This is a genomic window from Staphylococcus sp. CoH_129_LAB_1 (assembly GCF_058191515.1).
In genome coordinates, this window is sequence record NZ_JBXWKZ010000003.1 from 57,672 (window position 1) to 107,633 (window position 49,962).

Sequence of the window (49,962 nt, forward strand, 5' to 3'; positions counted from 1 at the left end):
AAAGAATCAGAAATGCCAAGTTTTGGTTTAAGTATACTTACTGCAGTACTACCTGTTATTTTAATGTTATTATCAACAATTGTTCAATTAGTGACTGGACATGAAAATGCTAAAAATTTATTTGAACATATTGTTTACTTTATCGGTACAGCAGGTACAGCTATGTTAATTTCAGTCATCTTTGCTATTTTTTCAATGGGCTTACATAGAGGAAGAAAAATGGACGACATTATGAAATCTGTAACAAATGCTATTTATCCAATTGGGATGATGCTGTTAATTATTGGAGGTGGCGGTACATTTAAACAAGTATTGATTGACGGTGGTGTAGGTAATACGATTGCTAAACTATTTGAAGGTTCTACGATGTCACCAATCTTACTTGCATGGATTGTGGCTGCCGTGTTACGTATCGCGTTAGGTTCAGCAACGGTTGCAGCCATTTCTACTACAGGTATCGTGTTACCATTATTACAACATTCAGATGCGAATGTGGCACTTGTTGTACTTGCCATTGGTGCAGGTAGCGTTATCTTATCACATGTTAACGATGCTGGATTCTGGATGTTTAAAGAGTATTTCGGACTTACCGTTAAAGAAACATTCTTAACTTGGTCATTACTTGAAACCATCATTTCAGTATCGGGCATTATCTTTATCTTATTCATTAGTTTGTTTGTATAACTTACGTGTCTAATAGAAGACAAGTCAGCCAAGTAAAGAATTTAGTAATCATTAATAGATACAGTTTGTAATTGAATATATACTTTACCGAAAGGATCTCAAATTGAGATCCTTTTTCTTATCTTTGATTGTATATGTTTTTTCTTTTAAAAAAATTTTTTGTTAAGATTAAAGAGTTAGTATTAAAATATGTATTTTACAATTTTATTAAAATAATTTGCTTTTTTATTATTACATAAATATACCTCGAAAAAATAGATATAGGAGAATGTATATGAACGATAATTTAGCTTTAAAATTTAAAAAAATATTACAATTAAAAAAAGAGATATATGATCAAGGTATTAAATTTAAAAAAATGTGGGATAAAGGTAATATATACTTAGATTTAATTAACAATATTGAGCAAAATATAAACAATAATATTCTAGAAGATGAAAAATATGCTCATGCAAGTGTAGGACAGGGGAGATATAGTAACGTTCCATGGATAGCAATATACAACCCTGAAATCACAGAGGATACAAAAGATGGATATTATGTAGTAATCTTAATTCATCCTGAAGGAAAGGGTGTATATTTATCTTTAAATCAAGGGTGGATTAAAATAAAAAATAAGTATACTCGAAATTCAAATAATGCCAAAAGAGAAGCCTTAAAATTATCAAAAACTTTGAGTAATTATTTTAGTGATGGAGATTATAATAAAGGAGCTTTTGCGTATAGTGAAAATGATAATGAAAAAAATTACGGCAAATATGCTATAGGATATACATATGGATCTATTTTATATAAATATTATAAAATTGATGATTTGGAACAATATGATTTTTATAAAGAGATAAAAAAATTTATTGAATTATTTGATGAATTATCTGTTCATGTATCAAAGGAACAATATGACAACTTAATTAACGGTAAAAATCCGCTTTTAAAAGAAAAAAGTAAATTAAAAAATATTAAAAAAGTTGCCCCCCCCTACTTCGACATCTTATGTAAAAAAAGAACATCTTTCTAAAAAGTATATAAATAATGAGAAAATGGATAATTTAAACAAATTAAACAAGTCAATAGGAAATAAAGGAGAATATCTGGCTGTTAATTATTTTAATCAGTTAATAGACGAAGAAGTAGATGAAAATAAAAAAGATAAATTTAGAATTTTAATAAATAATGAAATGTCTCAAAACCATGGTTATGGATACGATTTAGTAGCATTTGATCCAAATAATTTAAGTGAACCGCACGAGAAATACATTGAAGTAAAAGCTACAACTTCAAAAAAAATAGATGAACCTTTCTATCTTTCTGTTAATGAATTAATAGCTATGTTTAAATATAAACATGAATATTTAATTATGCGATTTTATGATATTAACAGTAATGAGCCTAAAATGTATATCATTGATCCTTATGAAAATTATAGTCAATTTGATAATCCATTAGATCTTTTAGAGAAAGTCTTTGAACATGAATCTATTCAATTTAAGATATTTCATAAATATTAATAAAAAGTAATATTTTTGTAGTGCTTTAAAAAGATTTATTTATCTTATAAATAGTTAATAGTAAGCTTACGGTCAATCGCTATGAATGGTAATAAAAGAATGATAAACTTACTTATAATATAAAAGACAGAATACATAAAGGAGATATTCGAGTTTGAAACAGATAAAGAAAGCCATCATACCTGCGGCTGGTTTAGGGACACGTTTTTTACCAGCGACAAAAGCCATGCCTAAGGAAATGCTTCCTATTTTAGATAAGCCAACGATTCAATATATTGTTGAAGAAGCGGCACGTGCAGGCATTGAAGATATTATTATTGTGACAGGTAAACATAAACGTGCGATTGAAGATCACTTCGATAATCAAAAAGAACTAGAAATGGTTCTTGAAGAAAAAGGTAAAACAGAATTACTAGAAAAAGTACATTATTCTACAGATTTAGCGAATATCTTCTACGTACGCCAAAAAGAACAAAAAGGGTTAGGTCATGCGATTTATACTGCACGTCAATTCATTGGTGATGAACCATTTGCAGTATTATTAGGTGATGATATTGTGGAATCTGAAGAACCAGCGATTAAACAATTGATGAACGTCTATGAAGAGACAGGACATTCAGTCATTGGTGTGCAAGAAGTACCTGAACATGTGACACATCGCTATGGCATTATTGATCCATTAGAGAAACAAGGTCGCCGCTATGAAGTGAAACAATTTGTTGAAAAGCCTAAACAAGGTACAGCACCTTCTAATTTAGCGATTATGGGACGTTATATTTTAACACCAGAAATTTTTGATTATTTAAAAACACAAAAAGAAGGCGCCGGTAATGAAATTCAATTAACCGATGCCATTGAACGGATGAATGGTGACGTTCCAGTGTATGCGTATGACTTTGATGGTGACCGTTATGATGTTGGAGAAAAATTAGGATTCGTTAAAACGACAATTGAATATGCGTTAAAAGATCCTAAAATGAAAGATGAACTCGTCACGTTTATTAAAGATTTAGGGCTATAATAAAATAAAGTGCCTAAGACATTGAAGAATAAGTGGTGATTCTTCAATCTTCTTAGACACTTTAATCTCATCAAAACTAAAACTAAAAACAGGACACACCCCATTTTCCGCTAAGGTGTGCCCTACTCAGAGAAGAGATAAATTGTCGACAAACTCTTCTCCAAGCACAAATCCTCAACATCCCAGAAAATTTTTTTTCTGAGAATCTTTTCCTCAGCGTCTTAGGACTTCTCCTAAGACATTTTTATTATATAATATAAATTTTGAATATAATAGATGTTGCAATAGCAATATTTTGACTAATAATATCACTTTTTGGAAAATTATATTATATATTTAACCTATTTACAAATTGAATAAAAAAATTGTAAATATAAATTAGTAATATAGTGTGTAAATAGTATTTTATATGGGTAGATAGTTTGTATATATGATAAGGAGGAAATTATTATGGCTAAAAGTGCAGGTTTATTAAGAATCGTAGCAGGTATCGGTGCAGCAGCAGCTGCAGTAGCATTATCACGTGAAAGTAGCAGAAATAAATTAAAAGCTGAGTATAATAAATATAAAGAAAATCCAGAAGGCTATAAACAAAATGCGAAAGGACTAGTTAATGATATTAGTTCAAAAGCAAATGAAACAATTCAAAACGTAAAGAATGACCCACAAGGTTATGCAAATCGTTTAAAAAATGATCCTAAATCTTTATTACAAGATGAAAAATCTAAATTCACTAATGTGAATACTAAAAAAAATGATGCACATGAATTAGCAGAAGATAAATTCGATGATGAAGGTGGCACAACAGTTAATAATAATTTAAGAGTAGTCACTGAAGAAGATTTAAAAGATAATCATAATGCTTTAGACGAGCGTCAATAAAATAAAGAGAGCAGGATTTAGATTTTCTGCTCTCTTTATTTTTAATAATATAATTAAATTATAAGTTGAAAGATAAATTCTTATCCGAATTAATACGAGATAGAGCAAGATTAAAGTAATCTTCATCGATTTCAACACCTATAAATCTTCTATTTAATTCTAAAGCTGCTACTCCTGTTGTACCACTTCCCATAAATAAATCTAATATAGTGTCTCCAGGATTTGTATGTACACTTATAATATCTTTCATTAACTTTAGACTTTTTTGAGTTGGATGAAATGTTCTTTCTTTTCCAGAAACAACACCAGTTTTATAGTTAGCTCTTAAATAACTTACATCTGTTGGTTTATTAAAAATCCATTTACTTCCCTTTTTCACTGCCCATAGAGCAAATTCAGTATCTTGAACATATCTTCTGTTTATATTTCTAGGCATTGGATTAGATTTTTCCCACTTTATAATATCTTTAACAATTAGCCCATTATTTTCTAATTCGTCAACAAAATAACTAATATATCTATAAGAACAAAAAATAATGATTGAACCATTTTTAGAAAGTAATTTAGAATAAGGCTCAATCCAATTATATAAATCAAATTCTTTATCCCAATTGCCAAAGTCGACACCTTTTCTAGGATTTTTCATAGTCGAGAAATTATTACTTTTCGAGATATTATACGGCGGGTCCGTGATTATATGATCAACTAGTAATTGAGAACTTTCAATTTCACTAACGATATCATAGGCATTAGCGTTAAATAACTTATAATTTTCGTTTAAAATCCGAGTGTTTTTATTTATTTGCATATTTATACCTTCTCCTATTTTACGAGATAATAATGGTGGTACTGCATTACCTATTTGTTTACACACTTCAGTTTTCTTTCCTAAGAATTCGAAATTATCTGGGAAGCTTTGAATTCTTGCAGCTTCTCTAGGAGTAATTGCTCGATTTAAATATGGATGACTATTTCTTCCATTAGAAGGGGTATCAAATCTAGTATCAATAGTGGGGCTTACTTTATCCCACACTAATCTCCCCCATGTAGTTTTAAATTTTTGATTTCCAATCATTTCAGCAGGGAGATATTCTTTTCCACATTCAGGAGGTATTAAAGACAATTTTTTTAAAGCTAATTTGGAATGATTAGATGCTATATGATTATATAATATTTTACTATTTCTTCTTAATTTCTTTTGATAATTACTTTGAGAAGGATATATATATTCAGAATGATTAGTTCCTTCTCCAGACTCCAGATAACTTAAATCTGATATAGCATCTCTTACAGTAACAAATTCTTCTATATGAGAAGAAGGCAAAGAAAGTGTTTTATACTTATAAGCAATTATAAAAGCTCTTTGTCTATTTTGAGGAACTCCAAAATCTTTACTATTTAAAACACTGCAAGTCATAAAATAGCCAAGTGACTCTATACTATTTTGAATTTCAGTCATAAAATAACCATTAGCTGCTGTAATCATACTTTTAACATTTTCAATTATAAATAGATCAGGTTGAATATTTTTAACTATTTCAAGATATTCTAGAAAAAGAAAATTCCTTGGATCTTTAAGTCCCAATTTTTTACCTTTATTACTAAAACCTTGACAGGGTGGACCACCGATTATCATATTTACTTTTAAATCTTTGGCTAAGTTAACTATATTTTCTTTTATAGTTTCATCTAAAATATCTCCAACAATTGTTTTAGCATTTGGAAAATTATGAGCGAAAGTGTTGAGAGCATGAGAGTTATTATCTAAGGCAAGAACAGTTGTGAAATTGTCAATTGAATCTAAACCGCAAGAAAATCCACCTGCTCCTGAAAACAAATCTAAAATTCGAAAGTTCATATTCCAACTCCTTGAGGTATAAAAAAATCATCCCTCATATCATCTCATATTATATAATAACTTGCAATAATTTATTTTTTTTGTGTTACTATATATTTGAAAGGATGATTAAATATGAAAAAAATTAGTGAGATAAAAAAACTAAATTTAGAAAGTTTATTAACAATTTTTTTTAATGTTGTAGACTATGATAACGAAAAATATATTATTAAAAGTAGTTATAGATCTTCAACGCATGCCAAAAATTTATTAGATGAAGAATATTGTTTAATAAATAATGAACTAATGAATAACTATACAGAACTTCAATTTGAAAAAAAGCGTATTGGGACACACAAAGCTTATTTAAAGAATGATGAAAATATTGAGTTTATAGATTTAATGAAAAAAATATATGCTTTAATTCAACAAAAAAGATTTGATTATGAAGAAGAAGATTTTGATAGAAAAGTAATTAATTGTGCTTTTGCTTTACGCGGTAGTGTAGATTTAACTGCTGGATATATGGCTTTAGATATCTATGAGAGTCTTATAACAGAAGAATACGTAGATTTACTGATGAACTTACTTATTTCTACAAGTGCTGTTGATCAATTAAATTTAAATTTCAGAAAATTGCAAAAACAATATGTTGACGGTATTCACAAAAGAAATACTCAGATACGGATTAATTTAAGATGGTTTTATGTAAATTGTCTTAATGAATTAGGAAAATTCAATAAATATAAAGCAGAAATTTTAAGAGATTCAAAAAATAGAATAGAATTAATTAATTATACAAAGCATAATAGTAGTTTTTTAGAAAGAATGCTATTTTATAAAGAAAAGATAATTAACCCATCTTTTTCATTTGATAAACTCTCAAAAGAAGAATTAGACCAAAAAGTAAAAGAACTAAGAAAGGAGCTTGAGTTTAATGTTACTGAAGAATCAAATACAGAGAGAATTAGAAGAAATAAACAAATAGTAAATACAGCTAGTGTCATTTTACCTGATGAATGTGTTTCTTGTAAAGATTATTATAAGACTGCAGATAGAACATTTAAAAGAAGAAATTCTGAAAGGTATTATTTTGAACTGCATCATGTTATTTCTTTTGGTTCCAAGCAATCGGGTGATATTTTAGAAAATTTAGTGAAATTATGTCCAGCATGTCATAGAGCTTTAACACCTAATAGAGCCGATGAGAAATATCAAAAGCAAATAATAAAAGATATATTATACAATAGTAAAGAAGCAAATAATTATGTTGGCAACTTTGTTAAAAATCCTAATATTATGGAAGACAAAGTTAATTATGTGTATAGTAATTTAAAATAATGATTCCTTTAACATACTTATCACTTAAATTCAACTTACATGTGAATAAATGAACAAACGAATTTTCAAATTATTGAACTATTTGTGAAAACTATCACATACCTCTTTTAAAATATAAAAAAGCGTGTATGATAAGAATTGTAAGGAATAAGTAATTGGAGTGATACTAATGAGAAAAGTAATAGAAGGCGTTATTTTTTCTGAAGAAGGCAGCTACGATATTTATTTAAAAACAGGCGTAAACCAAGGATTAATTAGTGATATAAAAGATGGATATATGACAATTGATTCAATGTCTTATTTAGACGCAGAACGTTTATATTTCTATGGTCTCGAACGTAAAACACTAGTTACAAATTAAAATACAAAATTGAATGACCTCCTATAACATTCAAGAACGTATCCTATCATGCCCTCGTTGGTGAGCAGTCGAGGGCATACCCTAAATATACCCCCAATCATTTTTGGATAATGTGTTAAAACCCGCATCTCACTTCCCTTGATGCGGGTTTATTTTTATTATAAAGATTTAAAATTGTTCTTCACTTCATTATATTGGTACTCTTGATTATACAATTTGAATTTATAGCCATCTTCACTGGAAAAAGGCATTCGAATATTTGGAATGTGATCCATTCGTGCAATAAATTCTCTCTCTTGGCGTGTACGTTCTTTGACACTCATGTTTAACCATTCTTCTTGAGTAAATAAATCTTCGAAACGAAATGAAAAACTTGTGCGACCTACTTTTTGACGTAATGCTTGAACTAATGGACTAAAATCTTTCGCAATCACAGACATATCATATTCCCCTTTAATTATAGTAATATATACATTCACTTTATTACGTTTAAATTTAAATTACAATCTATAACTGTTACTTTAAATTGATAAAAACGTTTATTTATAGATGATTATGGAAATGGAATGAATAAACAACAATAAAGGATGATGACGAATGGTTAAATTAACAGATACAGTTGCGGTTATTACAGGTGCGAGCAGTGGAATTGGTGAAGCAACTACCAAACGACTTGCTGAAGCAGGCGCAAAAGTTGTGCTAGCTGGTCGTAGTGATGAAAAGTTACAACGTGTTGCAGAACACTTAAATGAAGGTGACTACCTTATTACGCCAACTAATGTAATGAATCGTGATGAGGTTGATGCACTTATAGAAAATGCGATTGCTAAATTTGGTAAAGTCGATATCTTTGTCAATTGTGCAGGCATTAACTTATCTTCTAAAATCACAGATTACAAAGTAGATGATTGGGATAAAATGGTTGATACGAATATTAAAGGTTTATTATATGGTCTGAATGCTGTACTCCCTCATTTTGAAGAACAATCGAGTGGTCATATTGTCAATATGGCATCTATTTCAGGCTTTGAAGTTAATAAGACGAGTGCATTATACAGTGCAACGAAATCTGCAGTATTACGTATCGTAGAAGCTTTAGAGAAAGAGCTTGCGCGAACGGGTATTAAATCAACTAGTATTTTACCAGGAATGGTAGATACGCCTATGACAGAAGGGTATGACTTTGGTGATAGAAAGAAATTAGATCCTGAGAATATAGCTGATGCGGTGATCTATGCAGTGACACAACCTGCACATGTGAACGTTAATGAAGTCATCGTTCGTCCAGTTTAAATATAATAAGAATACGAGCGTTTCTTACCTATGGTAGGGAACGCTCCTTTTTTATCCGTCAATATTAGTGTTGAAATGTTACACTTATATTGAAAGATAATATAACTTAAAAGGGTGATAAAGTGATGGAACAACGTTTATTTGAATTACTCGATTTATTGGTTAAATATAATACTGAGAGTCCGCCTGGACGTAATACGGATCCTTTGCAAGATGAAATTGAACACATATTAAAGACGTTAAATTTTGATATTCAGCGCGAACATTTATATGACAATGATAGTGTGATTGTCGCAACATTAAAAGGTAAAGATAAAGATGCACCTAAATTAATTCTTAATGGTCATGTAGATGTAGCGAATGTTGACGATGATGCTAACTGGCAATATCCACCGTTCCAATTGACGGAAAAAGAAGGATGGCTATATGGTCGTGGTGTGAGTGATATGAAAGGCGGTATGGCTTCATTATTTTATGTTCTTGAAAAGTTACACCAAGAAGGTAAAGCACCTAAAGGGGATATCATTGTTCAATCTGTTGTAGGTGAAGAAGTGGGTGAAGCAGGGACAAAACGTGCATGTGAAATCGGTCCTAAAGCGGATTTAGCATTAGTACTAGATACAAGTGAAAACATGGCACTTGGACAAGGCGGTGTCATTACAGGATGGGTTACGATTAAAAGTAAGAATACCATTCATGATGGCGCACGTAGTCAAACGATTCATGCTGGTGGAGGTTTATTTGGTGCGAGTGCGATTGAAAAAATGACTAAAATCATTCAAGCTCTGAATGAACTTGAACAACACTGGGCAGTGATGAAACATAGTCCTGGTATGCCACCAGGTGCAAATACAATTAATCCAGCAGTCATTGAAGGGGGACGCCATCCTGCTTTTATCGCTGATGAATGTCGTTTATGGATTACGGTTCATTATTTACCTAATGAAAGTTATGAAGACGTTACAAGAGAGATAGAAGATTATTTAAATCGTGTCGCGGATGCTGATATTTGGTTGAGAGAGAACCCATTACAGTTTGAATGGGGCGGCGAATCAATGATAGAAGATAAGGGAGAAATTTTCCCAAGTTTTACCATTCCATTAGAACATCCAGGCTTTAAACAGTTACAAAATGCTCATTATCAAATTCACCATAGTGAAATGAAACACGGCATGAGCACCACAGTGACAGATGGAGGTTGGACAGCACATTTTGATATTCCAACCATTTTGTATGGGCCAGGCAGCTTAGAAGAAGCCCATAGTGTAGATGAAAAGATAGAAGCAAAAGAGCTTCAATCCTATAGTGAGGTACTCTACACATTTTTAAGACACTGGTATGAACAACCTGAAAAATAAATCATATCTATAACAAAAAAGCCAAGTCGTGTTATCTATGAACACGACTTGGCTTATAGTTTACATTATTTTTTTAATGTGTTACGAAGACGGTTGACCCAGCTAGCTCTTCTTTTGGAAACGACGGGCGTTCCTGAAGGCTGGGTTGCCTCCTTTTTTAATTTTTTACCGTACTTAACTGCTTCTTTCATCAAGTAAGCTTGTGAATCTAATGGAGACAAATCATTTTGAACATAGTGATAATCACCATGTTGATCAAGGTAACGTCCTTTTTGATTATCAGATAATTGTAAATTCATAAAGTCTACAAGCCGTGTACCAATTTTTTTATCTTCTACAGGGAATAAGATTTCAACACGTTTAATCATGTTACGTGTCATGACGTCTGCAGATGATAAATAAATACGTTCATCCCCATTATTGTAGAAGTAGTAAATACGAGAGTGTTCTAGTAGACGACCTACAATACTTACAACTTCAATATTTTCACTAATCCCTGGAATGCCTGGTTTTAAACAACAGATACCACGAATAATCAGTTGAATTTTAACACCTGCTTGTGAGGCTTCAAATAACTTTTCAATGATTGTCTTATCAGTTAAGGAATTCATTTTCATCATAATTTTACCGTTACCATGTTGATGATGACTCGCAATTTCTTTATCAATACGATCGATAAAGACGTCACGAATATCGAATGGTGCGACAATCAATTTATTATATTCAGGTTTAACTGAGTAACCACTTAAATAGTTAAAGAAATTAATGGCATCTTCAGCAATTAATTTATCTGTCGTAATAATACCCATATCTGTGTAAAGTTTTGCCGTTTTATCGTTATAGTTACCTGTACCTAAATGCACGAATGACGTTAATTCGCCACCGATACGTTTAACGACAAGGGCAATTTTACTATGTGTTTTTAAATGAGTCATACCGTAAATCACGTGACAACCAGCATCTTCTAACATACGTGCCCAATGAACGTTATTTTCTTCGTCGAAACGCGCTTTTAATTCTACAAGTACAGTCACTTGTTTACCATTTTCAGCCGCTTCTTTTAAACTTTTAATAATTGGTGAATCTTTACTTACACGATAAAGCGTTTGTTTAATCGCAATCGTATTAGGATCTTCCGCTGCTTCACGAATAAAGTCTACGATAGGTTCAAATGATTCATATGGGTGATGGAAGAAGACATCACGTTTTAATGCAAGGTCATATATATTATTATTACCTAATGAACGTGGAATTTGTGGTGTATATTTATCGTATGTTAAATATTTTAATTTATGGGATAGATGGTCAACTAACCCAAAGATAAATGTTAAATCTAAAGGACCATTAAGTAAGTAAACATCTTGTTCATCTACTTCTAATGTTTCTATTAACCAACTTAAATCTTCGATAGAGGCTGTACGATTATCGACTTCTAAGCGTACAGCAGAACCACTTTTACGTTCTTTTAAGAAACGTTCGATTTCGATAAGTAGGTCTTCTGCACCATCTTCGTGAATAGTTAAATCAGCGTTTCTAGTAATTCTAAATATAAAGGTGCTTAATACTTCATAGCCTGTAAATAAGTGGTTGATGAAGTGCGTAATGACATCTTCTACCATGACTACGTATTGTTTTGAACCTTCATTATAAGTTAAGAATCTAGGGATAAGAGATGGGATTTGAACGATAGCTGAGTTGATCGCATCTTCTGTATCGATATCAACAAAGATGTTTAAGCTTTTATTATTTAATTTTGGAAAAGGATGGTAAGCATCAATACCAAGCGGTGTAAGTGTTGGTAAAATAGTTAATTTAAAGTCTCTTTCTAATTTACTTAAATTAGAGTCAGATAAGTCTTCAGGTTTACACATAACGATATCGTAATTGTGTAATTCTTCAATGAGTTCGTTGTAGCGTTCATATTGAGTATTGACATATTTTTTTGCTTTCTTTTGAATGGCATCGACTTGTTCTTGTGGTGTCATTTGTGTTTTGTTTTCAGGTTTATCGAATCCCATTTTAACTTGGTCTTTTAAACCAGCAACTCGCACCATAAAGAATTCATCTAAATTTGAACTAAAGATAGATACGAAATTTAATTTTTCTAATAGTGGATTATTGTTATCATAAGCTTCTTGTAACACACGATAGTTGAAATCTAACCAACTGAGTTCGCGATTGTTATAGTATTTTGGTAAGCTAATATCATAGTCTCCCGATTGAGTTTGCATATTCAACATACACCTCGTCATTTCTTCGATTATCGATCTTTCTATTTGTGAAAATACATAAGAACTATCTAATTATAATATAGCATACAAATTTTAAGATTTTGTAAAGACAATAGACACTGACCCTTTAAGAATTTTTTCAATATGTTTTTTCTGTCTTAATGCTTGATATTTTTCTGCAATTGGTTCACCTTCAGTATAATGTACTATCAATTCGTAATCGTCGTCGCCATTTTTCATTTCTTTTAATGTCACATCTTCAACAAAGCTCGTTTGTGAAACATTTAAAGCATTCACAAATTTAATAATGCCACCTAGTGCTTGAATCTTTTCAATTTCTTTATTACTGAACCAATCAGTTTCTTTACAGTAGAACTTAAGTAAAGATTTATTTTTAAAACTTGCTAAAAGGGCTAGTTTAACGCGATCTTTATGTGTGTAACCATTAATCATTGAATTCGCAATAATATAATACGTATGTGGAGAACTTGAGTCTGAATCAATAAAGCTACCTAAATAATAAATATAGGCACCTTCTTCAAATAAACGTTGATAATTTTTATCAATATCTAGGTCACCTAACTCAATTAATTGTTTTAATAAAGATTTCGCTAATTTTAAGCGACCTTGTGAACTGTGTTCTTCAATATGATACTCATGTGCTAAGAAATAAATCGATTCTTTACGTACATTATTTTTGTCGAATACATCTGGATAATGTGAGCGAATTTGTTTAATGATAAAGCCTTCGCGTAAGCCATTTCTTGAAAATGTAAATTGCTTAGCATCTATTTTTTTATAAAGCGTTTTAAACACAGATACTGCTGGAAGAATAATATCTGCACGGTCACGACTTAAACCATCGAGATGGTTTAAATCATCACGTGAACTTTTACGTATAATGTCGTATACTTCCTCAATGTCTTTACCTGACATTGTATAATTGTGTACGCCACCTATAGGGTAAGAGTGTTCGGATTGATGAATGCGTGCGACATTACGTGCAGAGCCACCAACGCCGACTAATGCGATTTCTTGATCTTTAAGCCAATCCAAGGTATCAAATTGTTGAGATAAGAATTTCTCCATATCTTTGATAGCGCCTTTATCATTATGGTCTTTTCCTTCAAAGAATTTATGTTTTAACGTTACTACACCGAATGGAAAACTATGTGATTCAAATAATTCTTTATCCTTAAATAAAGTGACTTCGGTTGAACCGCCACCGATGTCTACAGATACACCATTTTCAATTTCAGTGGTATGAGTAATAGCATAGTAACCGTAATACGCTTCGTCTTTTTCGGGAATAATTGAAATGTTAATATCAAGTTCATCTTTCACTTTTTTAACAATTTCATCATTATTCTCAGATTGACGAATCGCTGCCGTTGCGACAGGGTGTAATTCTTTTACTTTGAACTTTTCAGATACAGATTTAAAACTGCGTAATGCTTCAATGAGTACTTTTATACCTTCTTGGCTCATTTTATTTTCTTTTGTCAAATATTGACTCAAACGAGCAGGAGTTTTAATGTTAAGTAATTCATTTAATCCTATATCTTTACTAAATTTAAAGATAACTAATCTAATTGTATTTGAACCAATATCTATTAATCCTATGCGTTCTTCCATCGTAGCCTCCTAAGTCCTTTAGTACTTGGTATTATAGTTTTATTTTACATGAATTTTATTAATTGAAAAAGATACGAACATAAATTACTTTTCGTTTAGTATCAAAAGCATTTTAATTGTTAAGCGATTTCATTTTTAAAACAGCGTTTAGCTTATGTTAATTAGTGGAAGAGTAGAGATGTATAAGAAAAAGAGAAACGATGTAAATACGATAGGGAGCGTGACAAAATGGGACGTTTAAATAATAAAATTGCAGTTATTACAGGTGCTAGTACTGGTATTGGACAAGCCTCAGCAAAAGTATTAGCTAAAGAAGGCACACATGTCTTAGCACTTGATATTTCAGATGAATTAGAAAAAACTGTAGATGAAATTAATCAAGTAGGTGGCAAAGCTACAGCTTACAAAGTTGATATTTCTCAAGATCAACAAGTTAAAGATTTTGCTGAAAAAGTAAAACAAGATTATGGTCATATAGATATTATCTTTAACAATGCTGGCGTAGATAATGGGGCAGGACGTGTTCATGAATACCCAGTTGAAGTGTTCGATAAAATTATGTCTGTAGATATGAGAGGAACATTCTTAGTAACGAAATTCTTATTACCATTAATGATGGACAATGGTGGTTCAATTATTAATACGGCTTCATTCTCAGGACAAGCAGCAGACTTATATCGTTCTGGATATAATGCCGCTAAAGGTGGTGTCATCAATTTTACTAAATCTATTGCAATTGAATATGGACGTGAGAATATTCGTGCGAACGCTATTGCACCAGGTACAATTGAAACACCACTTGTAGATAATTTAGCTGGTACATCTGAAGAAGAAGCTGGCAAAACATTCCGTGACAATCAAAAATGGGTGACACCACTTGGTCGTTTAGGACAACCAGAAGAAGTGGGTAAATTGGTTGCTTTCTTAGCATCAGATGATAGTTCATTTATTACTGGTGAAACGATTCGTATTGATGGTGGTGTGATGGCATACACTTGGCCTGGCGAAATGTTAAGTGAAGATAAATGGAAAAATTCTGTAGAATAAATCATGATTGATATGTGATTGTTTAAGTGTGAGAGATGACTTTATATGAGGTTGTCTCTCATTTTATATATATTTAGATAAATTATTTTATTTTATAAAAATGATATAATATCGTTGTCGTCTTTCCTTTAGACGGTAGTACGTTTAAAGGGGGTGAAGTTATGACGTTAATATTTGTACTCGTTATTGCCCCTATATTAAATAGGTGGCTTAATATATTGTTTGATTATTGGTTTGAACAATATAAAAATAAAAAAGACGGCAGATAATCCAATACAAAAAGAATCCCTAGTCTAGGGCAATAGACTAGGGATTCATGTCGTTATGACGTTAATACTCGTTAATAAAATATTAACATAAGTAGATGTAAAATTTCAATATTCAATTCACCATTTGATTTGATTGTATGTTTGGTCATTTAAGGAACGTACAATTTCAGTGATTAATCGTACTGAATTTTCATAGTCATCTGTATGGAGTACAGATACATTTGAGTGCATATAACGTAATGCGACACCAATAGTAATGGTTGGAATACCATCGTTAGCAATATGAATACTACCAGAATCAGAGCCTCCGCGTGGCGTCGTATCCCATTGAACAGTAATATAATGTTTTTTTGCTACTTTTTTAATATGTTGACGTAAGCCTTGATGAGCCACATTTGAAGCATCCATTAAAATGACTACTGGACCGTTACCAATCGCTGTGTCACTACCGTATTGCGCCATTCCAGGTGTATCATAAGCAACTGCAACATCGACCGCGATAGCTAAATCGGGGTTAATTTTATTCGCTGCTACTTTGGCGCCACGTAAACCTACTTCTTCTTGTACTGTACCGCCTGCATATAAATGAATACCAATTGATTCATCTTTTAGATTTTTAAGTACATCAATAGCAAGTGCGCAGCCATAACGATTATCAAAGGCTTTGGCAGTTAAATATTTACCATTTGCAAGTTGTTCAAACTCACTATAAGGTGTAATCATATTTCCAATTTCAATACCGTGTTGTTCAGCATCTTCCTTGCTTCTTACACCAATATCAATAAACATATCTTTAATATCTACTGGTTTTTTACGTGCTTCTGGTTCAAGTACATGAGGGGGTTTAGAACCAATAATACCTCGAATTTCTTTACCATCATCTGTCGTAATTGTTACTTTTTGAGATAACATGACTTGGTTCCACCAACCCCCGATAGGTTGGAATTTAATAAACCCGTTATTGTCAATTTTTGTGACGATAAATCCAATTTCATCTAAATGGCCGGCAATCATTAATGATTTAGAACTTGTTTTACTTTCTTTTTTACCGAAGATACCTCCCAAACCATCTTCAATAATACCATCACTAATTGGTTCCAAATATTCACGCATTTTTGCTTTAACTTGATGCTCATAACCGGCAATACCATTAACGTCTGTTAACGTTTTTAGTAATTCAATAGATTCTTTCATACATTGAGACCTCCTAAAAGCTTTGATAAATGTATTGTAGCATGGATAAAGTGAGTTTTCTGAAAAATGATGTATAAAATCTATGCAATTTAAATATATCCCATTAATAGTTAGTAAGTGATATAATTTGTATAAAATTAAATATGGGGAAGTAGATAAGTATGATGAAAAAATTCTTAACATTATTTGCATTACTAGTGTTAAGTGTCAGCATATTAGGTGCTTGTAGTCAATCGCGTTCAAAAACATACGAAGGTGATATTGATGGTAAGCATGTTCTTACAACATTAACTTATAAAAACAATAAAGTGATTAAACAATCAACTGTCAGTACTTTAAAATATGATGATCTTGGCATGTCTAAAAAAGAAGGTAAAAAAAATTTTAAAGACCATCGTCCTTTAAAAGATAAAAAAGGTGTATCATATGAATTAGATAGTAAACATCAAAAAATAGTTGAAAACATAGATATTGATTATAAGAAAGCCAACTTAAAAGATATCAGTCGCTACTTTACATTAGCACATTACTCTAAAGATTATAAAAAAGTAACAATGGAAGGCACAGTCAAAGATCTTAAAAAATACGGTTTTAAGAAAAAAAGTAATATGAATGAAGAATAATATAAAAGTGAGGCAACCATTCTTTTAGATGAATTGTCTCACTTTTATGTTTACTATTGAATCAGTTTTAATTTATAGCTTGCGATATCTTCAATACTTCCATTTTTTCTTTTAATCACAATATGATCTTCTGTAATTTCATTTGGGCTTTTAACACCTACTGCGGCTGCCACATTAAATAAGCCTTCATGTAAACTAGTAACATAGTTTGTGACACGATATTGTTTCTCTTCAACAATTAAAGCTTTCTCTTTTTTAGGGTCAGTTGTTGCGACGCCAACAGGGCAAGTATTTAAATGACACTGTTGACTCATAATGCAACCAATACTAATCATCATGCCTCTTGCAATGTTACACAAATCAGCACCGAGTCCCAGTGCAATGGCTACTTTATCAGGTGTGACAAGTTTGCCAGATGCAAATATCTTCACATATTTACGTGCATCATAACGTTCTAAAACACCCGTAACAATTGGAAGTGCAGTAAATAATGGAAGACCAACACCATCTTGCAATTCTTGGAAGGTTGCGCCTGTACCTCCTTCACCGCCATCAACGGCAATGAAATTTGGATAAATATCTAAATTAATCATTTCTTGAACAAGTGCCTCAATTTCATCAACTCGACTTACCACAATTTTAAAGCCGACAGGTTTCTGTCCGAGTTTTTGCAATTTAGCTACAAATTCTAATAATTCTTTAGGGTTATTAATGAAATCGAAGCGATTAGGTGAGTTGACTGTCTTATGTGGTTCGATATTACGAATTTTTGCAATTTCTTCAGTAACTTTATTGCCCTCCATATGACCACCACGTGTCTTAGCACCTTGTGCAAGCTTAATTTCGAAAGCTTTTACTTCTTTGTGATCAGCCACTTCTAAAAATGCCTCATCACTGAAGTTACCATCTTTATCTCTCACACCAAATAAACCTGGTCCAATTTGGAAAATAATATCGCCACCACCTTTAAGATGATATTCGGATAATCCACCTTCACCTGTATTCATCCATGTACCAGCGCGTGCAAGTCCTTTTGATAGTGCTGTAATAGCACGACCTCCTAGTGCACCATAACTCATACCAGATTGACCAACTAAGCGTTTGACTTTAAAGGGGTGTGCTAATTCTTCACCTATAATAACGGCATTATCATCTGATAAATAATATGGATCGATTTTTTTATTCTCACGATGTTCTTCACGTTTGAACAATCGTTCATTATCGATTGAATAAATAAATGTTGAAATCATTGAATGGTTATCAATTTGAAGTTCTGACTTTTGTAATGGAAACATAGTGTTTCTAATATAAAAACCATCTTCATAATTTTTCTCTGTACCAAAGCTAGTCATTCTTGAATGATATTTACCTGCTAAAACGATATCAGTATATTGATTTCTTGAAAATGGTTTTCCTTCGGTATCATTTGCAAATAAATATTGACGTAATTCTGGTCCTATTTTCTCTGAAAAGTAACGTACTCTGCCTAATACAGGAAAGTTACGTAACACACTATGTTGTTCTTGTCTTTTATCTTTGAATAAAAGAAATAATCCAACAATTAATATAGAAAGTAACACCATAATAATAAGAATATTAACTATGAATTGCATGACAGTAAGTAAAGTTGTCATGCCCATCCCTCCTCAATTCTCTTTATACTGTAAATATTACATCAAAAAATTTTATTTATAAATATGAATAGATAGATTTAATATTTAAATTTAAATGTTGAAATATGCAAAATATGAAATCTCTTATGACAATATTGTTTTTAAATGATAAAGTACTATATACGTAGTGAGTTGAGGTGACATATGAAGAAAGAAAAAGATGTGATCACACAAGTTTTACCAAAAAATCGTTGGAGTAGTTCTAAAATAATAAAAAAAGATTTTTTACTTATTCCTTTGTTTATCTTTTTTCAAGTGTTAACACCTATTATTATCATTTATGGTGTATTAGGTTTAACTGCTATGATGACGCAACAACCACCGCCGCGTTATTTATATAATGTAACGTTAAGTTTGAGTTTTGTGATGGCTCAGTTTATTGTGTTAAGATTATTTTTTACATTACATAAGTTTTATATTGCGAGCGTCGCACGGCGACAATATCAAATTGCGGTTCATCAGTACTTGAAAGTGATTATTTTAACTGTAGTAGTCAGTGTGACGTTATATTATAGCTTTAATGCATTTATGCATACGTTACCACATCCTCTAGGCTACATGAAAACACAAGCTCAACGTCGTTTAGAAGGATTGTTTATTCATCCAAGTGCACTGATATTCACCTTTATGTCAGTAGTATGCTTACGTCCACTCATTGATGAATTACTATTTCGTCATTTGTTAATTCATGAATTAGGTAAAAAATTTAACCTTTTAGTAATGATGATTGTCAGTGTGTTAATAGAAACAGTTGTTCAAGTATATGATTTAATTTCAATATTGGAAGCAATACCGTATATAATCATTTCAATAGGTGCAATGGTTGTATATATGAAAAGTGGGAAAAATTTAGCAGCATCCTATCTTTATCATAGTACTGTACAATTCATTATATTTATTATTACATTGATTGAGAAGCTTGGTTAAATTGAAGAGGATACTTAAATAGAAGAATAGGAGAGTTATATGACTTCGGAACATAATGATACATACTATCAAACCTCAGAACAGCAACCGATAAGAAATGAATTTGATTCAAAGCGTATGGTTAAACGTGATTTTTGGCTAATACCCACCTATTTAGTCATGAATATTCTTTTCCCACTCATTCTTACGTTTATTGTGATGGGACTCATTACTGCTTTGACAGGGGGTAACATTTCTAATGGTACGTTTACGAAGTATTATTTAGGATACGCACAAGTCTTTACGTTAATTGGGCAGTGTCTTGTTTTATTAGTATTTTATTTAATGCACCGTAAAACGATTGTTCCAATTGCTATTTCACGTTTTAAGGCATTAAAAAAACATATTCCACTTATTATTATTGTGATGGTATCGTTGTATGTGCTACAAGGTATATATGGTTATTTAACAGAGTTTTTACCAAAACAATATCAGTTTGATGATACAGAAAACAATAAGATGATTATTGAGATGTTTAAAGTGAATTGGCTTTGGCCCATCCTCTTCTTAGATATTGTTATTATCACACCAATTGTAGAAGAGTTATTATTTAGACATTTATTAATTCATGAATTAGGTAAAAAGTTAACTTATGGCGTGATGTATGTCGTATCCGTTTTAGCATTTGCGGGATTACATATGACAAGTGCATCGTCACCATTTGAAATTGGACCTTATTTAATTATGGCTACAGGATTTGTAGTTGCGTATCATTTAAGTGGTCGAAATTTAGCGATGACGATTACCCTTCATATGATAAATAACTTTGTTTCTTTTATAGCGATTATTATGAGTATCATTTGGGGTTAAGGCTAAGAGGTAGAGTCATTGAAATTCAAAAAATAGTAACATTGAATTTCATTACTTTGCCTCTTTTTTTGTTATGATAAAAAAGAATATTTCATCCCATTAAAGAGTAAAGATAAGGAGGAAACGTTTGTGTTATTAGAAGTAAAACATCTGACCTACAAAGCTGATCAACGAACGATACTCAATAATATTAATTTTAAATTAGATAAAGGTGAAACTGTAGCAATTATTGGTCCTTCTGGAAGCGGCAAAAGTACGTTCTTGAAACAACTCAATAATTTAATTAGTCCAACTGAAGGGGAATTATTATTTAAAGGAAAGCCGTATAATGATTACAGTCCTGAGGAATTGCGTTCAAAAATTAGTTATATGATGCAACAAAGCGAATTATTTGGAACAACAGTAGGAGATAATATGGCTTTCCCAGCATTAACGCATAATGACCAATTTGATAAAGACAAAGCAGAAGATTTACTTAATAAAGTCGGTTTATCCAATTATAGTCTAGATTCAAAAGTTGAACATATGTCGGGCGGGGAACGTCAACGTATTGCTATAGCACGACAATTGATGTATCAACCAGAGATATTACTTTTGGATGAATCAACGAGTGCATTGGATACACACAATAAAGAAAAAATTGAACGTATTATTTTTAAATTAGCAAATGAAGGTGTCGCCATAGTGTGGATTACACATAGTGACGATCAAAGTATGAGACACTTCCAAAAAAGAATCACCATTAAAGATGGCAAGATTACGAATGAGGAGGTTTTGAATTCGCATGAGTAATACAGCATTGTGTCTGACGGCATTACTATTAATTATCCCTATTATTATTTCTTATAAAGAAGGATTACATATTATTAAAGATTTAATTGTTGCGTCTATCAGAGCGGTAGTGCAATTATTAATCTTAGGATTGATATTAGAATATATCTTTGAAATAGATAAAGCTTGGATATTGTTAATTGCGGTTTTAGTTATTATTATTAACGCGTCATGGAATACGCTCAATCGTGCATCACCTGTCATGCATCATGTATTTTGGATTTCATTTGTATCTATTTTTATTTCTACAGCTATTCCACTAACATGTATTGTATTAGCTGGAGCTATTGATTTTAAAGCCAATGATGTCATTCCTATTAGTGGTATGCTCGCTAATAATGGACTCATTGCTATTAATTTAGCGTATCAAAATCTTGATCGTGCTTTTGTAAAAGATGTAGCCGATATTGAATCTAAACTAACATTAGCCGCGACGCCAAAGATTGCATCTAAAGGGGCTATTCGTGAAAGTATTCGATTAGCCATTGTGCCAACCATTGATTCTGTAAAAACATATGGTTTAGTATCTATTCCAGGTATGATGACAGGTTTAATTATTGGAGGTATGGCGCCATTACAAGCTATAAAATTCCAATTACTTGTCGTGTTTATCCATACTACTGCAACGATTATGTCAGCATTGATTGCAACTTATTTAAGTTATGGTCAATTCTTTAATGCGCGTCATCAACTCATAGCACGTACAAGTCCCGTAAAAAGAAACCGTAGTAATTAAAGAAGTCTTCTCACACAAAAATTCAAAAAATATTATATAATAAAGCAGTTACGACTCATTGCGTAACTGTTTTTTTACGCAAAAAATATAAAGAGAAAGGAGTTCTATGCATGTCTATCATGCGAGTTGCAACCTTTATTATTAGTGTGTTTATCGTGGGTATGGTTGAAATGATGGTTGCAGGGATTATGAACTTAATGAGTGCAGACCTGGGTGTGTCTGAAGCGGTAATTGGTCAACTTGTTACTTTATATGCACTCACATTTGCTATTTGTGGCCCTATACTCGTCAAGCTTACAAACCGTTATGCAGTTCGACCAGTGTTATTATGGACACTTGTGGTATTTATTATTGGGAATGCGATGATTGCAATAGCACCTAACTTTACCATTTTAGTCATTGGACGTATCTTATCTTCAGCAGCAGCTTCACTCATTATCGTAAAAGTGTTAGCTTTAACAGCGATGTTAACCCTTCCTAAACATAGAGGGAAGATGATTGGTGTCGTTTATACTGGATTTAGTGGGGCTAACGTTTTTGGTGTCCCAATTGGCACGATGATTGGGGATGCTATAGGTTGGAGATTTACATTTTTATTTATTATTGTTGTAAGCGTGATAGCCGGTGGACTAATGATGGTGTATTTGCCAACAACATCAGAGTTAAATCAGGTTCAACGAAAATGGGGGCTATCTTCAGGCCATCAACCTAATACGTCTAAAATTTTAAGACCAATAGAAGTATGGAAATACTTAGCGGTTACGTTTCTCATTTTAGTAGCTAATTCTGTAACATTTGTTTATATTAATCCGCTTATATTAAATAGTGGTCATCAGATGGGATTTGTGTCGCTAGCATTATTAGTTAATGGTATTGCAGGAGTGATTGGCACCTCATTAGGCGGGGTATTAGCTGATAAACTCACAAGTAAGCGTTGGTTAATCATTGCCTTTTCAATTTTTATTATTATGATGTTAATCATGAATTTAATATTACATACAGTATGGATACTATTAATCGGCTTATTTATTTGGAATATTGTACAATGGAGCACTAATCCAGCAATTCAAAGTGGTATCATCGACCATGTGGAAGGGGATACAAGTCAAGTGATGAGTTGGAATATGTCAAGTTTAAATGCTGGCATAGGATTTGGAGGTATTATTGGGGGGCTTGTAGTCTCACATATCTCTGTTCCAGCAGTCACTCTTGTCAGTGCAATGATTGGGGCGATGGGATTAATGATTGTGTTGAGTCTGAAAAATATACATATATAAAAATATAAATAAAGAGCGAGGTAAGATACATTCTAACTCGCTCTTTATTTATATATATGACAATAAGGTGTATTAATAGAATAGGTCGGCCAAGGCATAGCATGATGTGTCGCGAAATAGACTAAATCACGAATCATGAATGTACTTAATCGACGTTCATGTTCTAATGATTGAATACCATGTGCTTTTAAGATGTTCACTTTTCCAAACCAAAAGACTAAATCTAAAATGTGATAGGCAGATTGGAAAGGGGATTGGTTTGGAAGGCACCAATCAAAGCGTAATTTCCAGCAATAGCGATGATATTTGAGTGTATTTAAAAGTGAACATACAGGTGCTTCAAAGTAATGTAGTGTCACCATTCGTGCTTGTTCTTCACCAGTTTGTACTTGAGAGATATTAAGATTGATATCATTGAGTTTCATTACTTCAATAAAGCGTTCAGGTGATAACTTTCTAGATTCGTTACGAATATATATATTACCTTCATCTCTTGTAGTACCTATTACAAGGGGTTTAGTGAATTGAGAAAGTGGACGAGACATATTTGAATCTTTAATAGGTGCATAAATCAATTCGAGTCCCTTTGATTGACCACGTGATGCTTCATCATAGGACATTAATGTTAGTATGTCTGTAGCAGTTAAATCAGTAATATGTTTGTCAGGATAATACGTATGTATCAAGCTTTCAAAGTGTGCCGCTTTTTCTTGCCCTAATAATTGTGAATCAAGACGAAGTGAGCCACTTAGTAGCATCACTTGATGATAATATTGATCTAACTCTGGCTGTTGCATTAACGCCATGATGCTCATACTACCAGCAGATTGTCCCATTAACGTGATATTGTTCGGATTTCCACCGAAATAAGTAATAAACGTATGAACCCATTTAAGGACATTGATTTGGTCAGATAAACCATTATTTTTATCATTATTTTTATTGAAATAAGACCAGTCTAAAAAGCCTAATGCACCTAATCGATAATTAAAAGTAATGACAATCACATCGTGCTGTTCAACAATATATTCTGGTGTATAAAGTTCTTGAGATCCATGTCCATTTACGAATCCACCACCATAAAAATAGATAATCACTGGCTTGTTGATATGCTCATTATTTTGAGACCAAATATTTAAATATAAACAATCTTCACTTTGGTTAAATGATTGAGAATGTGTTGAAAAGAATGTCTCGAGTTTATTATATGGTTGGGGTGGGATAGATTGAAATGATGTTGCGTCAATAGTTTTATCCCATTTATTTAAACATTTAGAGCGTTTAAATCGCTGTTCATTAATAGGTTGATGAGCATAGGGAATGCCAAGAAAGTAATTCAAATTTCCTTTTGTATAACCTTTAATATGTCCGCCAGATGTTTTAATTAGAGTCAACAGTATCATCTCCGTATTTAGCTTATAATTAATATAACATTAAAAAAAACGTCTGAAGCAAGATTAGACTTTTTCTAACTTGTTCCAGACGTTTAAACGACTATTCTTTACCTTCAGCAGCAGCTTGTGCTTCTTCTGGTGAGCCGTCTTTCATTTTTTTATTAATTTTCTTAGCACGTTTAAAGTAAATACTGTTAAAGTGACTTGAAGAACCAATTTTATAGAAAATTAATGATAATACAATGATAACAATAAAATCATATGGGTAGTGAATCCAGTTCATACCTTTAAATTCTTTACTACCGATGAATGACATAGCAGCTAAAAGAATAAGATAAATAATAATCCACATACTACCACCGATTTGTTTTTTAGTGTTTTTCCAGTTCATTTTATATTCATAGAAGAAATAAATCGGTAAACCTAAAATAATTATTAAAATAACTTCTGCCGTTGTTGGCCACATTGCCCAGTAAATAGCGAGTGACGCTAATACAAATGATAAAGGCGCCATTACTTTTAATAATTTACCACGGAATGGACGATGTAATTTAGGTCCCATTTTACGTAATGAAATCACAGTTGTTGGACCAGTAAGGTAGGCTACTAATGTTGCAGTTGAAATAACGGCAGCTAATACACCCCAGTCACGGAACAACGTTACCATGATGATACTCATAATGGCATTAAATGCGATTGCCACACGAGGAATGTTATATTTTGTATTAATTTTTCCTAAGAATTTAGGAATATGACCATTTTTTTCCATTGCACTTAGTACACGTCCAGTAATCGCTACAAATGATACACCTGTACCAAATGGCGATACGACAGCTTCGATATAAAGTAAAATTGCTAGCCAATTAATACTTAATAAAATCGCCATATCTGCAAATGGTGAATTAAAGTTAATACCGTGCCAACCATGTGAATGAATCATTGATTGTGGCATTGAAGTGATAAATGTACTTTGTAAAATGATGTATAAAATTGCACTTAATGTTAATGAAATGGCAATACCACGTGCAATATTTTTTTCGGGATTTTTAATTTCTGAGCCCATGTTAATGATAGTTTGGAATGCATTAAATGAGAAAATGATACCTGATGTTGTTGTTGCTGCAAAAATAGGTGCGCTACCATAAGGCATAAATGTATTTAACGAATGACCGTAGTTGCCTGTGTCAAATCCTGAGATCGTTAACATAATAATTGTTAAAATTGGCACACCTAATTTAAATACTGAGATAAGGCTTGTAAACGATGTTAAAAGTTTAACAGACCAGTAATTTAATAGTGAAAAGATAATAATGATAAGATAAACCACAAATAAGCCTATAGTACTTATTGATCCATTTTGCATTAATGCATGTGTGGGTTTAGCCCAGTCCCAAGGCCACGAGCTTATATATTGTACCGCAGATACTGCTTCAATTGGAATGATTGTTACCAGTGAGACCCAGTTTGCCCATGCAGCAATGAAACCAAGTAGTGATCCATGTGTATATTGCGCATAGTTACTCATTCCACCTGATTGTGGAAACATTGTTCCAATTTCAATATAGTTATAGGAAATAGTTCCAATCACAAGGAAACCTATAATCCATGAGATAATGGCTGCTGGTCCAGCTACTGAAGAAGCTTCCCAAGCTCCAAAGAGCCAACCAGAACCGATTAACGAACCTAAACCGAGTAACACGAGTTGCGTTAGGTTAATTTTATTATCGCTTTTATTCTTGCCCATACATACTCCTTTAAAATAATTTAATTTTTTATTTATAAAAAATGATACGTCACAATTATACGCTTATCATTTAATTAGTCAAATTGAAAATTTATGATATTTCAAAATATTATTAAAAGTAGTTTATAAGATTTTTTATAACATAATGATTATAATATTATGGAAAGGTATGGTGGGGAAGAGAAGTTGAATAAACAATCAAATAAAAACGTTTTAAGTTTTTTAGAAAAGGATAGTCAATGTTATACATTAAATAATAAAAATGTTGTACTTATTCATGGTTTCAAACACTATGTAGCATTGCTTTTTCATAAAGGTGTGTTGTCAGAAGACAAATACCACACATTAATTCAACAAACTGAAAAGTTCAAGCGGCAAGACAACTAAGATTTACATCTTTAGAAGAAATCAAACAGCGTCGTGAAGAAATATTATATTATGTGAATGAAGCAATCAAGACAGAAAAAGGTACAAATGAAAAAACAGAAAACTATCACATACCTGAAGAATTACAAATTAAATTTGATGAAAATCCTAAAATAAAAGAAGAATTTCATAAGCTAACGCCTGGGAGATAGCATCAATATCTTTATTATATTTCACAGGTAAAACGTAGTGAAACAAGACAAAAAAGAATAGAAAAGTACATTGATCATATTATGGATGGAAAGGGAATGAATGATAAATACAAACATAGATTTATAGATAGTAAGAAAAAAAGTATGATTTGAAATAATACGAAGAAGGGAGTGGGACAACATTCATTTTGAATTCGTCGTCCCACTCCACTCTCTAGCCCTACATAGAGACTAGAACTAAAAATGTCTGAGACATAATGAGTTGTCTCAGACACTTAAAATATTTAATTAATATTTTTGGTCACCATTTAATTTAACTAAGATTTTAGCTTGTGATTTATCTTTTACTAATTGTTCAAATCCAGATTCAACAATGTTGTCTAATTCAATTTTATCTGTTACAACACTCTTAACATCTAAGCTACCATTTGCGATTAAATCTATTGTTTGTTGGAATGTAGTTGGTGTGTAAGCAATAGTAGAAGTTAATTTAACACCAGAGTTTGTTAATAACATTGGATCAAAGTTAACTTCGTGTGCAAAGATTGAAACAATAACAACACTACCTCTTGGACGTGTCACTTTTACAGATTGTGCTAATGTTACTCCAACACCAGCAACTTCAAATGTTACATCTACGCCGTTTTCAGTGTGTTCGTTTACGAATTCTAGTGGATCAGTATTACCAGAATTTACCACGTGAGTTGCGCCCACTTCTTTAGCTTTAGCTAAACGTTCTTCTGATAAATCGAATACGAAGATTTTACTAGCACCAGCTGCTTTAGCTGCAACAACTGTTAATAAACCAATTGGACCCGCACCAAAGATGGCAACAGTGTCACCAAATAATAAGTTACCTTCTTTAACAGCTTGCACTGCTACTGCTGTTGGTTCAACTAATGCGCCTTCTTGAGCAGACACATTTTCAGGTAAATGATATACATTTTCTTCAGGTGCATTAGTGAATTCAGCGAAACCACCATCAGAACCCAATCCGATGAATGTATAACCATCGTATAAATCTACATTTTCTTCTTTTTCACGTGCAGAAACAGTTGGGTTTACAACGACACGGTCACCTTTTTTGTATTTTGTAACGTCTTTACCCACTTCTTCAACAATACCTGAGAATTCATGACCTAAAGTCACAGGTGCTTTTTGACCTAAGAATGGATCGGGTTTGTCAGTTGAAATAAATACTGGGCCTTCTAAATATTCGTGTAAGTCAGTACCACAAATACCAGCCCAAGATACTTTAACTTTTACTTCGTTATCTTTTAATTCTTTTGGTTCACGATCTTCAACGCGAACATCTTTTTGACCATACCATACTGCTGCTTTCATGAAATATAACATCCCTTTCATATAATACTCTTTACATTTATAGATTAATACTAGTGGCCAAGGAATTCAAATATATATATATAAATTAATATACACTTTAGAAAATTGTGACAATTTCGTGAATTTTAATTTTGAACAATATAATAAGTCTAATGTTATATTCAATATGTTTCCTATTATAGAAATGGATTAATATCAAAAACTTAAAAAAATAATTATGTAAAAAATTTAATTATTACTTATAAATAATGTTTTAAAAAGTTATAAAGGGTATATAGATATAAATGATGAGATTTTAACGTTTTTTATCAGAATTCAATTTTTCAAAACTTTATTACGAAATAGCCATATGGTTCTTGATTGAGATAATCAAAAATAGAATACTTTGGCTTTTTTGTATTTAAAGTGTGCTCATCATTAATATGGTAGAAGGGGACAGCTTATGACGCTTAGTATTAAAAACCTTACTAAAATTTACTCTGGAAATAAGAAAGCAGTCGATAATATTTCTTTAGATATTGAATCCGGAGAATTTATTGCATTTATCGGAACGAGTGGTAGTGGTAAAACGACAGCATTAAGAATGATTAATCGCATGATTGAACCTACAGAAGGCACAATTGAAATGAATGGTAAAGATGTACGTAGTATGAATCCAGTGGAATTACGTCGTAGTATTGGATATGTGATTCAACAAATTGGATTAATGCCACATATGACCATTAGAGAAAACATTGTGCTCGTTCCAAAACTTTTAAAATGGTCTAAAGAAAAGAAAGATGCCAAAGCAAAAGAGTTAATTAAATTAGTCGATTTACCTGAAGATTACTTAGATCGTTATCCCTCTGAATTATCAGGAGGACAACAACAACGTATTGGTGTAGTTAGAGCACTCGCAGCAGAACAAGATATTATTCTAATGGACGAACCGTTCGGTGCACTAGATCCCATAACAAGAGATACGTTACAAGATTTAGTTAAAGATTTACAAAGAAAATTGGGTAAAACATTTATTTTTGTAACTCATGATATGGATGAAGCTATTAAGTTAGCAGACAAAATTTGTATTATGTCAAAAGGCCAAATTGTTCAATATGATACCCCTGACAATATTTTAAGACATCCAGCAAATGACTTTGTTAGAGAATTTATTGGGCAAAATAGGCTGATTCAAGATCGACCAAACATGAGAACGGTTGAAGATGCGATGATTAAACCAATTACTATTCAAGCTGACGATTCTCTTAATGATGCAGTTAATATTATGAGAAAACATCGTATAGACACTATTTTTGTAGTGAATAATAAACATCGTCTATTAGGTTTCTTAGATATTGAAGATATCAATCAAGGATTACGTCAAGATAAAGAATTAATTGATACGATGCAGCGTGATGTTTATAAAGTACATATCGATTCAAAACTACAAGATTCAGTACGAACTATTTTAAAACGTAATGTACGTAATGTGCCTGTAGTAGATGATAATCATACATTAATTGGACTGATTACACGAGCAAACCTAGTAGATATTGTGTATGACTCTATTTGGGGTGAAGATAATGAAACTAGTCAATCTTCTAAAACCTATTCAAATGAAGTTGAGCGAGAGAATGAACGTCAAAATGAAACGCAACAACGTTTAACATCGCAAGATACACAACGTTATCATGAAGATATTATGAACGGAACAGATAGAGAACATACCCATAATACGGATGATACAGGAGTTGATCGTTAATGAGAGACTTTTTTGCACAATACGGAGATGAACTCGTATCGAAAACGATAGAACATTTCTATATTTCTATTATTTCGTTACTTATCGCTATTGTCGTAGCTGTACCAATTGGTATTTTATTATCAAAAACAAAACGTACGGCAAATGTTGTATTGACTATTGCAGGTGTACTTCAAACGATACCAACACTTGCCATTTTAGCACTTATGATCCCAATTTTTGGTGTAGGTAAGACACCAGCAATTGTAGCTTTATTTATCTACGTATTATTACCTATCTTAAACAATACAGTATTAGGCGTTCAAAATATTGATAAAAACATTATTGAAGCAGGAACAAGTATGGGTATGACAAAACTTCAATTAATGAAAGATGTGGAATTGCCACTTGCTTTACCATTGATTATCAGTGGCATACGTCTTGCAAGTGTATATGTCATTAGCTGGGCTACACTTGCGAGTTATATTGGAGCAGGTGGTTTAGGTGATTTAGTATTTAATGGCTTAACTCTCTATGAACCACCAATGATTATTAGTGCTACGATTTTAGTGACTTGTTTAGCACTGATTGTGGATTTCTTATTATCTTTAGTCGAAAAATGGGTAGTACCTAAAGGACTCAAAGTATCTAGATAATGAATAAGGGAGGAATGAATGGATATGAAACGTATTAAATATATAGTTACTGTTCTTGCATTGTCTCTCGTCTTATTGTCTGGATGCGGGTTACCCGGCTTAGGTGACAGTAATTCGAAAGACAGTGTGAAAATTACAGCGACTGAAAGTAGTGAAACCAAAATAGTAGCAAATATTGAGAAATTAATGATTGAACATTATACAAATGGAGATATCAAACCAAACATTATTGGGAATTTAGGTTCTAGTATTGTTCAACATAATGCACTTATGCGTGGAGATGCTAATATGTCAGCGGTGCGTTTTACAGGAACAGAGTTAACAAGTGTACTTGATGCACCTCCAACTAGAGATGCGAATAAAGCAATGGATGAGTCACAGCGATTATTTAAAAAGAAATATAATCAAAAATATTATAATTCACTTGGCTTTGAAAACACGTATGCTTTTATGGTAACAAAAGAAACTGCTGATAAATATCACTTAGAAAAAGTATCAGACTTAGAAAAATATACAGATCAGTTACGCTTGGGTATGGATACTCAATGGATGAATCGTGCTGGAGATGGATACCCAGCTTTCCAAAAAGAGTATGGCTTTAAGTTCAAAAGTGCACGTCCAATGCAAATTGGTTTAGTGTATGATGCACTTAAAAACAAAAAGTTAGATATTGCTGTTGGTTACTCCACAGACGGACGTATTGCAGCGTATAATTTGAAAATCTTAAAAGATGATCGTAACTTTTTCCCTCCATATGATGGTAGTCCGTTAGCCACAGAAGAATTAATTAAAGACCATCCAGAGATTGATAAAGCTTTAACAAAATTAGAAAATACAATAAGTACAAAAGAAATGCAAAAACTGAATTATGAAGCAGATGGGAAGGGAAAAGAGCCAGCCGTCATTGCAGAAGAATTTGTTAAAAAACATAATTATTTTGAAGATAAGAAAGGTGGTCAATAACAGTGAAAGGGAATTTGTTAAGTTCGCTTTATGAATATTACACTTTGAATTTTGGCTATCTGATGGAACTCTTTTTTAAACATTTATTAATGTCTATATATGGAGTATTGTTTGCCTGTATTATTGGCATTCCAATTGGTATTTTAATTGCGCGTTATTCAAAAATAGCATGGCCAGTGATTACTATTGCTAATATTATTCAAACTGTGCCAGCTATTGCAATGCTTGCCATACTTATGTTGGCATTAGGACTCGGTCCATCAACAGTTGTATTTGCAGTATTTTTATATGCCTTGCTACCGATCATTAAAAACACATACACAGGTATTACAGAAGTTGACTCCAACATTAAAGACGCAGGTAAAGGTATGGGAATGACCAATAACCAAGTTATGCGTATGATTGAGCTTCCGCTATCACTATCTGTGATAATCGGTGGTATTCGTATTGCACTTGTTGTAGCAATAGGAATTGTTGCTATTGGTTCATTTATTGGCGCACCGACGCTAGGAGACATTATTATTCGTGGAACGAATTCTACTGATGGTACAGTCTTTATTCTTGCAGGTGCGATTCCAATTGCATTAATTGCGATTTTAATTGATATTGGTCTGCGTTTATTAGAAAAAAAATTAGATCCCACACATCGTTCTAGTAAACAAGTACAAAGTTTAAGATAAAATAAAAGCGTTGCTTAGACGATGACTAAGTTGTTACTTAGTTCGTCAGCAACGCTTTTTTAATTAGAATAATAGTGAAGCAAGTGGTGGTACGATCACAACAATAATCACACCTACAATAACTACTGCAATACTTCCCATTGATTCTTCTGTTTCTCCTAGTTCTTTAGCAGCGGCAACACCAAGTGTGTGTCCACTTGTACCAAGAGCTAAACCACGTGCAATTGGATTTGAAATTTTAAACATTTTTACAATTTTGCCACCTAACGCTGAAATAACGACAGCGTTAAGGATAACTGCTAATGACGTTAATTCTTTTACGCCACCGATACCGTCAGATACCGGTAAGGCAATCGCAGTTGTTGCAGCTTGAGGTAACATAGACGCACTAATTTGATCACCTAAGTGGAATAATGTTGCAACTAAATAGATTAAGATTAAAGCAACTAGTGTACCAACAGCAATACCACCAAAAATTTGTAACCAATACTTTCTAAGTACATGACGTTTTTTATAAAGTGGAATCGCGAAACTAATTGTTGCAGCTTCTAAGAAGAAGTTGATAATATCTCCACCAATTTTATAGTTATCGTAACTAATACCAGTTACTTTTAAAAAGACAATTCCTGCCACCATCGCTACAAATAAAGGTGCTAGTAGGAAAAAGCCATTTGTTTTTTTGTAGAAATATTGTGCAATAATATATGGAATTAATGAGACTAAAATACCAAAATAAGGTGTTGTAATACCTAAGTGATCAACCATTAGTTTTCCTCCTTAAGTCGTGTTTTTTCATTTTGTTCTTCAGTAGGGAATAATGTTTTTGTTACAAACAATTGTGATACATAGCCCACACTGACTAATAATAATAATGTTGAAATAATAATTAATAGAATAATTAAAATTGGATGTTGACTTAAAAGTGGTAATGAATTAATAACTGACACACCGGCTGGTACGAATAAGAAACCGATATTATTAGTTAGAGCGGTTCCCACACCCTCAACTTGTCCTAATTTTACGATTCCCGTACTTAATAAAATAAATAATAATACAAGTCCAATTACCGATGCAGGCATTGGAAACGGAATGAATGATTCGATAATTTTTGAAACAAATAATACAGCAACAATTGTTAATACTTGAATGAAAAAATTATAAGTTTTACTTACTTTTGCATTTCCATGAGTATTAGCGGTAGTTGAATTGTTTTTCGCCATATTGAAACTCTCCCTCTTTTTCCTTTTTCTCTTAATATCAGTATAAAATGAAATCGCTTTCTTTAGTGAAGTTTAGAATTGAGTTACAAAAATTAATAGGTGAGTTGCAGTAATCTCTAGTTGAAAATCAGAAGTTGTTTATAGAATAGAAAATTAACTATGTTTACAATAAAAAAGGCTTTTAATCTAACACCTCGTAACATGAAATGTTAGGTTAAAAGCTGACATAATATATATTAAATAAGACCAATTTCTTGTTTGAATGATTTCATAAATGAACGACTAACTTGAAATTTAACATTTGTTGTCATTGTCACTTGATACGTATAATTAAACCAATGTTCTACGCTTTCAATATGTTTTTTATTAATAATCGTAGATCTATGAATTTTTATAAATAATTGTTTAGGTAATTTTTTTTCATAATAATTAAGTGGCTCTGACGTTTCGTACGTGCGTTTAATAGTTGTAATTGTAGTGATCCCATTATTCACAGAAATAGCAATGATATCTTCTAAATTAATAACATAAATACGTTCATCCTCTTCAATTGGAAGGACATTTTGATCATTCAATTGACCTTTTGAATGGTCTGGCGACGGAGCTATTTGACCCTCATTAGCTGACGAGTTGACTTGATGTTTTGCTTCTATTAGTTTTTTTACTTTTTGAACCGCTTGTTCGGTACGTTCTAATTCAAACGGCTTTAATATATAATCAACTGCATTTAATTCAAATGCCTTTACTGCAAACGTATCATGTGCCGTAGCGAAAATAATATAGGGAGGGTGTTTCATTTTTTGAATTTTGTGAGCTAAATCAATACCATTTTCATCCATTAAATTAATATCTAAAAATACTAAATCATATGTATGGTAGAGTAATTTTTCTAATGTTTCTTCAATATTTTCAGCTTCATCGATGATTTCGAAGATGGATATTTCATTTAATAAGTAATGTAATTCATTACGTGCTAATGGTTCATCATCAACAATAAGTGTTCTCAATTTAATGATCCTCCTTTATTAAATGGTATGGAATCATGCAGCTTACTGTTGTTCCATGATCAGATGTATCAAAATGTAACTTTGCATTAGAACCATATAAACCTATGAGACGGCGATTTAAGTTTTCTAGTGCGCTGCCGGTTCCTGTTTCTGAAGCCACACTGATTTGTCCGAGTGATGGTAATTTTTCAGGCGCTATACCATGTCCATTATCACTGACTGATATTTTTAATGATGCTTGTTCGTATTGAACATCTACACAAATGACGTTATCTTTTCGTCGATGTTTGAATGCGTGTTTAATTGCGTTCTCCACTAAAATTTGGATAATAAATGGTGGAATCAATGCATGTTTATATACTTCATCAATATGATATGAAATGGTAAAACGATTAGGGAAACGTGCTTGTTCTAACGATAAATACGCTTTAACTTGTTGTAATTCTTTTTCTAAAGTAATTGTGCTATTACGAGCACCTTGTAAATTTGATCTAAAAAATTGACTTAGTTGTAAAAGTAACTTGCGTGCTTGTTCACTGTCAATTCGTACAAGAGCGGAAATGGTGTTAATCGCATTAAAGAAAAAGTGTGGATTAACTTGAGCTTGTAAAGATTTAATCTCGGCATCTCGTAACAATTTACTTTGTGTTTCGGCAAGCCCTAATTCTAACTGGCTTGAGAAAATATCGGCTAAACCTCGAGCCAGTTGTTTTGTTGATGTTGTAATATGATTATAATCTGTAAAATAAAATTTTAAAGTTCCAGCGACATTGCCATTTGTCATTAATGGTACAACAATTGCTTCACGTAGAGGGCAATTTGGATTATTACATCCAATATCCTCTTTGGAATTTGCTTCTTTTAATTGACCTGTGCGTATGACTTCCTTAGATAAATTAGTAATAATTTCTTTTTTAGCGAGATGATGATCACTACCCGCTCCCACGTGTGTTAAGATGTCTCTTTTATTTGTAATTGCTACAGCAGATACTTTCATTAAGCGAAGTATAATTTCAGCTACAGGACGAGCTGATTTTTCATTTAATCCTGAACGGAAATAAGGTAGCGTTTTATTTGCTAATTCAAGAACATCATGTGTTTGGATTGCTCGTGCTTGTTCTTCTTGTTTTAAAGTAGACAAAATAATAGATAAAAATAATGCAGATCCAATACTATTAATTAAAATCATTGGAAAAGCGATAAATTTAACTAGTGACCAAGCGGTTGAAAAATCATCTGTAAAAAATAAAATACAAGCCATTTGAATACATTCATTAATTATCCCGATGATGGCGCCGATTAGAACGGTTGGATAGCGGTTATGTTTCATCGTCCGATAACCATAAAAGCCCGAAACTAACGCAATAATAACAGATGAAAATAGGTAAGTATAAGCATTGGCTCCCCCAATGATAATTCGTGATAAGCCTGAAACGATACCAACGATAATCGCTACAAAAGGGCCACCAATTAAACCAGACATTCCAATCGTTAACACTCGGGTATTCGCAAGTGAAGCTTCGCTACTCAAGTGATAGTAAATATTACTAGAAATAATTTTGCCATGCTCAATTTCAATTCCAGTAAAGTTAGAAATAATTGCAAATAAAGAGAATAGAATGGTTAATTCCCATTGAGCACGTAGTTTTTCACGTGCACTCATAATAATTTTAAAGTGAGAAATATTCATTAAAATGTAAGCAATAATAATAATTAAGCCTACACGTTCGAGTAATAAGATAAATAAATTAAACATTTTTGCACCTATTGAATATATTAATAAAATTCAAAATTTTTATTATACTTTTTATTATAGTATGGAAAATTTAAAGTTGATAGTTTAAAATGTTTACTTATAAAAATTAAAAACTGAATTTATAACAATCATTAATTTATTTTGAAAAATAATATTTTGGTAAATGGAAATTAAAGTATTTATTACATCATTAACTGTAACTATGATACAGTTTTATTATACTTTAAAAATAAATTAGTTTTTCACAAAGTAGGAGGAATTTTTTCATAATGAAATCTTCAAATGAATTTAGGGGAGATAATCGTTTACTTATAGGGATTATTATTAGTGTTTTAACCTTCTGGTTATTTGCACAATCGTTAGTTAATATTGTCCCTGTGCTTCAATCATCGTTTAATACCGATATGGGTTTAATCAATATTGCAATTAGTTTGACAGCACTATTCTCAGGTTTATTCATTGTTGGCGCTGGTGATGTTGCTGATAAATTTGGTCGAGTGAAAATGACTTATTTGGGATTAGGTTTAAATATTTTAGGTTCTTTATTACTTATTATTTCACCTGTGCCTTGGTTGTTATTAGTAGGACGTGCATTGCAAGGTTTGTCTGGTGCTTTTATTATGCCATCAACACTTGCAATAATTAATGAATATTACATAGGAAAAGAAAGACAAAGAGCTGTCAGTTTTTGGTCTATTGGCTCATGGGGAGGAAGCGGAATATGCTCTCTTTTTGGTGGGTTAGTGGCTTCAACTATAGGATGGCAGTGGATTTTCATCATTTCAATCGCTTTATCAATACTGTCATTTTTCTTAATTAAACATACGCCAGAAACAAAAAACGAAGAAAATGCTCATTCAGATCAGCAAAGTCAACGTTTTGACGTGATGGGTTTAATTTTATTAGTGATTACTCTATTAAGTGTCAATGTTTTAGTGACACAAGCATCTGATCTTGGCATCATGTCTCCAATTATTTTATCGTTAGGTGCTGTCTTTTTAATTGCAGGTATTCTATTTGTGATTCGTGAAATTAAAACAGCTAATCCTCTTGTAGATTTTAGTTTGTTTAAAAATAAAGGATATAGTGGTGCAACACTTTCGAACTTTTTATTAAATGGTGTTGCAGGCGGTACGTTAATCGTTGTTAATACATATTATCAAAGTCATTTAGGATTCACTTCTTTACAAGCAGGTCTCATTTCAATTACTTACCTCGTTGCTGTATTAGTGATGATTCGTATTGGAGAAAAATTACTGCAAAAATTGGGTGCTAAAAAGCCATTATTAATAGGTAGTGCATTTACATTTTTTGGTTTAATTCTCTTATCATTAACATTTTTACCAAATTCTGCTTATATCATATCTAGTATTATTGGTTATTTACTATTTGGTATTGGTCTTGGAACGTATGCGACACCGTCAACAGATACTGCTGTTGATGAAGCACCTGATGATAAAGTAGGCGTTGCTTCTGGTTTATATAAAATGGCATCATCATTAGGTAATGCTTTCGGTGTAGCACTATCAAGTACCATTTATGGTGTGTGTGCTGCAAAAATGAATCTACAACTTGGTGGATTGACAGGTGTATTATTTAATGCAACGGTTGTTTTAATTGCATTTATTACTATTTTAATTTTAGTTCCAAAAAGAGTTAAAAATGCTTAATATTTAAAATAAATATGTCGCATAAACCCTAGACAATAGACGCGCTATTGTTTAGGGTTTAAAAATCATTTTAATTATCAAATAATTTTGAATATTTTATTTATTATATTGACGCATCTATAGCAAAGTAGTATTTTAAACATAAATTGAATAGAAGGAGTCGAATGTTATGAAAATAGCAATTGCTGGTTCAGGCGCATTGGGAAGTGGTTTCGGTGCGATGTTATATCGTCAAGATTATGATGTGACACTAATTGATGGTTGGGAGCCACAGGCAACAGCTGTAAAAAATGAAGGTTTACATATTGATATAAATGGAGAAGAACAGCATTTAAATATTCCAATGTATCAAGATACAGAAGTACCAAGTGAACTTCAATTTGACGTTATATTTTTATTTACAAAAGCTATGCAACTTGAAAGCATGTTAAAACATATCCAGCCCCATATTCATGATAAAACGATTATGGTTTGTACAATGAATGGTCTAAAGCATGAAGATTATATTGTCAATTACGTAGATAAATCACGTATTGTTCGTGGTGTAACTACATGGACGGCCGGCTTAGAATCACCCGGACATACTCACTTAATGGGTAGTGGACCAGTAGAGATTGGTTCTCTTGTACCAGAAGGACAGGATAATGTTGAAGTGATATTTAATATATTAAAAAAAGCAGAACTCAATCCACAAAAAAGTGACAACTTGCAACAATCTATTTGGAAGAAGATTTGCGTAAATGGTACAGCAAACGCACTATGTACAATTTTAGAATGCCGTTTATCAAACTTAAATGAAAGTGAATACGCAAGAAAACTTGTATATGACATTACTAAAGAAATAGTCGCGGTTGCAACTGTTGATGATGTGCATTTAAATGCAGATGAAGTGTATCGCTATCTTATCGATTTAAATGACAAAGTAGGTCCGCATTTCCCATCAATGTATCAAGATTTGATTAATAATAACCGACGTACTGAAATTGATTACATTAACGGAGCAGTAGCTCGCTTAGGCTCAAAACATCATATCGATGCACCAATTAATCAATTTGTAGCGAATATGGTACATGCCAAAGAAGAGCAACGTCAAGCTAAATAAAGGGTAGAAAGTAAGTTGAAAGTTGTTAACTCACTTTCTAATTTTTAGTCATAAGGGTAAATAAAGTATATAGTGATATAAGGAGTTGTGAGATTAATGAAACAGTCAACAAAAAGAATTATCATGACTGGCGTTATTGGCGGACTACTAAGTGGTGCAGTTAAAATAGGGTGGGAAGCGCTTTTTCCTCCTAGAACACCAGAACGTGAAGAAGAACCACCACCCATGACATTACTGCATAAAATGGATTTACCTGACAATGTTAAAAGTGCTACGTATCGCTATAACGAGAACGATATACCTATAACTGTCATGGGCATTCATTATGGGTTTTCAGTTGCAAATGCCATAGTATATGGATTACTTGCTGAAAAGTGTCCAAAAGTTACGACGTTAAAAGGTACATTATTTGGTATTTTAATTCATGTTGCATTTCATGAGTATCTTCTGCCTAAATTAAATCTAACGCCACAAGTTAAAGATTTACCTAAAGAGGAACGCATTTCAGAATTATTAGGTCATATTGTTTGGATGCATACGATTGACTTCATACGAAACAGCCATCGATAAACTATATAAAAGAGGAAACTAGCAAGAACTCAAAGTTCCACTAGTTTCCTCTTTTTTGTATTTATACATTTAATCGAGTTGATGATTTGAACTGCTTGGAGGTGTTTCTGACATTGATTGACGTCGAGCGTCAATACGTTGTCTCAATTTTTCTCCTTCAATTTTCCCCACTTTTGCATAATAACTATGAGCAAAGTGCATTTGAATAATTAAGAATGTAGCACTAATGGCCCAATACAAGCTTAGTGCCGAAGCAGAATGTAATGATGCGTAAGTGATGAATAAAGGTGATAAAACCATCATTACATAGTAAGAGCGACGCTCACTTTTAGGATAATGAATTGAATTGACAAGAGGTTGTATAAAATACATCAACGCTGCGATTATCGTCATTATGATATCAGTATGCATTAAATTAAACCATAAAAAATGAGGGTGCTGAGTGAGACCGCCACTTGTCGGATATTTAATTGACGTATATAGCCCTAAAAGAATTGGAATTTGAATTAAAATAGGCAATGTACCAATTAAATTTTTAAATGGATTAATTCCATAATCATTATATTTTTTCATTAATAAGCGATTTGCTGTACGTCGCTCTTCGGGCGATTGAGCTTCTTTAATTTTTTCTTGGATTTTATTAATTTCCGGTTTTACGACATCTGTTTTGCCACGAATAACATGAATGTTTTTTACTTGAATACACATGAGTGGCATCAGTATTAAACGCAATATAAATACAATGACGATAATAGCTAAACCATAGTTTTCATTGAATGCATGTCCTAAGACATGGAGTAAAGCATCCATTGGTTTTACAAATACAGTATAAAACAGGCCGTGTTGTTGTTCTTTATGAGAATAGTCACAACCTGCAAGCATTATTAAGGCCATCGGTAATAAGAACCAATTCTTTTTCATATTTAAACTCCTATACACTGGTCTTTAATAATCTTAGTCTTAGTGATATAAGCTTAACATAATAATAAAGAAAAGAAGACATACATGTTTGAACAGCCTATATTGATCGTTTAGATAGTGTGATAGTTTTTAGGATAAAATAACTCCATAGACTTGTCAGTAACAAAACGAAGCTAAATAATGTTATTTTCGCTTGTAATGGTAACCATGACATCATAAAACGCCAATCAGAATTTGATAATAAGAGTGTTGGAAGTAAGTAAAGTATCGATAAAATAAGTGTAAAAGTTAACATCATCATACTTATTTTGATGAGTAATCCACGAGACATCGTTTTAAAATAAATGGACTTAGATTTAAAAATTAAACGATAAATGATTAGAAAAATACTTGCTACAGCTATCAGTAAGATAATAGTGATGATGATAAACACGATATTCCACTGATTAATAAGATATTGTAATGTTTTAATATGTTGACCATTACTCATTTGTGTATTGAGATGCTGTGCAAGCTCGGCTACATTTTTTGAATAGCTATTAGCAAGAACTACAATGCCATAGCCTTTTTTTGGATTTAAAATAATATATGAAGAGAAGTTTTCAAGTGTACCAGGATGATATACAATGGTTTCTGAATGATTATCATCAATAAACCAACCTGCTGCATAGTGAACTTCTTGAGAATTATCTATTGCTTTAACTTTAGGTTGATGCGTTAGTTGAACTAATGATGCTACATTTTTTGGTGGACTAAGTTGAAACTTAATCCAAGAGGCTAAATCTTTTGTGTTCGTCATCATATAAGCAGCTGGATTATCTCCTAAATTAAATTCGGGATTATCAGCATAAGCTTTTCCTTTTTTTATTACATACCCTTGAGCGTCATTGTTCTTTTTCATATTACTTTCTTTTACAGTTGATTGCGTCATATGTAATGGTGTGAAAAGATGTGTGCTTAAATAATTCGCATATGATTGATGTGAAGCCTTTTGAACAATCAAACCTAAAATATCATAATTCATGTTGGAATACTCAAATTGCTTTCCTGGTTTAGCATCTAAATTACGTCCTTTGATACTATGAACAAGGCCTTCTAGACTGTTTGTGTCTTTTGTGATTTTATCATCATTTGTGATGTCTCCTGAAATACCACTTGTTTGAGCAATCAATTGATCTACTGTGATATCTACTTTTTTATGATTATATTTCATATAGAAACCTGGAATATAATGACTGACTTTATCATTGAGATTGATTTTATGTGCCTCAACAAGTTGCATAATGGCATAACCAGTAAATGCTTTAGTATTTGAAGCAATTTCAAAACGAGTATGTGGTGTGACTTTGGATTTCTTTTTAATATTTGAAAAACCATAGCCTTTATTAAGAATCGTCTTATTATTTTTTACAATAAGAACGGACATTCCTGGAATATGATCGTCTTTCATTTTATTAACAATCATTTTATCGATATCACTTTGTGACGATGGACTAAACATTGAATAACTGGGTTTTAATTTAATAGCTATGGAAAGAATAATGATTCCTACTAATAAAGTCATTCCAATCATGATAAATTCTTTTCTCATTTTTCCTTACTTCCTTACTTAATACTCCCTAAAATTGAACCTCTAAAAGTAGTATAGCAAGATTAAACTTAAACCGCTCTATACAAGTATTAAATACTGTTGACACCTCTTTATAACTAATAAAAAAGGAATATCCTAAAAATATAATTGTAAAAAGTTACTTAAAAAGTAATTTATACTATATTATTTCCTTGGAAATGTATACTTTTTCACCAAAAGGGAGTATATTTTATCCATTAAAAATGAATATTAAAAAAAGAGGTAAGAAAAGTTATGTTCACTCAATTTAAAAGACTTATTATTGGTAAGCCGAAAAAAAATAGAGACTTAAAAAATGAAAAAATCAGTAATTTTAAGGCTTTAGCAATTTTATCTTCTGACGCATTGTCTTCAGTAGCATATGGTCCTGAACAGATTTTAATTACTTTATCTATAGTGGGGGCTATTGCATCTTGGTATACGTTACCCATTGCTGCTGCTGTTTTAGTATTACTTGCAGCATTGATATTATCTTATCGTCAGATTATATATGCTTATCCAAAAGGTGGCGGCGCATATATGGTGTCTAAGACGAATTTAGGAGAAAAATGGGGGCTACTTGCTGGTGGCTCATTGTTAGTTGATTATATTTTAACAGTGGCAGTAAGCATTTCATCTGGAGCAGATGCATTTGTAGCAGCATTTCCAGCTTTATACCATCATAAAGTATTAATCGCATGTTTATTGGTACTATTTATTTTAATCATGAATTTACGTGGATTGACAGAGTCAGCAACTGTTTTGTCATATCCAGTGTATTTATTTATTATCGGGTTAATTGTCATGATTATTATTGGGACATGGAAGGTAGCGACTGGACAAGCGACGCCTCACATGCATGCGACAGTTGGAACAGCAGTTCCAGGAGTCACTTTATTTTTATTACTTAAAGCATTTTCTTCTGGGGCTTCTTCTTTAACTGGTGTAGAAGCGATATCCAATGCAGTAACTAATTTCAAAGATCCTGGTCCTAAAAATGCTGTTAAAACGTTAATTACAATGGGAAGCATCTTAGCTTTCTTACTTGTAGGAATTGTTGGATTAGCATATTGGTATGGTATTATGCCACAAACTGAAACAACTGTATTATCTCAACTTGCAATGAATATTTTAGGTAAGAATGTAGGGTATTACTTTGTTCAAGTGACAACTGTGATGATCCTTGTCCTTGCAGCTAATACTGGATTCACGGCTTTTCCAATGTTAGCTGCAAGTATGGCGAGAGATAAATATATGCCTCGCATGTTTAGTGTTAGGGGAGATCGTCTAGGTTATTCAAATTCAATTATTACTTTAGGACTTTGTGCGATATTACTCATTATCTTTTTCAATGGTAAAACAGAAAATCTTATTCCATTGTATGCAGTAGGTGTGTTTATTCCATTTACATTAGCACAATATGGAATGGTTTTGAAATGGATACGTAGTCGAGACAAAGGGTGGTCTATTAAACTCATTGCAAATGCTATAGGCGGTACCATTACGTTTATCGTATTTATGATTTTCTTAATCACAAAATTTAGTCAAGTTTGGCCAATTTTAATCTTTTTACCTATCGTTGTATTGATGTTTAAACGAATTAATACGCATTATAAAGACATCGCTGATCAACTTAGAACTGCAAAGGTTGTTCAAGATATGCCTGTTGTAGATAAAAATTTAGCAATTGTTCCTGTAAGTACGATTACTACAGCATTGAATAAATCGATTTATTATGCTCATATGATTGCTGATGATGTGATTGCCGTACATGTTTCATTTGGAGATCAAGCAGATAAGCTATTTGTTGAAAAATGGAAAAAACAATATCCGGATATTAGACTTGTGACTCTACATTCAGAATACCGAAGCGTTATTCGTCCAATATCACGATTTATTGATAAAATTAATAAAAAAGCGAATGATCAAAATTATGTCATTACAGTAGTCGTTACTGAATTTATTCCTAAAAAACCTTGGCATAATTTCTTACACAATCAAACAAGTTTTCGTATGAAAATGCATTTATTCTATCAAAAAAATGTTATTTTAGCGACGGTTCCTTATAAATTACAAAAATAACTGAGTATAAAAAGAAGAGTCTGGGACATAATTCCTAGCAAAATAGCCAGTAAATGATTTTTTTATCAATTCATTTACTGGTTTCTTTATTTACAATACTACGTAATGTTGGTAAGCTTTCTTAGGGGACAGCTTCAGCCTGTCCTGTTCCCTCAAGAGTTTCGCCAAAATACTTTGTGTTTATATGTAATTTTACATTGAAATACTTAAAAAATAAGGACTTTTCGTATAATTTAATAAATATCAATAAACTAAATTAACAAGGTTCCTTATATATCAAGAATATAACATGACTCAACTTACTCTAATAATGACACTCAATATAAGAAAACGAGCCACCCAACGAGTTGAAAATAATCAAAAATTTATAAAAAAGACAAGTTCTATATTATTTCAATAGAACTTGTCTTTTTTCACTTATCCAGAAACTTTATGTCCCAGACTCTCTTTTTTATATTAATGATTTAATTCCTTAGCAAGTACAATTTCATTATAGTTAATATTTTCGCGTAATTGTATAGCGATTTCATTTGTAACTTTATTTCTAGATATCAATTCATCTAAAATGTGACGTTGGGTATACAATGCTTCTAATTTAGCATCGTATTGTTGTTGTGTGTTTAATTCATAGATAAGTTTATTTTCTTCACGTTGACGTTTTCGATTTTGTTTTTGTTTTAATGTACGCGACAATGCATAATATTGATTAATAATTAGACTAACTTCGAGAACATTCGTACTATTTTGTTCTTCTTGAAGTCTCAAAGCAACTCTACGATTAACGATACGCATCATTTGTTGTACTTTTTTAAAACTATTTTTTAATTCTTCTTTTTCTATATGACGATGTTCTTTAAATAATTGTTGTTCTTTACGCTTTTGTTTGATGTAAGTTTGACTGCTTGGGAAAGGTTGATCGTTCTTATTTAAATGACGTATGTTTTTGTGTGAATCATTTCGTGCTTTAAATCTGAGAATCACAAGTTTTAGAAAACGATTGAATTTCTCTATCATGGACATTTCCCTATATGATTGTGTAAACTCCATTACTTTTCGATAATCACTTAAATCTTTCTTTGTGATACGTTCTTTTAAAATTAATTGTTGCAATGTTTCAGTTTCAACGCGTTCTGCAATATCACGTAGACGTCGTAACTCTTTCGTATTTTTATCATCAGTTTGTATATTAATTAAAAATGAAAGCTCATTAAAATATTGATTAAGAATAGGTCGATAATCTATATTTTTTTGTGTCTCTGATTTTTCTTTTAATGAACGAATCACATTTTGAACGATAAAAATTTTAGCTGATTGATAACTCATACCTTTAAAATGTGCTTGTGATTCAGATGGTGTGATTAATGGAAGAATAATTTGGGCAAAAATTAAACTAATGAGTACCATTAATGAGGCAATAAACAACAAATCATTTCGATAATCGAAATTTTGATTCCCGTTAATGATAAAAGGTAATGTTAATGCCATTGATAGAGAGATTGTTCCATGAATGCCACACATTGTCATAATAAATGCATAGTGACTTCGTTTAGGTGGATTTGTTTCTTCATCTTCATCTAAATATGCTTCAACATTTTTGGGATAGTAAAAATCTTTAAACCACACATAAATCCAAATAAATCTAAAAATATATATAGCGAATGCGATGAGAAACGTAATAATAATTAAGAAACTTAAATTTTGTGGTTCATCATGAACGATTTCAATCATGACTTCGGGTACGATATAACCTAATACTACAAATACAAAACCATTTAATGCGTAACTTAATGTATTCCAGATTTGATTGTAGTTCATTTGTAATTCAGTTTGTGCGCGAATAAGACGATCACGCTCTAAACCATGAATTAAACCTGCTACTACAACTGCAATGATTCCTGAAGCATGAACTTCTTCTGCTACAAAGTACACAATAAAAGGTGTGAGTAGCTGTATAAAAGTGAGTGTATTACTATCTTTTAAGCCTTTGTTAGAGGTTAAATAAACACGTAAACTTACAACTAAGGTACCAATGATTATACCTACTAAAATACCTAGGAATGTTGAAAGAAGAAATTGACCAATTGCATTCATAGCTGAAAAACTACCTGTCACAAGAGCAGTGACCGCAATTTTAAAAGAAATGATACCTGCAGCATCATTTAATAGAGACTCTCCTTCTAGAATTGTCATAGAACCTTTAGGTAACACTTTACCTTTAGTGATGGCTGACACAGCAACAGCATCTGTAGGACATAGTATGGCTGCAATAGCAAAAGCAGCGGGCATAGGTAAATTAGGCCAAATCCAATGAATGAAAAAGCCAACCCCAATCACAGTTGTAAACACTAATCCCATTGCCATAAGCACAACAGGTTTTCGATATTCTAGAAGCTTTTCTCTAGAAACATGCGTTCCTTCTACAAATAAGAGTGGAGCAATGACAGCCATCATAAAGACTTCTGATTCGAATTTAAAATGTAGAGGAATAGGTAAGATAAATAAAGCTACACCCAGGGCAATTTGAATGAATGCTGTTGGAATTTTAGGGAAGCGATGATAAATAATAGAACTAATAATAACGGCAAGTATAAATAATAAGAAAGCTTCTAATAATTCCATATGTATGTGACTCCTTACTTTTTTAATTAATATTTTATCATGATTAAAAAAAGAATGAGATATTTTAATATATTCCATTCTTAAGAAGCAGAAAAGCGGAACTGAATTCAGTTCCGCTTAATAAAATAATTAGTTATTGATTGATTCTCGAGGTTGTTGACGTGTATTTTTAGCTAAATCTTCAGCATTTTTCTTATATTTTTTATAGAACAAGAATAGGAATATAAACCAAACTGGTGAAATAAATATGGCAATTCTCGTATTAGTACTAAAGAACAATAACACAAAAACAAATAAGAAAAACAGAAGAACGACATAGGCCATTGCTTTACCACCGAAAAGTTTAAATTTATTGTTTTTATGTTCTTCCGGATTTTTTCGTACATATATAATGTAAGAAATAATAATCATTGTCCAAACAACTATAAATAATACTGTTGAAAGTGTAGTGACATAAATAAATAATTGAATAGCATCTGGGAAGACAAAGTTTAGTAATGCAGCTAGAAGTAATGTCCCAGAAGATACGAGCATAGATAAGTAAGGTACACTGTGGTGATTTGTCTTGCTTAATATTTTAGGCCCTAGCCCTTGTTTAGATAAACCGAATAAAATACGACTATTAGAATAAATACCACTATTCGTTGCGGAAGCGGCAGCAGTTAATACGACAAAGTTAACAAGTCCCGCTGCAAAAGGCAGACCGATCATACTAAATAACATAACAAATGGACTCGCATCAGAGTTTATTTTATTCCAAGGTATGACTGACATGATTACAAGTAAACCACCAACATAGAATAATAAAATTCTAATAGGTACATTATTAATAGCTTTTGGAATAACTGTACGTGGATCTTTAGTTTCCCCAGCTGTTACACCAATCAATTCAATACCAATAAATGAATATACGGCAATTTGGAAAGACATTAAGAATCCCAATGTACCATTTGGGAATATTCCTCCATGATTGATAAGATTACTGAAAGAAGCATGTCCATAAGTTGTTTTAAACGAGAAGAAAATCATCACTAATCCGACGATAATCATGGCAATAATGGTAATGATTTTTATAATAGAGAACCAAAACTCTAACTCTCCAAATAATTTCGCACCTAGCATGTTAAATGAAATAAGTAAGAGTACAATAAATAATACAGTGAGCCAATGAGGGATTTGTGGAAACCAAAAGCTAAAATATTGTCCCATTGCAGTTAAATCGGACATGCTTGAAACAATCCAAGATAACCAATATGTCCAACCGATAACAAATCCCCCGAATGGGCCCAAATATTCATTGGCAATATCAACAAATGAATTGAAGCGTGTATTACTAAGTAATAATTCTCCAAGTGCTCGCATAAATGCAAATAACACCATACCAATAATTAAATAAGTGATGAGTAGAGATGGACCGGTTAGTGAAATAGTTTGCCCAGATCCTAAAAATAAACCCGTCCCAATAGCGCCACCAATTGCAATTAATTGAATGTGTCTATTACTTAATTCTCTTTCTAACTTTCTTGCCATAGGTTTCCCCCTTGGAAAGGAATTTACGTTATTTTGTAAACGCTTTCTTTTATTTGAATAAATTTTGCTTTTAACAAAGCTAGAAAATAATGTAAATTAATATAATACGAATTAATATTTAGAATATTCAGATATTTTAATGTTTTGAGTTTTTAACTTTGCTAAAAGATATGTTTATTATACTCTTAATTTTCAAAAAAACAAATAATGTTTATATAACTATGAAAAACAGAATAATTTATATTTATAATAATCTATGGCATAATAGATAAAATTTAAAAATGAATTAGAGGAGTAGAGAAATGAGAATCGGAGCGGTTTCTGATTTACATATAGATAGACATCCTAAATTAAAGCCCACTGTATATCTAGAAACATTAATTAAAGTGGTACAACGTAGAGAGATTGATTTGCTGTTAATTGCAGGAGATATTTCAAATTATTATAAAGATAGCTATCAATTTATTAAAGATTTAAAAACATCTTTACACATTCCCATATTATTTGTTCCAGGAAATCATGATTATTGGAAAGCAGAGGGTGAAACGACGTCTCAAGATATTTATAACTTTTATAGAAACCAGCCAGAATGTTTATTGGATCATCCATATATTATTAATGATGATTGGGCTATTGTAGGCCATACTGCATGGTATGATTACAGTTACGCAGATAAAAAGTTTGAAGAGACTCATTTACAAAGTGGGAAATATTATGGAGCCACTTGGCAAGATAAAGTAAAGATTGATTGGGAAGAAGATGATATTACCTTATCTAAAAAGGCAGCTAAGTATGTTAAACAAGAATTGAAGCAACTTCATGATAAACACATTATTTTAATGACCCATATTGTAACGCATCCTCAGTTTGTAGTACCTACACCTCATCGAATTTTTGATTTTTTTAATGCATTTATAGGTACATCTGATTTTGACAAATTATATCAACAGTTTCCGATTAAATACAGTATCATGGGACATGTCCATTTTCGTAAATCATTAATAGACAATGGTATTACATTCCTATGTCCTTGTTTAGGTTATAGAAGAGAATGGCGAACAGATAATATTTACGAAGAAATAAATCATGCATTAATGGATTTTACTATAGAATAAAAAAGAAAGAGGCTAGGACATAATTCCTAAAAAATAGCCAGTAAATGAGTTTTTTATAAATTCATTTACTGGCTTCTTTATTTACAATACTACGTATTGTTGGCT

General features: G+C 31.9%; 42 protein-coding genes and 1 pseudogene (1 of these 43 cut by a window edge). 26 read left to right on the top strand and 17 right to left on the bottom strand.

From position 1 onward, the window contains the following. The 5 genes from AC2FB1_RS01875 to AC2FB1_RS01895 all read left to right on the top strand — a co-directional run. Positions 1–684, top strand: partial view of a gluconate:H+ symporter gene (locus AC2FB1_RS01875; RefSeq protein ID WP_490673582.1) — the 3' portion only. Its footprint begins 672 nt before the window's first position; only the last 684 of its 1,356 coding nucleotides appear in the window; the start codon falls outside the window, past its left edge; it ends in the stop codon at positions 682–684. Positions 685–958: 274 nt separating this feature from the next. Next, positions 959–1,702, top strand: coding sequence for an MrcB family domain-containing protein (locus AC2FB1_RS01880; protein ID WP_490673583.1), 744 nt, complete (start codon positions 959–961; stop codon positions 1,700–1,702). A 22-nt stretch (positions 1,703–1,724) separates the two neighbouring features. Then, positions 1,725–2,192, top strand: coding sequence for a protein NO VEIN domain-containing protein (locus AC2FB1_RS01885; protein ID WP_490673584.1), 468 nt, complete (start codon positions 1,725–1,727; stop codon positions 2,190–2,192). A 154-nt stretch (positions 2,193–2,346) separates the two neighbouring features. Further along, positions 2,347–3,213: a UTP--glucose-1-phosphate uridylyltransferase GalU gene (gene galU / locus AC2FB1_RS01890; protein WP_490673585.1), complete on the top strand. Its 867-nt coding sequence runs from the start codon at positions 2,347–2,349 to the stop codon at positions 3,211–3,213. 450 nt (positions 3,214–3,663) lie between these two features. Continuing rightward, positions 3,664–4,095, top strand: coding sequence for a YtxH domain-containing protein (locus AC2FB1_RS01895; RefSeq protein WP_490673586.1), 432 nt, complete (start codon positions 3,664–3,666; stop codon positions 4,093–4,095). Positions 4,096–4,153: 58 nt separating this feature from the next. Here the strand turns inward: AC2FB1_RS01895 and AC2FB1_RS01900 are convergent, their stop codons facing one another. Then, positions 4,154–5,953 carry a DNA cytosine methyltransferase gene (locus tag AC2FB1_RS01900; protein WP_490673587.1) on the bottom strand — a complete coding sequence of 600 codons (1,800 nt, stop codon included), beginning with the start codon at positions 5,951–5,953 and terminating at the stop codon, positions 4,154–4,156. A gap of 114 nt (positions 5,954–6,067) precedes the next feature. On the opposite strand from AC2FB1_RS01900, the gene AC2FB1_RS01905 reads away from it, so the two are divergent. Then, on the top strand, positions 6,068–7,273 hold the full coding sequence (locus AC2FB1_RS01905; RefSeq protein WP_490673588.1) for an HNH endonuclease: 1,206 nt from the start codon (positions 6,068–6,070) through the stop codon (positions 7,271–7,273). Positions 7,274–7,442: 169 nt separating this feature from the next. Next, a complete protein-coding gene (locus AC2FB1_RS01910) occupies positions 7,443–7,634 on the top strand; it encodes a hypothetical protein (protein ID WP_002448449.1) in 192 nt (63 codons plus the stop codon). Positions 7,635–7,792: 158 nt separating this feature from the next. Here AC2FB1_RS01910 and AC2FB1_RS01915 read toward each other — a convergent pair whose 3' ends face one another. Beyond that, complete coding sequence (locus AC2FB1_RS01915; protein WP_490673589.1) at positions 7,793–8,074, bottom strand: DUF1413 domain-containing protein; 282 nt, start codon at positions 8,072–8,074, stop codon at positions 7,793–7,795. A gap of 157 nt (positions 8,075–8,231) precedes the next feature. On the opposite strand from AC2FB1_RS01915, the gene AC2FB1_RS01920 reads away from it, so the two are divergent. Both AC2FB1_RS01920 and AC2FB1_RS01925 read left to right on the top strand, forming a co-directional pair. Then, positions 8,232–8,927, top strand: a complete 696-nt coding sequence (locus AC2FB1_RS01920; protein WP_490673590.1) for an SDR family oxidoreductase — start codon at positions 8,232–8,234, stop codon at positions 8,925–8,927. A 125-nt stretch (positions 8,928–9,052) separates the two neighbouring features. Beyond that, positions 9,053–10,285: an acetylornithine deacetylase gene (locus AC2FB1_RS01925; protein ID WP_490673591.1), complete on the top strand. Its 1,233-nt coding sequence runs from the start codon at positions 9,053–9,055 to the stop codon at positions 10,283–10,285. A 65-nt stretch (positions 10,286–10,350) separates the two neighbouring features. On the opposite strand, the gene AC2FB1_RS01930 is transcribed toward AC2FB1_RS01925, so the two are convergent. Next, a complete protein-coding gene (locus AC2FB1_RS01930) occupies positions 10,351–12,516 on the bottom strand; it encodes an RNA degradosome polyphosphate kinase (protein ID WP_490673592.1) in 2,166 nt (721 codons plus the stop codon). 93 nt (positions 12,517–12,609) lie between these two features. After that, positions 12,610–14,151, bottom strand: a complete 1,542-nt coding sequence (ppx, locus tag AC2FB1_RS01935; RefSeq protein WP_490673593.1) for an exopolyphosphatase — start codon at positions 14,149–14,151, stop codon at positions 12,610–12,612. A 228-nt stretch (positions 14,152–14,379) separates the two neighbouring features. Between ppx and AC2FB1_RS01940 the strand changes: the two genes are divergently transcribed. After that, on the top strand, positions 14,380–15,198 hold the full coding sequence (locus AC2FB1_RS01940) for an SDR family oxidoreductase (protein ID WP_490673594.1): 819 nt from the start codon (positions 14,380–14,382) through the stop codon (positions 15,196–15,198). A gap of 386 nt (positions 15,199–15,584) precedes the next feature. Here AC2FB1_RS01940 and AC2FB1_RS01945 read toward each other — a convergent pair whose 3' ends face one another. Beyond that, complete coding sequence (locus AC2FB1_RS01945; RefSeq protein WP_490673595.1) at positions 15,585–16,661, bottom strand: M42 family metallopeptidase; 1,077 nt, start codon at positions 16,659–16,661, stop codon at positions 15,585–15,587. A 161-nt stretch (positions 16,662–16,822) separates the two neighbouring features. On the opposite strand from AC2FB1_RS01945, the gene AC2FB1_RS01950 reads away from it, so the two are divergent. Then, positions 16,823–17,284, top strand: a complete 462-nt coding sequence (locus AC2FB1_RS01950; protein ID WP_490673596.1) for a DUF1307 domain-containing protein — start codon at positions 16,823–16,825, stop codon at positions 17,282–17,284. A 53-nt stretch (positions 17,285–17,337) separates the two neighbouring features. Here AC2FB1_RS01950 and AC2FB1_RS01955 read toward each other — a convergent pair whose 3' ends face one another. Beyond that, positions 17,338–18,918: an FMN-binding glutamate synthase family protein gene (locus AC2FB1_RS01955; RefSeq protein ID WP_490673597.1), complete on the bottom strand. Its 1,581-nt coding sequence runs from the start codon at positions 18,916–18,918 to the stop codon at positions 17,338–17,340. Positions 18,919–19,101: 183 nt separating this feature from the next. Here AC2FB1_RS01955 and lnsB point away from each other — a divergent pair, with 183 nt between their 5' ends. The 5 genes from lnsB to AC2FB1_RS01980 all read left to right on the top strand — a co-directional run bounded on the left by lnsB (position 19,102) and on the right by AC2FB1_RS01980 (position 23,577). Beyond that, positions 19,102–19,884: a CPBP family lipoprotein N-acylation protein LnsB gene (lnsB, locus tag AC2FB1_RS01960; protein ID WP_490673599.1), complete on the top strand. Its 783-nt coding sequence runs from the start codon at positions 19,102–19,104 to the stop codon at positions 19,882–19,884. A 39-nt stretch (positions 19,885–19,923) separates the two neighbouring features. After that, entirely contained in the window at positions 19,924–20,733 is an 810-nt protein-coding gene (locus tag AC2FB1_RS01965) for a CPBP family intramembrane glutamic endopeptidase (protein ID WP_490673600.1), read from the top strand. Between the two features lie 129 nt (positions 20,734–20,862). Beyond that, a complete protein-coding gene (locus tag AC2FB1_RS01970; RefSeq protein WP_490673602.1) occupies positions 20,863–21,525 on the top strand; it encodes an ABC transporter ATP-binding protein in 663 nt (220 codons plus the stop codon). Continuing rightward, entirely contained in the window at positions 21,518–22,300 is a 783-nt protein-coding gene (locus AC2FB1_RS01975) for an ABC transporter permease (RefSeq protein ID WP_490673603.1), read from the top strand. The genes AC2FB1_RS01970 and AC2FB1_RS01975 overlap by 8 nt, the downstream gene beginning before the upstream one ends. Before the next feature lie 29 nt (positions 22,301–22,329). Continuing rightward, entirely contained in the window at positions 22,330–23,577 is a 1,248-nt protein-coding gene (locus AC2FB1_RS01980) for an MFS transporter (RefSeq protein ID WP_490673627.1), read from the top strand. A 44-nt stretch (positions 23,578–23,621) separates the two neighbouring features. Here the strand turns inward: AC2FB1_RS01980 and AC2FB1_RS01985 are convergent, their stop codons facing one another. Then, the gene (locus AC2FB1_RS01985) at positions 23,622–24,971 is read right to left on the bottom strand and encodes a carboxylesterase family protein (protein WP_490673604.1); all 1,350 of its coding nucleotides are present in this window, start codon (positions 24,969–24,971) and stop codon (positions 23,622–23,624) included. A 100-nt stretch (positions 24,972–25,071) separates the two neighbouring features. Further along, a complete protein-coding gene (locus AC2FB1_RS01990; protein WP_490673605.1) occupies positions 25,072–26,715 on the bottom strand; it encodes an APC family permease in 1,644 nt (547 codons plus the stop codon). A 159-nt stretch (positions 26,716–26,874) separates the two neighbouring features. Here AC2FB1_RS01990 and AC2FB1_RS01995 point away from each other — a divergent pair. Continuing rightward, positions 26,875–27,446: pseudogene (locus AC2FB1_RS01995) on the top strand (YdeI/OmpD-associated family protein). A 135-nt stretch (positions 27,447–27,581) separates the two neighbouring features. Here the strand turns inward: AC2FB1_RS01995 and AC2FB1_RS02000 are convergent. Then, positions 27,582–28,637, bottom strand: a complete 1,056-nt coding sequence (locus AC2FB1_RS02000; RefSeq protein WP_490673606.1) for a 2,3-butanediol dehydrogenase — start codon at positions 28,635–28,637, stop codon at positions 27,582–27,584. Positions 28,638–29,079: 442 nt separating this feature from the next. Between AC2FB1_RS02000 and AC2FB1_RS02005 the strand changes: the two genes are divergently transcribed. Genes AC2FB1_RS02005 through AC2FB1_RS02020 form a run of 4 tightly spaced genes read left to right on the top strand, consistent with a single transcriptional unit; the run spans position 29,080 to position 32,656 of the window. Beyond that, the gene (locus AC2FB1_RS02005) at positions 29,080–30,378 is read left to right on the top strand and encodes a betaine/proline/choline family ABC transporter ATP-binding protein (RefSeq protein WP_490673607.1); all 1,299 of its coding nucleotides are present in this window, start codon (positions 29,080–29,082) and stop codon (positions 30,376–30,378) included. Then, positions 30,378–31,013 carry an ABC transporter permease gene (locus AC2FB1_RS02010; RefSeq protein ID WP_490673609.1) on the top strand — a complete coding sequence of 212 codons (636 nt, stop codon included), beginning with the start codon at positions 30,378–30,380 and terminating at the stop codon, positions 31,011–31,013. Before AC2FB1_RS02005 ends, AC2FB1_RS02010 begins: the two co-directional genes overlap by 1 nt. 24 nt (positions 31,014–31,037) lie before the next feature. After that, entirely contained in the window at positions 31,038–31,976 is a 939-nt protein-coding gene (locus AC2FB1_RS02015; RefSeq protein ID WP_490673610.1) for an osmoprotectant ABC transporter substrate-binding protein, read from the top strand. 2 nt (positions 31,977–31,978) lie between these two features. Then, on the top strand, positions 31,979–32,656 hold the full coding sequence (locus AC2FB1_RS02020) for an ABC transporter permease (protein ID WP_490673612.1): 678 nt from the start codon (positions 31,979–31,981) through the stop codon (positions 32,654–32,656). A 63-nt stretch (positions 32,657–32,719) separates the two neighbouring features. Here AC2FB1_RS02020 and lrgB read toward each other — a convergent pair whose 3' ends face one another. The 4 genes from lrgB to AC2FB1_RS02040 form a co-directional block, all read right to left on the bottom strand. Further along, on the bottom strand, positions 32,720–33,421 hold the full coding sequence (gene lrgB, locus AC2FB1_RS02025; protein ID WP_048762187.1) for an antiholin-like protein LrgB: 702 nt from the start codon (positions 33,419–33,421) through the stop codon (positions 32,720–32,722). Beyond that, complete coding sequence (gene lrgA / locus AC2FB1_RS02030) at positions 33,421–33,876, bottom strand: antiholin-like murein hydrolase modulator LrgA (RefSeq protein ID WP_490673613.1); 456 nt, start codon at positions 33,874–33,876, stop codon at positions 33,421–33,423. Before lrgA ends, lrgB begins: the two co-directional genes overlap by 1 nt. A gap of 236 nt (positions 33,877–34,112) precedes the next feature. Next, entirely contained in the window at positions 34,113–34,883 is a 771-nt protein-coding gene (locus tag AC2FB1_RS02035; RefSeq protein WP_490673614.1) for a response regulator transcription factor LytR, read from the bottom strand. Between the two features lies 1 nt (position 34,884). Beyond that, positions 34,885–36,639 carry a LytS/YhcK type 5TM receptor domain-containing protein gene (locus AC2FB1_RS02040; RefSeq protein WP_490673615.1) on the bottom strand — a complete coding sequence of 585 codons (1,755 nt, stop codon included), beginning with the start codon at positions 36,637–36,639 and terminating at the stop codon, positions 34,885–34,887. Positions 36,640–36,908: 269 nt separating this feature from the next. Here AC2FB1_RS02040 and AC2FB1_RS02045 point away from each other — a divergent pair, with 269 nt between their 5' ends. The 3 genes from AC2FB1_RS02045 to AC2FB1_RS02055 all read left to right on the top strand — a co-directional run bounded on the left by AC2FB1_RS02045 (position 36,909) and on the right by AC2FB1_RS02055 (position 39,981). Then, a complete protein-coding gene (locus tag AC2FB1_RS02045; protein WP_490673616.1) occupies positions 36,909–38,309 on the top strand; it encodes an MFS transporter in 1,401 nt (466 codons plus the stop codon). 169 nt (positions 38,310–38,478) lie between these two features. Continuing rightward, positions 38,479–39,411: a 2-dehydropantoate 2-reductase gene (locus AC2FB1_RS02050; protein ID WP_490673618.1), complete on the top strand. Its 933-nt coding sequence runs from the start codon at positions 38,479–38,481 to the stop codon at positions 39,409–39,411. A 96-nt stretch (positions 39,412–39,507) separates the two neighbouring features. Continuing rightward, entirely contained in the window at positions 39,508–39,981 is a 474-nt protein-coding gene (locus AC2FB1_RS02055) for a DUF1440 domain-containing protein (RefSeq protein ID WP_490673619.1), read from the top strand. 69 nt (positions 39,982–40,050) lie between these two features. Here the strand turns inward: AC2FB1_RS02055 and yidC are convergent, their stop codons facing one another. Together yidC and AC2FB1_RS02065 are read right to left on the bottom strand one after the other, a co-directional pair. Then, entirely contained in the window at positions 40,051–40,902 is an 852-nt protein-coding gene (gene yidC / locus AC2FB1_RS02060; RefSeq protein WP_490673620.1) for a membrane protein insertase YidC, read from the bottom strand. 97 nt (positions 40,903–40,999) lie between these two features. Continuing rightward, the gene (locus tag AC2FB1_RS02065; protein ID WP_490673621.1) at positions 41,000–42,493 is read right to left on the bottom strand and encodes a serine hydrolase domain-containing protein; all 1,494 of its coding nucleotides are present in this window, start codon (positions 42,491–42,493) and stop codon (positions 41,000–41,002) included. 273 nt (positions 42,494–42,766) lie between these two features. Here AC2FB1_RS02065 and AC2FB1_RS02070 point away from each other — a divergent pair, with 273 nt between their 5' ends. Beyond that, positions 42,767–44,593, top strand: coding sequence for an APC family permease (locus AC2FB1_RS02070; protein WP_490673622.1), 1,827 nt, complete (start codon positions 42,767–42,769; stop codon positions 44,591–44,593). Between the two features lie 456 nt (positions 44,594–45,049). Here AC2FB1_RS02070 and AC2FB1_RS02075 read toward each other — a convergent pair whose 3' ends face one another. Then, positions 45,050–47,212: a cation:proton antiporter gene (locus AC2FB1_RS02075; protein ID WP_490673623.1), complete on the bottom strand. Its 2,163-nt coding sequence runs from the start codon at positions 47,210–47,212 to the stop codon at positions 45,050–45,052. 129 nt (positions 47,213–47,341) lie between these two features. After that, the gene (locus tag AC2FB1_RS02080) at positions 47,342–48,742 is read right to left on the bottom strand and encodes an amino acid permease (RefSeq protein ID WP_490673624.1); all 1,401 of its coding nucleotides are present in this window, start codon (positions 48,740–48,742) and stop codon (positions 47,342–47,344) included. 302 nt (positions 48,743–49,044) lie between these two features. Here AC2FB1_RS02080 and AC2FB1_RS02085 point away from each other — a divergent pair, with 302 nt between their 5' ends. Next, positions 49,045–49,857 (top strand): metallophosphoesterase, encoded by an 813-nt coding sequence (locus tag AC2FB1_RS02085; RefSeq protein ID WP_490673625.1) that lies wholly within the window; start codon positions 49,045–49,047, stop codon positions 49,855–49,857. Positions 49,858–49,962: the final 105 nt, after the last annotated feature.

Bases quoted from the DNA above. Each gene is read 5' to 3' on its own strand.
- AC2FB1_RS01880 (WP_490673583.1), top strand. From the start codon at position 959: ATGAACGATAATTTAGCTTTAAAATTTAAAAAAATATTACAATTAAAA.
- AC2FB1_RS01885 (WP_490673584.1), top strand. From the start codon at position 1,725: ATGGATAATTTAAACAAATTAAACAAGTCAATAGGAAATAAAGGAGAA.
- AC2FB1_RS01895 (WP_490673586.1), top strand. From the start codon at position 3,664: ATGGCTAAAAGTGCAGGTTTATTAAGAATCGTAGCAGGTATCGGTGCA.
- AC2FB1_RS01900 (WP_490673587.1), bottom strand. From the start codon at position 5,953: ATGAACTTTCGAATTTTAGATTTGTTTTCAGGAGCAGGTGGATTTTCT.
- AC2FB1_RS01905 (WP_490673588.1), top strand. From the start codon at position 6,068: ATGAAAAAAATTAGTGAGATAAAAAAACTAAATTTAGAAAGTTTATTA.
- AC2FB1_RS01910 (WP_002448449.1), top strand. From the start codon at position 7,443: ATGAGAAAAGTAATAGAAGGCGTTATTTTTTCTGAAGAAGGCAGCTAC.
- AC2FB1_RS01915 (WP_490673589.1), bottom strand. From the start codon at position 8,074: ATGTCTGTGATTGCGAAAGATTTTAGTCCATTAGTTCAAGCATTACGT.
- AC2FB1_RS01920 (WP_490673590.1), top strand. From the start codon at position 8,232: ATGGTTAAATTAACAGATACAGTTGCGGTTATTACAGGTGCGAGCAGT.
- AC2FB1_RS01925 (WP_490673591.1), top strand. From the start codon at position 9,053: ATGGAACAACGTTTATTTGAATTACTCGATTTATTGGTTAAATATAAT.
- AC2FB1_RS01930 (WP_490673592.1), bottom strand. From the start codon at position 12,516: ATGCAAACTCAATCGGGAGACTATGATATTAGCTTACCAAAATACTAT.
- ppx (WP_490673593.1), bottom strand. From the start codon at position 14,151: ATGGAAGAACGCATAGGATTAATAGATATTGGTTCAAATACAATTAGA.
- AC2FB1_RS01940 (WP_490673594.1), top strand. From the start codon at position 14,380: ATGGGACGTTTAAATAATAAAATTGCAGTTATTACAGGTGCTAGTACT.
- AC2FB1_RS01945 (WP_490673595.1), bottom strand. From the start codon at position 16,661: ATGAAAGAATCTATTGAATTACTAAAAACGTTAACAGACGTTAATGGT.
- AC2FB1_RS01950 (WP_490673596.1), top strand. From the start codon at position 16,823: ATGATGAAAAAATTCTTAACATTATTTGCATTACTAGTGTTAAGTGTC.
- AC2FB1_RS01955 (WP_490673597.1), bottom strand. From the start codon at position 18,918: ATGACAACTTTACTTACTGTCATGCAATTCATAGTTAATATTCTTATT.
- lnsB (WP_490673599.1), top strand. From the start codon at position 19,102: ATGAAGAAAGAAAAAGATGTGATCACACAAGTTTTACCAAAAAATCGT.
- AC2FB1_RS01965 (WP_490673600.1), top strand. From the start codon at position 19,924: ATGACTTCGGAACATAATGATACATACTATCAAACCTCAGAACAGCAA.
- AC2FB1_RS01975 (WP_490673603.1), top strand. From the start codon at position 21,518: ATGAGTAATACAGCATTGTGTCTGACGGCATTACTATTAATTATCCCT.
- AC2FB1_RS01990 (WP_490673605.1), bottom strand. From the start codon at position 26,715: ATGGGCAAGAATAAAAGCGATAATAAAATTAACCTAACGCAACTCGTG.
- AC2FB1_RS02000 (WP_490673606.1), bottom strand. From the start codon at position 28,637: ATGAAAGCAGCAGTATGGTATGGTCAAAAAGATGTTCGCGTTGAAGAT.
- AC2FB1_RS02005 (WP_490673607.1), top strand. From the start codon at position 29,080: ATGACGCTTAGTATTAAAAACCTTACTAAAATTTACTCTGGAAATAAG.
- AC2FB1_RS02010 (WP_490673609.1), top strand. From the start codon at position 30,378: ATGAGAGACTTTTTTGCACAATACGGAGATGAACTCGTATCGAAAACG.
- AC2FB1_RS02015 (WP_490673610.1), top strand. From the start codon at position 31,038: ATGAAACGTATTAAATATATAGTTACTGTTCTTGCATTGTCTCTCGTC.
- lrgB (WP_048762187.1), bottom strand. From the start codon at position 33,421: ATGGTTGATCACTTAGGTATTACAACACCTTATTTTGGTATTTTAGTC.
- lrgA (WP_490673613.1), bottom strand. From the start codon at position 33,876: ATGGCGAAAAACAATTCAACTACCGCTAATACTCATGGAAATGCAAAA.
- AC2FB1_RS02040 (WP_490673615.1), bottom strand. From the start codon at position 36,639: ATGTTTAATTTATTTATCTTATTACTCGAACGTGTAGGCTTAATTATT.
- AC2FB1_RS02045 (WP_490673616.1), top strand. From the start codon at position 36,909: ATGAAATCTTCAAATGAATTTAGGGGAGATAATCGTTTACTTATAGGG.
- AC2FB1_RS02050 (WP_490673618.1), top strand. From the start codon at position 38,479: ATGAAAATAGCAATTGCTGGTTCAGGCGCATTGGGAAGTGGTTTCGGT.
- AC2FB1_RS02055 (WP_490673619.1), top strand. From the start codon at position 39,508: ATGAAACAGTCAACAAAAAGAATTATCATGACTGGCGTTATTGGCGGA.
- yidC (WP_490673620.1), bottom strand. From the start codon at position 40,902: ATGAAAAAGAATTGGTTCTTATTACCGATGGCCTTAATAATGCTTGCA.
- AC2FB1_RS02065 (WP_490673621.1), bottom strand. From the start codon at position 42,493: ATGAGAAAAGAATTTATCATGATTGGAATGACTTTATTAGTAGGAATC.
- AC2FB1_RS02070 (WP_490673622.1), top strand. From the start codon at position 42,767: ATGTTCACTCAATTTAAAAGACTTATTATTGGTAAGCCGAAAAAAAAT.
- AC2FB1_RS02075 (WP_490673623.1), bottom strand. From the start codon at position 47,212: ATGGAATTATTAGAAGCTTTCTTATTATTTATACTTGCCGTTATTATT.
- AC2FB1_RS02080 (WP_490673624.1), bottom strand. From the start codon at position 48,742: ATGGCAAGAAAGTTAGAAAGAGAATTAAGTAATAGACACATTCAATTA.
- AC2FB1_RS02085 (WP_490673625.1), top strand. From the start codon at position 49,045: ATGAGAATCGGAGCGGTTTCTGATTTACATATAGATAGACATCCTAAA.